This window comes from Sinomonas terricola (assembly GCF_034931225.1).
GTDB classification, from domain to species: Bacteria; Actinomycetota; Actinomycetes; order Actinomycetales; family Micrococcaceae; genus Sinomonas; species Sinomonas terricola.
This window is the reverse complement of the sequence record NZ_JAYGGQ010000001.1, coordinates 221583-277226: the sequence shown is the minus strand read 5'-3', so window position 1 is coordinate 277226 and position 55644 is coordinate 221583. Positions and strand designations below refer to the sequence as shown.

Here is a 55644-nt window from a genome sequence, read left to right as displayed (position 1 = left end):
CGATCCGCCACAACGTCAGGCTCGTGCGGACGGTCGCGGATCCGGCCCGCGTCATGGCGGTCGTCAAGGCGGATGCCTACGGCCACGGGGCCGTTCCCGTCGCGCGTGCGGCGCTCGAGGCCGGCGCTTCCTGGCTCGGTGTCGCCCACATCGGCGAGGCCCTCACGCTCCGCGCTGCAGGCATCGAGGCGCCGACGCTCGCGTGGCTCCACACGCGGGAGAGCAACTTCTCGGCGGCGGTGGGCGCCGGCGTCGACCTCGGCTGCTCGGGCTGGGAGCTGGGCTGGATCGTCCAGGCGGCGCGCGAGCAGGAACGCCCCGCACGCGTGCACCTCAAGATCGACACCGGGCTCGGCCGCAACGGCATCACACCCGATCGGTGGGAGGCGGTCCTCGACGAGGCCACCGAGTACCAGGATGCGGGCCTCCTGCGCGTTGTCGGCGTCTTCAGCCACCTCGCCGTCGCGGACGAGCCCGACCGGCCAGAGACCGACGCCCAGCTCGACGTGTTCCGCGACGCCGTCGCGCTCGCCGAAGACGCGGGCTGCGACCTCGAGGTGAGGCACATCGCGAACTCGCCCGCGATCTTCTCGCGCCCGGACACGCATTTCGACCTCGTCCGCGCGGGCATCGCGATCTACGGGCTCTCGCCGTTCGCGGACCAGTCCTCGGCCGATCTGGGGCTGCGCCCCGCCATGACCCTCCGGACGCTCGTGTCGCAATGCAAGCGCGTGCCTGCGGGCCAGGGTGTGAGCTACGGCCTCACGTACCGCACCCCGGGCAAGAGCGCCCTGGGCCTCATCCCGCTCGGCTACGCGGACGGCGTTCCCCGCACGTCCGAGGGCGGCCCCGTGCGGATCGCCGGCACGACCTACCGCGTGGCGGGCCGCGTCGCGATGGACCAGACGGTCGTGGACCTCGGGCCCGACGTGGATCCGGAGGCGCTCGCGGGGGCCGAAGCAGTCCTGTTCGGGCCGGGCGACGACGGCGGCCCCACCGCCGACGACTGGGCCCGCGCCGCCGGGACCATCAACTACGAGATCGTCACGCGGATCAGCCCGCGCGTCCCGCGCGTCCACGTCGACTCTGCCGAGGCCCCCGCGCCCGAAGACCTCCTCAAGGAGGCTGCGGTCGCCGACGTCGCGCCGGCCGCCGGAGGCGCCGCGTGAGCGCAGGCACCTCTTCCGCCGCGCCGTCCAGCGCGGCGTGGGAGCTCCGGGCCAGGCCGACGACCGCCGAGGAGACCCAGACGCTCGGCGCGGCCCTCGGCGGCGTGCTCCGCGCCGGCGACCTCGTGGTGCTCACAGGCGGACTGGGCGCCGGGAAGACGACGTTCACGCAGGGCCTCGGCTCCGGCCTCGGAGTGCGCGACGGCATCATCTCGCCCACCTTCGTGCTCGTGCGGATCCACCCGAACGTGCCGTCGGGGGTCCGCCCCGGAGGGCCCGATCTCGTGCACGTCGACGCGTACCGGCTCGAGGGCGAGGGCGAGATCGACGACCTCGACCTCGAGAACTGGGCGGACACGTCCGTGACGGTCGTCGAATGGGGTCGGGGCCGCGTGGAGCACCTCGCCGAGTCGTGGCTCGACATCGAGCTGGTCCGCGGGCCGGCCGGCGGCCCGGCGGGGCAAGCCGTGCTCGGCTCGGCCGTCGAGAGCGATCCCGACGTCGACTTCGACCCGGAGCTCGCCGACGCGCCCGTCGACGAGGAGTACGACGACGACGAGCCCCGCCTCGTCGTCGTGCGCGGCTTCGGACCCCGCTGGGCCGAGCCGCCCGCGCTGCCCGGTGCGGAGCGGATCCCGGCGCGGGCGGGCGGCACGCGATGATCATCCTCGCCATCGACACGTCCGCGATCGCCTCGGCCGCGCTCCTGCGCTGGCATGAGGACGAGGCCGAGGCCGCTCTCCTCGCCCAGTTCGCGACCGAGGACACGAAGTCGCACGCCGAGGTTCTCGCCCCCGGCATCCGGGCCCTCCTCGACGAGCAGGGACTCGCGGTCGGCGAGGTGGACCGCATCGTCGTGGGCGTCGGGCCGGGTCCGTTCACGGGCCTCCGATCGGGCATCGCGACCGCACGCGCCCTCGCGTTCGCCTGGTCGACGCCGCTCTCGGGGCTCATGAGCCTCGACGCGATCGCGTGGGACGTCGTCGCGTCCGGTGCGTCGGCCCCGGCGCTCCGCGCGGTGCCCTCCGGTGAGGGGCGCGCGACGCCTGTCCGGGCGCTGTCGTCCGATTTCCTCGTCGCGACGGACGCGCGCCGCCGCGAGGTCTACTGGGCCCGCTACGCCGCCTCGGGCGCCCTGCTCGACGGCCCGCACGTCGCGTACCCCGACGCCCTCCCGCCGCTCCCCGTCTACGGGGCTGGTGCAGGGATCTACGGCGAGAAGCTCGCGGCGGCGGGCGCCGTCGTCGTCCCCGGATTCGAGCGCGCCCAGCCGACGGCCGCCTCGCTCGGCCTCGCCGCCGTCGAGCGCCTCGCCCGCGGCGAGGAACTCCTCGACACGGCGCCGCGATATCTGCGCGAATCCGACGCCCAGGTGCCCGGCCCGCGGAAGAAGGCCCTGTGATCGGATCGCCGCTGCCCGGGGGAGTCGTGCTCCGCGACATGACGGAGGCGGACGTCCCGGCCGTCCACGCCCTCGAAGTCAAGCTGTTCCCCGTCGACGCGTGGCCCGCGCGCATGTTCCGCGACGAGCTCTCGCAGCCCGAGACGCGCCGCTACTACGTCGCCGAGGAGCGCGTCGCTGATCGTGAACCGCGCATCGTCGCGTACGCGGGGGTCATGTGCGTCCCGCCCATCGCGGACGTGCAGACGATCGCCGTCGTGCCCGAGCGCGAGGGGCTCGGCATCGGCTCTGCGGTGCTCGCGGAGCTCATCGCCGAGGCCCGGCGCCGCGGCGCGCGGGATGTGCTGCTCGAGGTCCGCGCGGACAACCCGCGGGCGCAGGCGCTGTATCGGCGTTTCGGCTTCGCCCAGATCCACACGCGACGGCGTTACTACCGCGACGGCGTCGACGCGCTCATCATGCAGCTGCCGCTCGAGGCCGCGCCGGGTGGCGGGGCCGGGGGAGGAGACCAATGAACCAGCCGCTTGTGCTCGGCATCGAGTCTTCGTGCGACGAGACGGGCGTCGGGATCGTGCGCGGCACAACCCTGCTCGCGAACACCGTCTCCTCGTCCATGGACGAGCACGTGCGCTTCGGCGGCGTCATCCCGGAGATCGCCTCCCGCGCGCACCTCGACGCGCTCGTGCCCACTCTCCACGAGGCCCTCGAGACGGCCGGCGTGACGCTCGACGAGGTCGATGCCCTCGCCGTGACGTCCGGCCCCGGGCTCGCGGGCGCCCTCATGGTCGGGGTCTGCGCCGCGAAGGCGCTCGCCGTCGCGACGGGCAAGCCGCTCTACGCGGTCAACCACCTGGTGGCCCACGTGGGCGTCGGGCTGCTCGACGGCGGGGTGTACGGCGGGGAGCTTCCGGGAGACCTCGGAGCCCTGCTCGTCTCCGGAGGGCACACCGAGATCCTGCGCGTGCGCAACATCGCCTCGGAGGTCGAGCTGCTCGGCTCGACGATCGACGACGCCGCGGGCGAGGCCTATGACAAAGTCGCCCGCCTTCTCGGTCTCGGCTACCCGGGCGGGCCTGCCATCGACAGGCTCGCGCGCGACGGCGATCCGCGGGCGTTCCGCTTTCCGCGGGGCCTCACGCAGCCCAAGTACATGGGGTCCGCCGAAGCGCCGGGGCCGCACCGCTACGACTGGTCGTTCTCAGGGCTCAAGACCGCCGTCGCGCGCTGTGTCGAGCAGCACGAGGCAGCGGGGGAGGCCGTGCCGGTCGCGGACATCGCGGCCTCGTTCCAAGAGGCCGTCGTGGATGTCGTGACCGCGAAGGCCGTCCTCGCGTGCCGCGAAAAGGGGATCCGGAACCTTCTGCTCGGCGGGGGAGTGGCCGCGAACTCGAGGCTGCGCGAGCTGGCGGCATCCCGGTGCGCCGAAGCTGGGATATCCCTCGCCGTGCCGCCGTTCTCCCTCTGCACCGACAACGGCGCGATGGTCGCGGCCCTCGCGGCGCGCGTCATCATGGACGGCGGCTCGCCGAGCGACCTCGCGTTCGCACCGGACTCGTCCCTCCCTGTCACGACGGTCTCCGCCTAGGGCCGCGCCCGCGCAATTCGCCACAATTCACGGCGTTCCGGCGCCGAATTCGCCGTGAAGCGCCGTGAATTGTGTCGATTCTCGCCTCCAACGGACGGCCCAAGTTATCCACATACGGGATCTGGCCTTTGCTGACGGCCCGGAAGCCGGGGCAGGCTGATGCTATGGGGGGACCAGAACAGCTCTTGGCGAGCCTCGGCGGCAGCGCCGCAGCTAGCGATATGCGACGCTACTTTAGCCAACGGCAGCTGGAGCGAGCTGTGTTGGGCGGCGGCGTCGTGCGACCGCGTAACGGGGTCTATGCCTTGGCGTCGCTCGACGAAGCACATCGGGTTGCCCTGGAGTGTCGCGGCGTGCTCTTCGCACGCTCGGCGGCGTTGGCGCACGGGCTGGGCGTTCTGGAGCGGCCGCGAGCCGTTGACGTCGCGGTGCGCAGGGGGACCAAGATCCGCGCGCATCCTCAGGCCAATATCGTGACGCGACTGCTGCCGGAGGAGGACCTCGTCCGAGTCGGCGTCGTGACCGCAACCTCCCCCGTCCGGACGGTCTTGGATTGTGCCGCTCAGCTGGAATTTGCCGAGGGATTGGCCGTTGCGGATTCGGCTCTGCGCTGCGGTCTTGTGACCGGAAGCCAGCTCACGTCGGCAGCAGAGGCCTGGATTGGGCGGAACAAGCGGGCACTGCGGAGGGTCCTCGCCCACATGGACGGACGGGCGGCCAATCCGTTCGAGTCCGGCCTTCGGGCAGCATGCCTCGAGGCTGGCGTCGCTTTGGAGCCACAACTGCGGATTTCCACACGTGGGGGCACCTTCGTCGTGGACCTCGGGTCGGCTCTGTACCGGGTGACGGCCGAAGCCGACAGCTTCGAGTGGCACGGCGGACGCGAAGCCCTGCATCGAGATTGCACCCGGTACAACGAGTTGGTCCGAGATCAATGGACAGTGCTTCGGTTCAGCTGGGAGCACGTCATGTTCGACCGAGCGTGGGTGGGTCAGGTCGTCGCCGATGTCATCAGGGGATCGAAACGCCACAATTCGCGGGGAAGAAACGCCAAAACGGTGCACTCAGCGGCCTGAGTTGTGTCGTTCGCTACCGGCGGCGGCGCCACGCAATGACGGCCTCGACGGCTGCGTAGACGATCGCGAGTGCCACGACCGCGAGAGCCGCCTGGCCGTGGGACGTCACGGCGAGCAGTCCGGCGACCACTGCAAGGACGAACACGAGCCGCCCGGGGGAGCGGCGTCGTCGTACGTCCCGTGGACTCACGCGGGGTAGCCCTCGCGCATGAGGCGCGCCTCTTCGAGGACGACGGCGCGAAGGTCGCCCGCATGTTCCTCCGCGATGCGGCGCTGGCGCTGGTATCCGGCCCCGCGGCGGAGGATTCCCTCGATGTCGCGGAGCTCGTCCTCGCATCCGAGGTCGCGCGCAATGGGCTCGAGCCGGTTGAGGGTTTCGGCGAGGTGCTCGGTCACGAGCTTCTCGTTGCCCTGAGCGTCGAGGATGATGATCGCGTCGAGCCCGTAGCGGGCCGAGCGCCACTTGTTCTCCTGGACGTGCCACGGCGGCATGGTCGGGATGGTGCCGCCTGCGTCGAGCGTTCGCGACGCCTCCTCGACGAGGCACTGGGTGAGGGCCCCGATTGCGCCGACCTCCTCGAGCGTCGAGAGGCCGTCGCACACGCGCATCTCGATCGTGCCGAGCCGGGGGACCGGGCGGATGTCCCAGCGGATCTCGCTGATGACGTCGATGACGCCTGTCGTGAGCATGTCATCGACGTAGTGCTCGAAGCCGGCCCAGTCGGGGAACTGGAACGGCAGGCCGGCTGTCGGAAGCTGCTGGAACATGAGGGCGCGCTGCGATGCGTAGCCGGTGTCCTCGCCGCTCCAGAACGGGCTCGACGCCGAGAGCGCCTGGAAATGCGGGAAGTAGTTCACGAGGGCGTCGAGGACGGGCATGGCCTTCTCGCGCCGGTCGAGCCCGATGTGCACGTGGACGCCGTAGATGACCATCTGGCGGCCCCACCACTGCGTGCGGTCAATGAGCTTCGCGTACCGCTCCTTGTCCGTGACGGGCTGAAGCCGTGGCGGGCTGAACGGGTGGCTTCCGGCGGAGAAGAGCTCGACGCCGATCCGGTCGGTCACACTGCGGACGGCGGCCATGGTCGTGGCGAGGTCGGCCTTCGCGCCGGACACGGTGTCGTGGACGCCGGTCACGATCTCGACCGTGTTGAGGAGGAGCTCCTGATGGACGCGCGGGTAGTCGCCGTTGAGTTCGGGGCGCTCGGTGAAGACCCGCTGGAGCACTTCGGGGGCCACCGAGACGAGTTCGCCTCCGTGCCGGTCGACGAGCGCGAGCTCCCACTCCATCCCGATCGTGGACTGCCTCGACGCGGCGAAGTCGATGTGCATGGCTTGCCCCCGCGTGCTCGAGCTCCGGCAGGGGCCGCAGCATCCGTACAGAATGTGCCCAGTCTAGGGCAGTGCTCGGGCGCACCCGTGGGAGTGACCGTGCGTGACGCGAGGTGTCGGTCACGTTCGGGGCCCGGCCCGGTGCCGAAGAGAGGCACGTCAGACCCGGGCGAGAATCTCCTCCGTACGCGCAGTGTCCGGGAGGGATCCGTACCCGAGAGTGCGCTTCTCCCCGAGCCGCGCGGCGATGAACGCCTCCGCAACGTACGACGGCGCGTTCGCGACCAAGAGGGCCCCCTGAAGGGCGAGGGCGAGCTCCTCGGCCAGTCGGCGGGCCCACGCGTCCGCCTCGCCCGGCTCCCTGGCCGCGTCCGACATGAGCGAGAGGGCGCGGCCGAGCTGCGCGTCGAGGACGGGATCGACGCCACGCTGCTGCTCGAGCTCGTCCGCGAGGGCCTCGGCCGAATCAGGGTCCCTCTCGAGGGCCCGGAGGACGTCGAGCGCCACGACGTTGCCCGAGCCCTCCCAGATCGCCATGACGGGCTGCTCGCGGTAGCGCATCGCGAGGGGGAAGTCCTCGGTGTACCCATTCCCGCCGAGGCATTCGAGTGCCTCGGCCGCGTGGGCGGGCCCCCGCTGGCAGACCCAGAACTTGGCTACGGCCGTCGCGATCCGGGCGAAGCTCTGCTCCCGCACACCGTCGACGTCGCCGAGGTGGGGACCCGCGCCGCCGCGGGCGGGCCCTTGGCCCCGGAGGTCGGGATCCCCGCCGCCCACGGGTGCCGCACCGCCCGCGGGAGCCGGCCGCGCGCCGTCGTCGGCCGCCGCAAGCCGCAGGCCGAGCCATGTCGCGGCCTCGGCCTCGAGCGCGAGGTCGGCGAGCACGGATGCCATCGCGGGCTGATCGGCGAGGAGCCGGCCGAAGGCCCTGCGATGCCGGGCGTGCCACACCGCCTCGACGACGCCCTGCCGCATCCCGGCCGCGGAGCCGAGGACGCAGTCGAGGCGCGTCTCGTGCACCATGCCGATGATGGCCCGCACTCCGCGCCCGGCCTCGCCGACCCGCCACCCGAGGGTGTCTTCGAACTCGACCTCGGCCGAGGCATTCGAGCGGTTGCCGAGCTTCGCCTTGAGGCGCACGAGCCGGAAGGGATTCAGGGAGCCGTCGTCGAGAACGCGGGGGACGAGGAAGCACGAGGGCCCGGCAGGCTCCTGGGCGAGGACCAGAAACGCGTCGCTCATGGGTGCCGAGCAGAACCACTTGTGGCCGGTGATCAGAGCGGTGCCACCGCCGGCGTCGACGGCCGCCGTCGTGTTCGCACGGACGTCGGATCCGCCCTGCCGCTCGGTCATCGCCATGCCCATGAGCGCGCCGGGCTTGTCGGCGGCGGGCATGAGGCGCGGTTCGTAGCCCGTCCCGTACAGGCGGGGAAGCCACACCCGGGCGACGGCGGGTTCCCGCGCGAGGGCGGGAACCGCGGCGTGCGTCATCGAGACGGGGCAGGCGTGCCCCGGCTCGACCTGCGCGAAGAGCATGAACGCCGCCGCACGGGCCACGTGTGCGCCGGGACGCGGGTCGGCCCAGGCGGAGGTGTGCGCGCCATGGGCCACGGCGTCTCCAAGCACGCGGTGGTATGCGGGGTGATACTCCACTTCGTCGCGGCGCTCGCCGTAGCGGTCGAGCGCCCGGAGCTCGGGAACATGGGTGTTCGCGAGGAGGGCGTTCTCCTGGAACTCGGCCGAGCCGACGAGACGTCCCACGGCCGCGAGGGCACCGGCCGCCCAGCCAGCGCCGTAGCGCCGCACGCCGTCGACGAGCCCGGTGTTCGTCGAGAACTCGTCGATCCCCACGCGCGGCGGCGGCTGATTCGCGGACGGCGCTCGCATGCGTCCATTGCACACCCGCGTGATTCACGCGAGCCAGAGCCAGCGGAGCCCCGCTAGCCTTGTTCCGTGCCGATCCTCAACAAAGACATGACCCTCTGCATCTCCCTCTCGGCCCGGCCGAGCAACAACGGGACGCGCTTCCACAACTTCCTCTACGAGGCGCTCGGCCTCAACTGGATCTACAAGGCGTTCGCGCCCACGAACCTCGAGCAGGCCATCGCGGGCGTCAGGGGGCTCGGCATCCGCGGCTGCGCGGTGTCGATGCCGTACAAGGAGGAGGTCATCGCGCTCGTGGACCGCATGGACGCGTCGGCATCTGCGATCGATTCGGTGAACACGATTGTGAATGACGACGGCGTGCTCACGGCCTACAACACGGACTACACGGCCATCGCCCAGCTCATCGAGCGCAACGCCCTCGACCCGGCGTGGTCGGTCGTGCTGCGCGGTTCGGGCGGGATGGCGAAGGCGACGGCGGCCGCGTTCCGCGACGCGGGCTTCCGGGACGTGACGATCGTGGCGCGCAACGAGGAGACCGGGCGGACGCTCGCCGAGCTCTACGGCTTCGCGTGGGCGGCGGACGTCGATGCGGCGCTCGACGGCGCGACGGCCGACGTCTTCGTCAACGTCACCCCGATCGGCATGGCCGGCGGCCCCGAGGCAGACTCGCTCTCCTTCCCCGAGGCGGCGATCGACGCCGCGCGCGTGGTGTTCGACGTCGTCGCCCTTCCCGCGGAGACGCCGCTCGTGCGCGCGGGACGGGCCGCCGGAAAGGTCGTGATCAGCGGGGCCGAGGTCATGACGATCCAGGCCCTCGAGCAGTTCGTGCTCTACACGGGCAGGCGGCCGAGCGACGAGCAGCTCCACGCGGCCGAGGACTTCATGCGCGCGCAGTAGGCGGGTGCATGGTTCGTCCGGCGGTGACCTTCCGCGGGCTCGAGAGTCAGACGGGCTCGACGACGGCAGCCACGCGATCCTCGCCGATCCGCGTGAGCACCAGGGTGGCGCGCTTGTGTGGGGACTTCCGCGGGGCCTTCCCCTGGCCGGCGAGGAGGAGCTTGCGGAGCTCGTCCGGCGTCACGGCCATGCCGCGCTTCTTGATGTCGAGCGTGCTGATGCCCTCGTCGCGGACCCATTGGCGCAGTGCGCGGACGTTGTAGTGCCGCACCTCGAGCACGCGGTAGGCCCGGGCGAATGGCGTCTGGGCGAGCCTTGGGGCGCAGATGTACGCGATGTGCGGGTCCACGAGGTGGCCGCCGAGCCGGTCGGCGAGCTCCGCGACCAGCCCGGCCCGGATCACTGCGCCGTCCGGCTCGTACAGGAAGCCCTCGAGGGGACCCACTGAGGCGACGGTTCCGCCGTCGAAGTCGGTCTCGGCCACGAGCTCGGACGCGGAGTCCCCCGCGATGACGAGCGCCGCCCGGCGGACGCTCGGACGCTTGAGCGCGTTGAAGTACAGCGCGACCTCCGCGACGTCGCCGTCGACCGAGACCCACTGTGCCTCGCACGAGTCGGGAACCGAGTCGTGGGGGAGCCCCGGGCCGAGCTTGACGCCCACGGGCAGGCCGCGATCCGCGAGGTCCGAGGCGAAGCTGAGCGGCGGCGAGAACTCCTCCGGATCCCACAGGCGCGTGGTGCCGGACGTCGTCGTCGTCCGCCGCGCGGGGTCGAGCCAGACGGCGTCGATCCCCTCCAAGGGGACTGACTGCGCGTCCGCGTGGACCACGCGGACGTGCGGGAACGGCATGAGGTTCACGGTCGCGCACGCGGCGGTCGTCTCGTCGAGCTCAACGGCGGTGACGTCGAGATCGAGCGAGGCCATAGCCATCGCGTCGGATCCAAGCCCGCAGCCCAGATCGGCCACGCGCTGCACTCCGGCATCCACGAAGCGGCGCGCGTGCCGCGCCGCGACGTTGAGCCGCGTGGCCTGCTCGAGGCCAGCGCGGGTGAAGAGCATGTGGCGGGAGAACTCGCCGAATTTCGTCTCGGCCCTGAGCCGGAGCCTCGCCTGGCTCAGGACGGCGGAGACGAGTTCGGGCGCATGCCCCGCCTTGCGAAGCCGGGCCGAGATGGCGAGCGCGTCTTCCTCTCGGTAGGGGCCGAGCGAGTTGAGGAGGGCCCAGCCTTCCGCCGTGAGCAGCGGCGCGAGCTGCTCGGCCTGATGATCTGGGGGCATGGATCAAGCCTAGTTCAGCGCGCGCTCCGCCAAGCCGGATAAGGTTGACGCATGGAGACGACGCCTGCAGACGCCTCGACCGGAGCCGGCCACGGCGGACTTGACCGCTTCGCGCGGCCCGCCCTCATCGCCGGGATCGTCCTCGTGGTGCTGGCTGCGGTCCTCCTCGTCGTCGTGATCGGCCTCGATGCCTTCACCGCGACCGTCTATTCCGTGGGTGGCAAGAGCATCAACGACCAGACCGCCGAGGCGCAGGCCCTTCGGGACCAGTACCTCGGCAGCAAGATCCTGGCGATCATTGGGCTCGTGATCGGCGGCCTCGCGCTCGTGGGCTCGCTCGTGGTCATGTACCTCCACCGCGGCCGCGGCAATGGCAACGACGACGGCGACGATCTGAGCTTCGACGAGCTCGCCGGCGAGTGAGGCCGGGCCGCGTACGCCGACACAGCCTGGCGCCAGCGGCAGCGAACGTGTCGCGCGCTGGCACTCGCCTTGACCGAGTGCCAGTTGACCGGGATACCCGTCGCTCAATAGAGTCATGGGTAGCACTCGCCCTGTGCGAGTGCTAATTGTCCAGGCACGCTCCCGGCACCCGCGACGACGGTTGCATGCCCGGCTCCCATTTCTGTGACCCGTTCATGAAAAGGAGAGATCCGTGTCGGTCTCCATCAAGCCTCTCGAGGACCGTATTGTCGTCAAGCCGCTCGAAGCAGAGCAGACCACTGCTTCGGGCCTCGTGATCCCGGACACCGCCAAGGAGAAGCCGCAGGAGGGCGAAGTTGTCGCCGTCGGCCCCGGCCGCGTTGACGACAACGGCAACCGCGTTCCGGTCGACGTCACCGTCGGCGACGTCGTCCTCTACTCGAAGTACGGCGGCACCGAGGTCAAGACGGGCGGTGCCGAGTACCTCGTGCTCTCGGCCCGCGACGTCCTCGCGATCGTCGTCAAGTAGTCCCTGCCGAGCAGGACTCATCGCTGCGTGCACCCCGGCCCCGCGGCCGGGGTGCACGCGGTGAAGCGACCTGAGTCAAGGAGAAGCGAATGGCAAAGCAGCTCGCATTCAACGATGACGCCCGCAAGGCCCTCGAGGCCGGCGTCGACAAGCTCGCCGACACTGTCAAGGTGACGCTCGGCCCCCGCGGCCGCAACGTCGTCCTCGACAAGAAGTGGGGCGCGCCGACCATCACGAACGACGGCGTGACGATCGCCCGCGAGGTCGAGCTCGAGGACCCGTACGAGAACCTCGGCGCCCAGCTCGCGAAGGAAGTCGCGACCAAGACGAACGACGTCGCGGGCGACGGCACGACGACGGCGACCGTCCTCGCCCAGGCGCTCGTCAAGGAAGGCCTGCGCAACGTGGCCGCGGGCGCGGCCCCGGGCCAGATCAAGCTCGGCATCGAGGCGGCCGTCGAGGCCGTCGCGATCCGTCTCGGCGAGAACGCGCAGGAGGTCACGGGCCGGCAGGTCGCCAACGTGGCGGCGATCTCGGCCCAGTCGGATGAGATCGGCGAGCTCCTCGCCGAGGCGTTCGACAAGGTCGGCCAGGACGGCGTCATCACGATCGAGGAGTCCTCGACGACGCAGACCGAGCTCGTCCTCACGGAGGGCATGCAGTTCGACAAGGGCTACCTGTCCCCGTACTTCGTGACGGACGCGGAGCGCCAGGAGGCTGTCCTCGAGGATGCGCTCATCCTCATCCACCAGGGCAAGATCTCCTCGCTCCAGGACTTCCTCCCGCTCCTCGAGAAGACGCTCCAGGCCTCGAAGCCGCTCTTCATCATCGCGGAGGACGTCGAGGGCGAGGCCCTGTCGACGCTCATCGTCAACAAGATCCGCGGCACGCTCAACGCCGTCGCGGTCAAGGCGCCGGGCTTCGGCGACCGCCGCAAGGCCATGCTCCAGGACATCGCGACGCTCACCGGCGCCCAGGTCATCTCGCCCGAGGTCGGCCTGAGCCTCGACCAGGTGGGTCTTGAGCAGCTCGGCTCGGCGCGCCGGATCACGATCACGAAGGACACGACGACGATCGTCGACGGCGCCGGTTCGGCCGACGACGTCGCCGCGCGCGTCGCGCAGCTCCGTGCCGAGCTCACGCGCACCGACTCCGACTGGGACCGCGAGAAGCTCCAGGAGCGTCTCGCGAAGCTCGCGGGCGGCATCGGCGTGATCAAGGTCGGTGCGGCCACCGAGGTCGAGCTCAAGGAGAAGAAGCACCGCATCGAGGACGCTGTCTCCGCGACGCGCGCTGCCCTCGAGGAGGGCATCGTGGCGGGCGGCGGCTCGGCACTCGTCCACGCGGTGCGCATTCTCGATGAGAACGAGGACATTCTCGGACTCGAGGGAGACATTGCGGTGGGCGCGAACATCGTTCGCCGCGCCCTCATCCAGCCGCTGCGCTGGATCGCCCACAACGCGGGCTTCGACGGCTACGTCGTCGCGGCGCGCGTCGCCGAGGGCGAGGTCAACCACGGCTTCAACGCGAAGTCGGGCCAGTACGAGGACCTCATCGCGGCGGGCGTCATCGACCCGGTCAAGGTGACCCGTTCGGCGCTGCGCAACGCGGCGTCGATCGCGGCGCTCGTCCTCACCACCGAGACGCTCGTGGCGGACAAGCCGGCTGCCGACGAGCACGCGGGCCACAGCCACTAGGCACCACCCGCGATCCTCGCGAAGAAGGCCGCCCCACTCGGTTGGGGCGGCCTTCCGTGCGTCTGGGCCGCGGCCGCGCCGTCTGGTTTGCGCCTTGGGGGCCCGCGCCCGATTCACACCGGGAGGACATGGCCTTCACAAGTTCCGCACAGGCTCGAACGAGGGAATGGTGAGGCGACGTCTTCCTCATGATCTCGGCTTTCCTCATGACAGGGCAGTTCGTGGCACGCCACCGGCGGGGCGAGCGGACGAGGCTCGTGAAGCATTGGCGCCACGTCTTTCGCCGGCTCATGCCCGCGACATCTCGTACGGGCTCTATCTCTGGCACTGGCCTGTGCTCGTCATCGCCCTCACATGGCGGGACAGGGATCGCGCGGGGTGGCTCCTAGGAACGACGGCGATCCTCCTCGCGCTCGCCCTCGCGTACGCGACCATCCGGTTCGTGGACCGGCCGTGGCGCGCGTGGAGCTGGCCCGAGGCCCGGCTGTGCAACGGAGTCGCGGGCGTGGCCCTGTGCGCCAAGCCGCGGCGTCGAGCGTGCCCGGCGCGGAGGATCCCCTCGCGGCCTTCGCGGCGCAGCATCCGGATCATTTCGCGGCGATCGACATGACGGACCTCATCTGCCCCGGCGGAGTGTGCAGCGGCGTCATCGGCAACACGTACGTCAACATCGACGACAAGCACCTGACACGGACCTACGCGGCATCGATGTCCTCGAGCCTCGGAGAAAGGCTGTTCGCGGCCACGGGGTGGACCGGCCAAGCTGCGTGACACGCAAGCCGGTGTGGGCTTCGTCACCGTGGGGGCGCTCGGGAATGCCCGCCAGGCCGGCGCAAGTTTAGGATAGAGAAACCGCAGCAGACCATGCCCGTAAGCACTGGCTGGTCATCAGCACTTCCCGTCAGTTCGCGCCGCATCCCCCAAAGGCGCACGGCCAAGGAGCACTCATGACCACCGCCCCTGAGCACGACCCGTTCGGCTTCCTGGGACTCACCTATGACGACGTCCTCCTGCTGCCCGGGCAGACCGACGTGATCCCCTCGGAGGCAGACACGTCCACGCGTCTCTCGCGCCGCATCCGCCTCGGGATCCCCATCCTCTCCGCCGCGATGGACACGGTCACGGAGGCCCGCATGGCCATCAGCCTCGCCCGCCAGGGCGGCATCGGGATCCTGCACCGCAACCTCTCGATCCAGGATCAGGCCGAGCAAGTCGACCAGGTCAAGCGCAGCGAGTCCGGCATGATCACGCGCCCGGTCACGGTCGGCCCCGACGCGACGCTCAAGGAGCTCGACGATCTGTGCGCGCACTACCGCGTCTCGGGCCTCCCGGTCGTCGACGCGAGCCGGCGCCTGCTCGGCATCATCACGAACCGCGATATCCGGTTCGTCCCCCACGAGGAGTTCGCGACCCGCAAAGTCCACGAGGTCATGACCCCCATGCCGCTCGTCACGGCGAAGGTCGGGGTGCCCCGCGACGAGGTCATCGGGCTCCTCGGGAAGCACCGCATCGAGAAGCTCCCGCTCGTCGACGACGAGGGCATCCTGCAGGGCCTCATCACCGTCAAGGACTTCGAGAAGGCGGACCAGTACCCGAACGCGACGAAGGACGACGCCGGGCGCCTCCGCGTGGGCGTAGCCGTCGGCTTCTTCGGCGACGGCTACGAGCGCGCGATGGCCATGGTCGAGGCCGGTGTCGACGTCCTCGTCGTCGACACCGCGAACGGCCACAGCCAGGGCGTGCTCGACATGATCGCGCGGCTCAAGAAGGATCCCGCCGCTGCTCATGTCGACGTCATCGGCGGTCAGGCCGCGACGCGCGCGGGCGCCCAGGCGCTCATCGACGCGGGCGCGGACGCGATCAAGGTCGGCGTCGGCCCGGGCTCGATCTGCACGACGCGCGTCGTGGCGGGCGTGGGCGTCCCGCAGGTCACCGCGATCTACGAGTCCGCGAAGGCCGCCATTCCGGCGGGCGTCCCCGTGATCGCCGACGGCGGCCTCCAGTACTCGGGAGACATCGGCAAGGCGATCGTCGCCGGCGCGGATTCCGTCATGCTCGGCTCGCTCCTCGCCGGCACGGCGGAGGCGCCGGGCGATGTGGTGTTCATGAACGGCAAGCAGTTCAAGTCGTACCGCGGCATGGGCTCGCTTGGGGCGATGCAGACGCGCGGCAAGAACACCTCGTACTCGAAGGACCGCTACTTCCAGGCGGATGTCCCGAGCGACGAGAAGCTCATCCCCGAGGGGATCGAGGGCCAGGTCGCCTACCGTGGGCCGCTTTCCGCCGTCGCCCATCAGCTCATCGGCGGCCTGCGCCAGACGATGTTCTACGTCGGCGCGCACACGATCGACGAGCTCAAGGCGAAGGGCAAGTTCGTCCGCATCACGTCGGCTGGCCTCAAGGAGAGCCACCCGCACGACATCATGATCACGGCGGAGGCTCCGAACTACCGCAAGTAAGCGGTTGCAGTCGTTCCTGCCGCGAAGGCCTCTGTCCGGACACCCGGACAGGGGCCTTCTGTTTCTCCGCCGAGGGACGCGGGGAGTGGCCCGTGCTTGCGCCCTCCGAGACGTGGGGGAGGCACATGATTCGCTAAGGTAGAGGCCGTGACCTACGAGATCGAAATCGGCCGCGGCAAGCGCGGGCGGCGCGCCTACTCCCTCGATGACATCGCGATCGTCCCCAACCGGCGGACCCGCGACCCCCACGACGTCTCGGTCTCGTGGCAGATCGACGCGTACCGCTTTGAGATGCCGGTCATCGCCGCTCCCATGGATTCGGTCATGTCCCCGGCCACCGCGGTCGAGCTCGGCCGCCTCGGGGGCCTCGGAGTCCTCGACCTCGAGGGCCTGTGGACGCGCTACGAGGATCCCGAGCCGGTCCTTGCGGAGATCGCCGCGCTTGAAGGGGAGCCTTCGGATCCGGCTGTCACGAGGCGCCTGCAGGAGCTCTACACGAAGCCCGTCGACCCCGAGCTCATCACGTCGCGCCTCGCGGAGATCCGCGCGTCGGGCGTCACAGTGGCCGGCGCGCTGACGCCGTCGGGCACGGTGCAGCACTACAAGACGGTCATCGCCGCGGGCGTCGACCTGTTCGTCATCCGCGGCACGACGGTTTCGGCCGAGCACGTCTCGAAGAACCAGGAGCCGCTCAACCTCAAGAAGTTCATCTATGAGCTCGACGTCCCGGTCATCGTGGGCGGCGCGGCCGGCTACACGCCCGCGCTGCACCTCATGCGGACGGGCGCGGCTGGCGTTCTCGTGGGCTTCGGCGGGGGAGCGACGACGACGACGCGGCGCGCCCTGGGCATCCATTCTCCCCTCGCGTCGGCGATCAGCGACGTCGCCGCGGCGCGCCGGGATTACATGGACGAGTCCGGGGGCCGCTACGTCCACGTCATCGCCGACGGCGGCATGGGCACCTCGGGCGCGATCATCAAGGCCATCGCGATGGGAGCGGACGCCGTCATGCTCGGTTCCGCGCTGGCCCGCGCGGAGGAGGCGCCGGGCCGAGGCTGGCATTGGGGCGCCGAAGCGCACCATCCCGAGACCCCGCGCGGCGAGCGCGTCAACGTCGGCACGGTCGGGCCGATGGGGGAGGTCCTCTTCGGCCCTGGGCATCACCCGGACGGCACGTCGAACCTCGTGGGGATGCTGCGGCGTTCGATGGCTACGAGCGGCTATTCGGACCTCAAGGAGTTCCAGCGGGTCGACGTCGTGGTGTCGCCGTACGCGGGCCAGTAGGCGCTTGACGGCCTGCCTAGACTCCAAACAGTAACCATGGTCGCGGGGGCTGATCTGAGGGGGAGGGGCATGTCCGGAAGCTTGGGGCCCGAGGGCCGCGCGACGGCGATCGAGCGGCTCAGGGCGACAGCCCGGCAGGGCCGGGAGGGCCGGGAGATCGACGTCCTCATCGTCGGAGGCGGGATCGTCGGCGCGGGCGCCGCGCTCGATGCGGTGACGCGGGGCCTCGACGTGGGGATCGTCGAGCAGCGCGACTGGGCGTCGGGGACGTCGTCTCGTTCGTCGAAGCTCATCCACGGCGGGCTCCGCTATCTCGAGATGCTCGATTTCCGGCTCGTCCAAGAAGCCCTTCAGGAGCGCGGGCTCCTGCTCCAGCGCATCGCACCGCACCTCGTCAAGCCGGTTCCCTTCCTCTACCCCCTCACTCGCCGGTGGTGGGAACGCCCCTATGTCGGCATCGGCATGATCATGTATGACACGTTTGGGCTCACGAGCGGCCACGGGAACGGGGTTCCCGTGCACAAGCACATGTTCCGCCGGAGCACGCTGCGCGCCGCGCCGAGTCTCAAGGACGACGCCATGATCGGCGCGATCCGCTACTACGACGCCCAGGTGGACGACGCGCGGCTCGTCTCGACCATCGTGCGCACGGCGGCGTTCTATGGCGCGCACGCGGTCAACAGGACGCGGGTCGAGCGCTTCCTCCGCGAGGGCGAGCGCGTCGTGGGGGCCCACGTGCGAGACCTCGAGACGGGCGAGGCGTTCGACATCCGCGCGAAGCAGGTCATCAACGCGACGGGCGTCTGGACGGACGAGACGCAGGCCATGGTGACGGACCGTGGCCAGCTCAAGGTCCGCGCCTCGAAGGGCGTTCACCTCGTCGTCCCGCGCGACCGATTCCAGTCCACCGTGGGCCTCATCCTGCGGACCGAGAAGTCCGTGCTCTTCGTCATCCCGTGGGGACGCCACTGGATCATCGGGACCACCGACACCGACTGGGAGCTCGACAAGGCGCACCCCGCGGCGTCGAGCAGCGACATCGACTACATCCTCGAGCACGTCAACCGCGTGCTGCGGCGACCGCTCACGCGCGAGGACGTCGAAGGCGTGTATGCGGGGCTGCGGCCGCTGCTCGCCGGCGAGAACGACTCGACGGCGCAGCTCAGCCGGGAGCACATCGTCGCCCATCCTGTGCCTGGCATGGTCGTCGTGGCCGGGGGGAAGCTCACGACGTATCGGATCATGGCGCGTGACGCTGTCGACGAGGCCGTGCGGAGCATGGACCTCCGCGTGCCCGCGAGCATCACCGACAAGGTTCCCCTCGTCGGCGCGGACGGGTACCGCGCCGTGTGGAACCGGCGGCATCGGCTCGCCGAGGCCTCGGGTGTGCATGTGGCTCGCGTCGAACACTTCATCAACCGCTACGGCTCGCTCGCGACCGAGGTGTTGGACCTCATGACGGCCGACCCCACGCTCGCGGAGCATCTTCCGGGTGCGGACGACTATCTGCGGGCCGAGGTCGTCTACGCCGTGACCCATGAGGCCGCGCGGCACGTCGAGGACGTCCTGACGCGGCGCACTCGCATCTCGATCGAGGCGTGGGACCGCGGAGTCTCGGCGGCGCCAGTCGTCGCCGAGCTCATGGCGCCACTGCTCGGGTGGAGCGAGGTGCAGCGCGAGAACGAGGTGGCCCATTACCTCAAGCGGGTCGAGGCCGAGCGGCTGAGCCAGGAGCAGCCCGACGACGCGACGGCTGACGTCGCCCGGCTCGGCGTCGCGGATATCGTCCCGGTGAAGTAGCCCGCCTCGGGGGAACGGGACCGGGAACGGCGGCAGGGGTTTGGACCGCATCACGGACGGCGGACCCGCAGGGTGAGCGCGCGTCCGTAAAATGACGGCATGCCCCAGACTTTCGATCGCTATGACGCCCAGCTGACCACGCCTGGGCTCGTCATCCTCGAGATGGAGGCCGCGGACCGCCACGACGCGGCGCGCCAACTGGCCGGCCGGCTTGCCGCCGAGGGACGAATCGACGATCTCGACGCGTTCCTCGCCGACGTCGCGGCGCGGGAGCATCAGATGGCCACGGGCCTTCCCGGCGGCATCGGGCTCCCTCATGCGCGCAGCGAGCACGTGACGCGCCCGTCGATCGCCGTAGGCGTTGCGAAGTACGGTCACGCGGTCGATTTCGGGGCCATGGACGGGCCTGCCTTCGTCGTCCTGCTCATCGCGACGCCGGCCTCGAGCTTCTCCGAGCACCTTGAAGTCCTCGCGACGATGGCCCGTTCGCTCTCCAAGGCCGGCTTCCGCGAGTCGCTGCGCCGCGCGAACGACGCCGACATCATCGCCGAGCTCGTTAACTCGGCGCTCCTGTTCGGGGACTAGGCCTATAGGGTTGGGGAGCAGCGCCCTGTTTCGGTTTTCTACAGCTTGTCGGAGTACCGTTGAAAGGTGCTCCGAACCGCCCTCAAACTCCGCTGGATCCTTGCGCTCCTCGCCGCGCTTGCGGTCTCGGGCGTCTTCGTCCTGCTGAGCCAGTGGCAGTTCTCCCGTTCGACTTCCGATTCGCCGCCCGTCGCGACGACCGTCGAGACACCCCAGCCTCTCGCCAAGACTATTGAGGCCGGCGTCGTCTTCCCGGCAGCTGCTGCCGATCAGATGGTGACGGCGAGCGGCCACTACGATCCGTCGCGCCAGGTCGTCGTCCGAGATCGGCTTCGCGACGGAGTAAGCGGATGGTGGGTCGTGACGGCGTTCGTCGTCGACGGCGCCCCGGCGGTCGGCGGCGAGAAGGGCATCGTGATTCCCGTCGCGCGCGGCTGGCTCGCCGACCCGGGCAAGGCCGGCCCCCCGCCGTCGGGCGCGGTCCAGCTCACGGGGCGGCTCCTGCCCTCTGAGGCTCCGCAGGCCACCAAACGCCCGGCCCCAGGGCAGGCATCCATGGTCTCGGTCGCGGAGCTCATCAACCTGTGGGACGTCCAGAGCTATCCGGGGTTCGTGAGCGCGACGCGCGAGGTGACTTCCGCCGGGGACCAGTCCGCTGCCGCGCTGCATGGCGCCCTCGAGCCGCTCGATATCGCGGCCCAGCCCGCGACGGCACCCGTGAACTGGCTGAATATCTTCTATGCCGTCGAGTGGGTCGTCTTCGCAGGCTTCTCGATCTTCCTCTGGTGGCGGCTCGTGCGCGATGACTACGAGCGGCAGCTCGAGGCTCACGCTGACGCCGCTGCCCGGGATGCCGATACGGACGCCCGATCCGATATCGATGCCCGATCCGACATCGACGCTCGAACCCGTAACGACGCCCGATCCACCAACGACGCCTGATCCGATACCCGGAGGAACACTGTGATCGACCCCAAGCCCGCCATGGGCCGCACGCCCCAGCGCCGCTTCGGCGGCACCGCCGCGCAGATCCGTTCGGCGCTCGGGTTCTACAGGGTTATGGCCTATGCAACAGGTTCGATGCTCCTCCTGCTGTGCCTCGAGATGATCGCGCGCTACGGATTCGGCAAGTTCCTCTTCGTGGGGGGCAGCGACGCTTTCACGGCCAAGCCCTTTGCCTTCGGCCTCGCGGACGCCGATCCGGCAGGGGTCGTGGGCGGGGTCAACCTCTCTCTCACGGTGCTCATCGTCCACGGGTGGATGTATGTGCTGTATCTCGCATCGAACTTCCGCCTGTGGTCCCTCATGCGCTGGCCCTTCGTCCGCTTCATCCTCATGGCACTCGGGGGCGTCATCCCGTTCCTCTCGTTCATCGTGGAACGGCGCATGCACGCAGAGGTCGAACGCGAGCTCGTCGCGCACCCTGACGCTGGCCAGCGATACTAAGGCGCACGCGGCACCCATGCTGACGTCCGGTAGGCTTGACGGGTGACAAACGCATCCCAGAGCACAGGCTCGCAGACAGCCCACCGGCCCGTGCTCGTGGTCGACTACGGTGCCCAGTACGCGCAGCTCATCGCCCGACGCGTCCGCGAGGCGAACGTCTATTCGGAGATCGTTCCCCACACCCTGACCACCGAGCAGATCATGGCCAAGAACCCGGCCGCCATCATCCTCTCCGGCGGCCCTTCGAGCGTTTACGCCGAGGGGGCCCCCGCCGTGGGGGCGGACCTGTTCGAGGCCGGTGTGCCGGTCTTCGGCATCTGCTACGGCTTCCAGGCCATGGCGAATGCGCTCGGCGGCACGGTGGCCCGCACGGGACTCCGCGAGTACGGCGCGACGCAGGCTTCGGCGGTCGGGGAGCCCCATTCGATCCTTGCGGGGATTCCCGTCCTGCAGAGCACGTGGATGAGCCACGGCGACGCCGTCCAGGCCGCCCCCGAAGGCTTCGAGGTGCTCGCGACCACGCCGGGTGCCCCAGTCGCAGCGTTCGTCAATACCGAGAAGGCCCTCGGCGGAGTGCAGTGGCACCCCGAGGTCAAGCACTCCGAGTACGGACAGAAGGTCCTTGAGAACTTCCTGTTCGGGGTCGCGGGGCTTGAGCGCAACTGGACGACCGGAGACATCCTCGACGAGCAGATCGCGCGGATCCGCGAGCAAGTCGGAGACGCCCGGGTCATCTGTGGGCTGTCGGGCGGTGTCGACTCGGCCGTCGCGGCCGCGCTGGTCCAGCGAGCGGTAGGCGATCAGCTCACGTGCGTCTTCGTCGACCACGGGCTGCTCCGCGAAGGCGAAGCCGAGCAGGTCGAGCGCGATTTCGTCGCGGCGACGGGCGTGAACCTCTACGTCGCGAATGAACAGGATCGCTTCCTGTCGGCGCTCTCGGGGGTCACTGATCCCGAGCAGAAGCGGAAGATCATCGGCCGCGAGTTCATTCGGGCGTTCGAGGAGGCCGAACGCACGATCATCGAGAAGGCCAAGGCCGAGGGCGAGCAGATCCGCTTCCTCGTGCAGGGAACCCTCTATCCGGATGTAGTCGAGTCCGGCGGCGGCGAAGGCACCGCCAATATCAAGAGCCACCACAACGTGGGCGGGCTCCCCGAGGACATGCGCTTCGAGCTCGTCGAGCCGCTGCGCGCCCTGTTCAAGGACGAGGTCCGCTCGGTGGGGCGGCAGCTCGGACTGCCCTCTGAGATCGTCAACCGCCAGCCCTTCCCCGGACCAGGCCTCGGGATCCGCATCGTCGGCGAAGTGACGAGGGAGCGGCTCGACCTCCTGCGCAAGGCTGATGCAATTGCGCGCCACGAGCTCACGGCCGCCGGTCTCGACGACGAGGTGTGGCAGATGCCCGTGGTGCTCCTCGCGGACGTTCGAAGCGTCGGAGTCCAGGGCGACGGCCGCACGTACGGCCACCCGATCGTCCTCCGGCCGGTGTCGAGCGAGGATGCGATGACGGCCGACTGGTCGCGGCTGCCGTTCGACCTGGTTGCCCGCATCTCCAACCGCATCACGAACGAGGTCGATGGCGTCAACCGGGTGGTGCTCGATGTGACGAGCAAGCCCCCGGGAACCATTGAATGGGAGTGATCTGACGCTGATTTGGCCCCTGGCTGCGTTGCGGCCGGGGGCCTCGGCGTGGAAGAGGCTACTCTCGAAACTATGCCGATAAGGTCTATAGGCAAACGACGCAGCGCCCCGGACGCCGCAGAGGAGAGCGCTCAAGTGGCCCAAGAGCCGACGAAGCACGAAGACGAGGCACGCCTTGAGGCGTGGCTCTCGTCTCTGCCGGCCGTGACCGGTCCGGATACGATGCTCAGCTTCTTCCCGAAGTCGGACAGCGCGATCGACCTCACCTCGGCTCATGCTTCGGGACTGGCCCAGCTCCTTGCGGGGCGCCGCACGAGGCTCTCGACGCTCGTCCGGGAGCGGCAGGACTACACCGCCGCTGCGCGGGCTGCCCGGAACCTGCGAGGAAAGATCTACGAGCTTTCTCACGAGCGTGGCCTCGACGCGGGCTATCTCGCGGCCGGAATCGCCTCCTGGACGTCTGCCGTGGGCGGCAAACCGCGCCGCGTGAGCGCTCCCGTCCTGCTCGCGGCCGTGGCCCTCACGGTTCGGAGCGAACAGGACGACTTCGAGATCAAGCTGACGGAGCAGGCCCGGCTCAACCCGGCCCTCGTCCGCCACCTGCGGTCCGTGCACCACCTCGAGATCGATCCGGCCTCCATCGAGAGGCTCGCGTACAGCACGGCCCGCCTCGACCCCCATCCAGTCCTCGAGCGCATGCGGGCACTCCTCCAGGGGATCCCCGGAGCCGCCGTCGAATCGAGGCTCCTCGTCTCCGCGTTCGCGGATCTCGAGCACGCGCTCGACGACCCGGCCATCACACCCGCCAGCTCTGTCATCGCGTCCCTCGCAGCAGCCGCGCGAGCCGTCCATGTGGCCCCGGCGCCGATCGATGGATCCCGCTTCGCGCCCGTGGACGAGCGCGCCCCTGAGGATGAACTGCTCGTGCTCGACGCTGATGTCGACCAGCAGCTCGCGATCGACGCCGCACGCGCGGGCGATTCCCTCGTGGTCGAGGCGCCGCCGGGCACGGGCCAGACCCAGACTGCGGTCAACGTCATCGCGAACCTTGTCGACGCGGGCCGGACTGTCCTCGTCGTCGCCGAGCGCCGCGCGAGCCTCACGGAGCTTCATCGCGTATGCGAGCGCCTCGGCCTGGGCTCCGCGCTGCTTCCCCTCGGCACTGGACTCACGGCGGGCCTTCTCAAGCAGCAGCTGGTCCGTGCGATCGTGCGCAACGAGAAGGCCGAGCGGCCCCGGCTCGACGCTGTGCACAGGGCTGTGCGCGAACGCAGGCATCAGCTCATCGAGCACGTCGAGTCGCTGCACAACGTCCGCGAGCGCTGGGGCTGCTCGCCGTACGAGGCCATGCAGTCGCTCGCCGCCCTGACCTCGATCCAGCCTTCGCCTGCGACCACCGTGCGGCTCAAGCGGAGCGTGCTCGACAGCATCCGCGAGCGGCGGGAGCTCGCTGAGCGGCTCAAGAGGGCGGCTGAGCTCGGCAGTTTCAGCCGGGAGGCGACCGAGAGCCCCTGGTATGGGGCGCGCATGCTCACGCGGCGCGAGACGGAGGACGCCCAAGAACTGGTCGGCACGCTCGTCGTCGATCTGCCTGCCCTGCGGGAGCGCATGGCACGCGTCGCCGAGCATTCGGAGATCAGGCTCGGCCGTTCCGTCCAGGAATGGGGACAGCAGATTGACCTGCTCGTCTCGGTGCGAGAGAGCCTCGACAAGTTCACCCCGGACATTTTCGACCGTCCAGTCAGCGATCTCATCGCCGCCACGGGGTCCTCGAGCTGGCGGCGCGAACGGGGAATCGAGATCCCCGCGATGCAGAGGTCCAGACTTCGCCGTGTCGCCAAGGAGTATGTGCGGCCAGGTGTCCATCTCGCAGACCTCCACACTGCCCTCCTGCTCGTGCAGGAACAGCGTGGGCAGTGGGCCGACTATGCGGTCTCGCAACGTCATCCGGCTGTTCCGTCCGGGCTCGCGGACCTGCGCGAGGACTACCGGGCCGTCCGCAAGGGACTCGAACGGCTGGGCACGATCCTCGCAGGTACCCGCAGTGGCGGCGAGCTGATCCGCACATCGGTTGCGGCGGTCCAGCAGCGCCTTGAGGATCTCGTAGGCGCCGTCGAGGCCCTGCGGTCCCTGCCCGAACGCACCCTTCTCGAAGACGAGCTCCGCGAACGCGGCCTCGGCGATCTCCTCGCCGATCTTGCCGAGCGCGAGGCCTCGCCGGAGGTTGTCGCCTCGGAGCTCGAACTCGCGTGGTGGCAGTCGGTGCTCGAGGCCATGATCAGCGGCGACGACTATCTTGCGATGTCCGACGGCGCGCAGCTGCGGCGAGCCGAGGAGGAGTTCCGGCGCGCGGACCGGGCGCATCTCGCATCGGGCCCGGCCAGAGTGCGGTGGCGGCTTGCGTGCGAATGGACTCGGGCCATCGGCGAACGCCCGCGCGAGGCGGAGTCCCTCAGGAACGTCCTGCGCGACGGCCGCATCAGCCTCGCGAGCCTCGAGGCGAACGCGCCCGGATTGGTCCGGCCTCTCGTGCCCGTGTGGACGTCGAGCCCGTACACCCTCGCCTCGGTCGCTCCCGCGCAGCGGCGGTTCGACGCCGTCGTCATCCTCGACGCGGACTCGATGCCGCTCAGGGCGGCCCTGCCCGCGATCGCCCGCGCGAAACAGGTCATTGCCTTCGGCGACGCCCATGTTGCCAACCCGCGTCCGTTCACGGTCGGGGTCGCGGGCGGACAGCCATTCTCGGGCGCGGTCGAGAGCTCGTTCTCGGCGCTCGCCCGCGTCCTCCCGACCGTGCGACTGACGACGGTCTACCGTGGCGTCGACGAGGATCTCGGGCTTCAGCTGAGCCAGCGGTTCTACGACGGCGCGCTCAGGCGGCTTCCCGATGGGCAGTCCGTGACCGGGCTTGATCGCGCGCTCGTCGTCGAATACCTGCCCGACGGCACTGGCATGCCTTCCGGTCAAGACGGCAACGTCGAATCGACGGCGGCAGAGGTCAACCGTGTCGTCGACCTCGTTTTTGAGCACGCCGCGCACCGGCCGAACGCTTCCCTCGCCGTCGTCACCGCAAGCTCCCAGCACGCGGCGCGCGTCGGGGAAGCCATCCGCCTCCAGATGGCCAACCACGCCGAGTCCAAAGAGTTCTTCGCCATGGCTGACGAGCCGTTCCGGGTCGTGCCGGTCGAGCGCGCCGGCGGCCTCGTGCGGGATCACGTGATCTTCTCGCTCGGCTACGGGCGCACGCCGCACGGCCGCGCGATGCACTACTTCGGCCCCCTGAGCGAGCCAGGCGGCCGGAGGCGGTTTGCCCTCGCCATGAGCCGAGCGCGCCAGACGCTCCACGTGCTGAGCTGCTTCGAGCCCGGCGAACTCGACGTGACCCGGCTGGGGGAGGGAGCCCTGGACTTCCACGAGCTCCTCGAGCGTGAGCTCGCGGGCCGCACCGGGCTTGGTACCCGAGCCACCCGAGCGGCCGCGAGCACGGAGGCCCTCGGTGCCGATCCACTCGTGACGGACCTCGGGGAGCGCCTCGCGTCGCGTGGCGCACGCGTCTGGCACCACTACGACGGGGAGATCGACATGGCGGCGGCCGTCGATCCGCTTCTGACTATGTCGCGGGACGAGCACGAGCCGAGCGTTCCGGTCGCCGTCGAATCGGACGGCACCAGGCGATATCGGGAGCTGAGCGTCCGCGAGCGGACCCGTCAGCGTCCGGAGCTGCTCGAGCGCATGGGGTGGCGCTACCTCACCCTCTGGACCATCGAGGTGTTCACGGATCCCGCGAGCTGCGCGGACATGGTCGCTGAGGCCCTGGGACTCGACGGCCAAGCCGACGACGGCGCGAGCGCGGGATTCCTCACGCGGGGCGCCGATCCGAGGTCGACGCCCGCGAGTCCTCTCGACGGGGCTCTTTCGTACGCCGACGGGCAGGTGGGCCCGACCCCCCAAGACGGGGGCAGCGGCAACCGAGAAGAGACGTTTGAGGAGGCATCGCCAGTGGCAGCGCGGGATCATCTGAGTTCGCATCGCCGAGTCAGCGTTCCGGGGACGGCTGGAGCCGATCGGGATGCGGCCGCTCCTTCGGTTCCGGAGCAGCCGGGCGCATCCGGTGTGCCCGAGCGGCCGCGGCGACCCGATCAGCCCGAAGGCTCGGAGCAGCGCAGCGACCAGCCGAACGGGGCTCGGGCCGTTCCTTCTCCGCAAGAGGCCAATCCGGTCCTTCCCCGGCGCGCGGCGGAGGACGATCCGCGTTCGTGGGGGGACGACGAGTCCGATCGCGATCATGAGCAGTGGCTCAAGGACCAGCGTCCGCCCCATTGGGGCTGACGCTTCGGCCCGCATCATCGCTTCGCGCCGTCGACGAGCACGAAGAAGACTTTGCCCCGGCTCGACGCCCCGGCAATCGCGCGTGCCTCGTCGCTTTCCGCCGCGACCACGACGAGGCCTTCGGCGTCCTTGGGCGTGCCCAGCCAGCCGCCCGGCGGTGCCCCACCCGCTCCAGTCCACAGAACGGTGACGCCGGCCGCGAGGATCGTCGACTTCGGCCCGTCACGGCCGATTTCCTCGGTCAGGACGAGGTCGACCGACTGACCCGTGCGCAAGAGCTCAAGCGATCCCGGGTCTGCGATGCGAACGGGAACAGCCACCGTGCCTGCCGCGGCACCGGTCAGCAGGCCGGGGCCGACCATCGCGGCGTCGGTCAGGATTTCACCTTTCCGCATGGGCCCCGCGAGCCGTTGGCCGGCAACCTCGTCGACTTCCGTCGCAGCGTGTTCGGGAAGGCCGTCGACCGGCACCCGGGCGAGCCGAATCTGTGAACTCTGGATCGGTGCGCCCGCCGGAAGGTCAGCGGCGGCGACGACCACGGAGGCGTGGGCCGCTGAAGGCGGAGTCAGCTGGTAGACGCCGATCGCGACCCCGACGCACAGGGCCGCGGCGGCGAGGCTCCGCCGGCGTCTTTCGAGCAGCCGCATGAGCGGCGCGCGCCGACGGCTTCCCCATGGGGCGGGCGCCGCGGACGCACGAGCTGGGGGCTTCCGCCGTGGAAGTCGCGTGAAGGTCATGCTCCGACGCTAGGCGCGATCAGACACCTTCAGTGCTCGGTGAGCGCGGCTTGTGGATGACTCACCGCGATGACTTTGTGTGGAGGAACAGTGAACCGTCAGTTCGCCGCGGCCGAGGCGGCCGATGCGGCCGGTGCGGGGCTCGGCGTCGAACTCGGCGTAGAGCTCGACGAGCCGCTCGACGCCGCCGCGCCCGACCCCGCGGGAACGGTGCTCGAGCTGCGCGAGTCGGTCCGGTAGAACCCGCTGCCCTTGAACACGACTCCCACGCTGTTGAACTTCTTCCTCAGGGTTCCGCCGCACTCGGGGCAGACCGAAAGGGAGCTGTCGCTGAAAGACTGCACGATGTCGAAGGCATGTCCGCAGTCTTTGCAGCCGTAGGCGTAGGTGGGCACTGTCACTCCTTGCAGAACAGGGGTCGGTCACATGGTGCCGGGGAACGCGTGCCGAGTTTTCTTCAGCTCCACCGTGCTCCCTTAGCAGTCAGTGATCACGAGTGCCAATTCTAACAGTCAGTCGTCACGCCCTATTCCGAAGCGGCCTGATTCCGCTCGGGGTGAGGGCCGCGTCGACCCGGCGATCCAGCGGCTCGTCGGGCACCCCGCCCGCCGGGAGCACTTCGTCGTCGAACACGACCGCCGCCGTCGAGACCCGAGCGCCGCCGTCGTCGAGCCGGGCGAGGAAACGGTCGTAGTAGCCGCCCCCCTGCCCGAGCCGCCGCCCCTCGGCGTCCAGAGCCGTCGCCGGGAGCACGATGGCCGCGAGCGGAGGCCGAGCGTCGTTGCCCTCGTGCACGGCGCGCGCATCGAGCCGCGGCCCCACGGGCTCCAGGACCGGCGCGAACGCGCTTCGCTCGTAGTCGACTCCCGGATGCCATTCAACCCACGAAAGCTGGCGGCCAGGCTCGCAGATGGGCAGCAGCACGTGGAACCCCGCCGTGTGCAGGCCTTCGACGAGTTCGAGGGTTGGCGGCTCGGCACCGACGCTGCGATACGCCGTGACCGTCCCTCCGGGAGGAACGGCTGCACTCGCCCACGCAATGCCATGCGCGGCGATGCGGACGCCCGTGGCGGCGCGGTCCGCGGTGCTCATCGCACGACGGCGCCCCCACACTTCGGCGCGCAGGCTCGCCTTGCGCTCAGCTGTGCTTTTCACACCTCGAGCCTAGCGGTCGGCCGGGCCGTCGAGGCGAGATTCTGGGCCGGAGCCAGAGTTCGTCGTATAGAGTGGCAGCGTGTCGACCACGAAGCCAGTCAGGAAAGCTGTCATCCCTGTCGCCGGGCTAGGCACTCGGTTCCTCCCCGTGACCAAGGCCATGCCCAAGGAAATGCTGCCTGTCGTGGACAAGCCGGCTATCCAATACGTTGTCGAGGAAGCCGTTGGCGTGGGCCTCAACGACATCCTCATGATTACCGGCCGCAACAAGCGCGCTCTTGAGGACCACTTCGACCGCGTCCCGTCCCTTGAGGCGACCCTCGAGGAGAAGGGCGACCAGAAGAAGCTCGCCGCCGTGCGCGAGGCGAGCGCGCTCGCGGACATCCACTACGTCCGCCAAGGCGATCCGAAGGGCTTGGGCCACGCCGTCCTGTGCGCACAGCGCCACGTCGGGAACGAGCCCTTCGCAGTCCTCCTGGGCGACGACCTCATCGACGAGCGGGACGAGCTGCTCCGGGAGATGATTCGCGTCCAGCAGGCGACCGGCGGCTCGGTCGTCGCGCTCATGGAAGTCCCGCGGGAGGCGATTTCGGCCTACGGCAGCGCCGACGTGGCGCCCGTCGACGGCGAGACCTTCGTCCAGGTCAAGGGGCTCGTGGAGAAGCCCGCGCCCGAGGACGCCCCCTCGAATCTTGCGATCATCGGCCGCTATGTCCTGAACCCGGCGGTCTTCGACGTCCTGGAAGGAACTCAGCCGGGGCGCGGCGGCGAAATCCAGCTCACCGATGCCCTCCAGACCCTCGCGGCGCGCCACGGAGACGGAGGCGGCGTCTACGGCGTCGTCTTCCGGGGGCGCCGCTATGACACCGGCGACAAGCTCAGCTACCTCAAGGCCGTCGTCACGCTCGCATGCAATCGCGACGAGTTCGGTGATGATCTGCGCTCTTGGCTGCGCACATTTGTGGCAGACGGCGCGGGTGTCGCAAACGGCGCGGAAGCGCCGTCCACGGGCAGCTGAGCATGTTCGGGCCGGGGATCTGGCCGGTCACGCTTGAATCCGGGGACGTGGGGCTTCGCCCCATCAGGCAGTCCGACCGGGCCGAATGGATGGACCTGAGGTACCGCAACGCCGAATGGCTTGCACCGTGGGAGGCCTCGAACCCGCAGCCCGGCGGGGGCCTGCCGACGTTTCGGCAGATGGTGCGCTCGCTCAACCAGCAGGCCCGTGAGGGCTCTGCGCTGCCGTTCGTCATCACCCAGGCCCATCCGCAGAAGGGCAGGCCGCCGATCGTCGGCCAGCTCACGGTTTCTTCGATAACGTGGGGGTCGGCTCTCATGGCGACTCTCGGCTATTGGGTCGACCATGAGCACGCGGGGCGCGGCATCGCGCCGACCGCCGTCGCCCTCGCCACGGACCATTGCTTCTTCGCGCTCGGGCTCCATCGCATGGAGATCAACATCCGGCCCGAGAACAGCGCGAGCCTGAGGGTCGTCGAGAAGCTCGGCTTCCGCTACGAAGGCCTGCGCCCGCGATACCTGCACATCGCCGGGGCCTGGGCAGACCACGAGTCGTTCGCCCTCACCGCGGAGGAAGTGCCCGAGGGGCTCATGAAGCCCTGGCTTGCCTCTCGCGCGTAGGCGCCCGCGTCAGTCTGACGACACACCGGCCGTAATCCGGCAGGCCGGGCAGCTCGCCTCCTACGGTTTTGATATGGATTTCGCTCTCAGCAGCTCGGCGGTGCTCGGCGCGGCCGTGTTCCTCTGGCTGCTGTGGGTGGCTCCCTATGTGCTCCGCCGAGTCCGCCCCGCGGGCGACGGCGCCGTCCTCCTCAGAGAGGCCGACGACGGCGACGCGGAGCCCGCGGTCGGCGCACCGAGCGCTGGACCGACTTTCCCACGAGAGCGGCGGGATGACCCGCCCGTGACGCCGACTGCCCGCCAGACCCCTGAGGGGGAGCACGTGAACGACCGGATCCCCACCGCACCTCGACTGCGCATCCGCTGGGGCCGATGCGCTCTCGCCGGAATCGGACTCGGCGGGCTGCTCGTCGCCATCATCGGCGGGGGCGCCGCCGCATTCGGGGTGGTCTCCGGCCTCATCCCGCTCGTGGCGCTCGCCGCGACGGCAGGCTGCTTTGTGGTCCTGCGAGGGCTGGCCGTGCGGGACCGCCGTCGACGCGTCGACGCAGCGTTCCGTGCCGCGGTCCGGGCCGAGGCCAGCGGCGCCGATCCCGTGCGCAAGGTTCCGGTCCGCACGGCGAACGAAGTCTTCGACCTTCAGCCGGAACCCGAGGCGGTTGCTCCCCTGAGCCGCGACCAACTCCGCGCGGCCGCTCTCGAGGTGGCCAAGGCCGCGCAGGAAGCAGCCGCCGAGGCTGCCAGCGGGGGCGACGCGGACGCGGACGAGCAGTGGGAACCCGTCGAGGTCCCGAAGCCCTCGTATGTGGGTGCGGCGAAGGCCGATCGCGATGCTCCCGAGCCGCTTGAGGCTCCTGAGCAGCCCAAGCCGAGCACCAAGGTCACGATCAAGCCGAAGCCTGATGCCGCCCCCGCGCCGGGCATCCCCGTGGTTGCCGCGGGGCGCTCCGGGACGCGTGGCGCCCTCGGAAATCTCGACGCCGTTCTGCAGCGCCGCCGCGCGTAGCGCGGGGCGGCGCTCAATTTGTCTTGAACGGCTCGGCCCAGTAAGGTTGAACCCGCATCAAGCACCACGGGGTCTTAGCTCAGTTGGTAGAGCGCTTCGTTCGCATCGAAGAGGTCAGGGGTTCAAATCCCCTAGGCTCCACGTTTTTTGGGCACCCCCGGTCTCCGGACCGGGGGTGTTTTGCGTTGTCCGGCAGGTGGGGTCGATGGTTGGTATGCCCACCTGTCGGTATCGGAACCCGTTGAACAGTGCCGACGCCCGCAGGCTATCGAACACCTGTAACGGACGGTCCCCCAACGAGATGGTCTCGGCAAGTGCATCTCCGGTCGCTTCACGAGGCCCGACGACGTCGCGGCTCTCGTTGCACTCCTAGCGAGCGACCGCTGGAAACATCACCGGTGCCGACTTCGTCATCGACGGAGGCCTCACCGCAGAGCTCTCAGGTCTCCGACGGCGGAGGCTGGGGCGCTAATTCCACACATTAGCTTGCGCGGGTTGGGGCCTCAGCGGTGGACTCCCTGAAGATCAGCTGCATGGGGGTGAACTCGTATCCGTGAGGGCTACTAGGCTCATTTCGTATGCGGGAGATCAATTCCCTCATGCCGTTCCGGCCGGAGGCTTCGAGGTCCATGCTTACCGTGGAGAGCGAGGGGATGAAGTATTTGCCTTCCTCCAGGTTGTCCCAGCCGAACACGCTGACGTCCTCGGGCACCCTCTTGCCGCGTTCGTGCAAGGCGCGCATAACTCCCAGCGCCATGTGGTCGTTCGCGGCGAACACTGCGGTGACAGGTCCGTCGGCAAGGGGGATTTCGAGTCCGGCCCGGTAGCCGGAGAGCATGGACCAATCTCCAACTGCGGATCCGGCCGAATGGAGACCGAGCCGGGCAACCGTCGTCTCATATGTCTTGCTTCTGTTCACTGCTGATGTCCAGAGCTTTGGGCCTGCCACATGGTAAAAGGAGCGGTGACCGAGAGAGGCCAGATGCTCGATCATCTCTGCGGCCGGCGTCGCGTCTGCAAGGGATCCTCGTGCATGCATCTTCTCGTCGTAGTTACCGGCGACAACGAGTGGAACGTCCGGGTGCTTCGATGTGATCTGCTCGACCAAGGGACCAAGGGGAATGAGCGAGAAAATTCCGGCCAGCCGCTCGGTCGACACAAGAGAGAGAAGGCGATCCCAAGACTCGGAGCCACTCACACCAATGTGGACAACTTCGGTCACATATCCCGCCTCATCAGCTGTACTGACTGCGCTTCCGAGTATGCGCGATGCAGCAAAATGAAGGTCCTCGGGGGCCACCACGATAATTCGGTAGGACTGTTTGCTCCGCAATGCGCGCGCTGCGAGGTTGGGCGTGTAGTCGAGCCGGGCCATGGCGTCTTCGACCTTGGCAACGGTCTGGGGCTTGAGACCCCCATTTCCCTTAAGGTATCGGGAGACGGTCTGGTGGGACACACCGGCAAGTCGCGCTACTTGATAGATAGTGGATGGCCTCTGCGCCGCCGGGGGAATGGGGCTGCTGCTCAACTGCTGGCCCTCCGTGACCTCTTTCGGCAATTGACTCGCCGGCTATGTGGTGCTCGCGAACTGGACTCTGAAACAGTATCGTCCCTTGCCTTCTCCCGACCTAACCACGCTGCGCCCGCTATTCCGGGCGCAGCGTGGTCGGCCGGCTGCATTGCCATCAGCCGGTCATCGATTCGCAGGGGTCATATCGCGCGCGGCGAGTTGAGCCTTGACACTGAGCTCGGCCGCCTTGAGCGCGTGCTCCTGAGTCATGGCCGTCTCGGTACGGTCCAGGCAGTCGCGGATGAGAGACCCGAAGAAGGGGTAGCCCACTCGCCCCGTCGCCTCGATATGCTGCTCGCCGTCGTCGTTCACCAGGAAGACATGGCCGCCTCCTTCGCCGGTCGCAATGTTCACGTACTTGCGTAGTTCGATGTAGCCCTCGGTGCCGAGGATGATCGTGCGTCCGTCACCCCAGGTGCTCAGCCCGGAAGGTGTGAACCAGTCGACGCGGACGAAACCCGTCGCGCCGTTGTCCATCACGATGTGGGCGTCGCCGAAGTCCTCGAACGTGGGGTGCTCTGGGTGGGCATAGTTGGCCACCGTTGCGCTGACCACCTCCGCGTCCCGGGCACCCGCGAAGTAGAGCATCTGCTCGAAGTTGTGGCTGCCGATGTCGCAGAGGATTCCACCGAATTTGTCTCGGTCGAAGAACCAGTCGGGACGCGTGCCCGGGTCGCCGATGCGGTGGGGGCCAAGGCAGATGACTTGGAGGACCTTGCCGATCGCGCCCTGCTCAATCAACTGGCCGGCGAGCTCGGCGGCCTCCACATGAATGCGCTCCGAGTAGTACACGGCGTACTTGAGCCCGGTGCGGGAGGTCGCCTCCCTGACAGCCTCCAGCTGCTCGAGCGTTGTCAGTGGTGCCTTGTCCGTGAAGTAGTCCTTGCCGGCAGCGATAACCCGCAATCCGAGGTCTGCGCGCTCTGACGCTACCGCGGCCCCTGCGACCAGACGTACGTTGGGGTCGGCGAGGATCTCTGCCTCGCTGCTGGCAGCCTGAGCTTGGGGGAACCGCGTTCGGAACGCCTCGACCTTGGCCGGATCGCGGTCATAGACCCACTTGAGGGTGGCACCGGCCCCGATCAGCCCCTCGCTCATCGCGTAGATATGGCCATGGTCGAGATGGGCGGCGGCGAACACGAATTCGCCTGGGCCGACGACCGGCTGGGGCATGGGGGCAGGAGCGTAGTGTGCGCCTTCTGATGCGGGCATCTGGCGTCCTTTCATAGTTCAGTCGTTGGAGGCGCTCGTTGAGGCGCCCACGATGATCTCACCGGACTGCTCGGTGACGGATGCTCGCTTCTCGTAGAAGTGCGGGGCTCTCTGCGCGAGCGTCCCAGACCGGTAGTACGGGTCCTCGGGGGCGAGCGGCAGATCGACGATCTCGCCTTCGATGCCGGCCTTGTAGATGGCTGTGACGAGTTCGACGGCGTTGCGGCCGTCGTCGCCGTCGATCGCCGGTTCGCGCTGGTCGCGGATCGCTGCGATGACGTCTCCGATCTGGCCCGCGTGCCCCCGATGGGGCAGCGGAGCGTGCGCCTCGGCGAGGGCGTTCAGCTCATTGACCAATGCAGTGTTGCCCCCGGCAACCGGAAAGCCGTTGGGCCGAGGCAGTTCTGCCGCCACCTGCCAGGGCTGAGAGATCCTGGCGAACTCGCCTTGGATGACGATCTCCTGCTCCTCGCCGTGATGCACGACTGAGCTAGTGAGCTGCGCGAGCCCGCGGCCGTAGCGCAGCACGGCAACCGAGAGGTCTTCGACCTCGGCGTTGTCGTGCTGGGCGTTGGCGAGCATGGCCGTCACCTGCGAGGGCCGCCCCATGAGCCACAGGGTGAGGTCGATATGGTGGATGGCGTGGTTGAGCGTGCAGCCACCGCCTTCCGACTCCCACGTGCCCCGCCACCACAGGTCGTAGTAGGCCAGCCCCCGCCACCACGCCGAATCAATGCGCAGGTGCGAGACCGAGCCGATCAAACCTGAGTCGACAGCCTCCTTGAGGATGGCCATGTCATCGCGGAATCGGTTCTGCGCGACCACAGACAGGACCTTGCCCGACTCCCGCTGGGCGGCGATCATGGCGTCGCATTCTTCAAGCGAGGGAGCCATGGGCTTCTCGACGATCACGTTCACACCGCCGCGGAGGAAGGCGACGGTGAGGGAGGCGTGGCTGGAAGGCGGCGTCGTGATGCTCACTAGATCCAGCTGTTCCTGGGCGAGCATCTGGAGTGGGTCTTCGTATGCCTTGGCGCCGAGCGTCTCGTGCAATTCCAGCTTGGAGGCGGCCCTCCCAGGCACGATATCGGCTATCGCGACGATCTCGCACTCTTCGGGGAAGGCCAGATAGGCCTGGATGTGAGCGTCGGAGATCCCCCCGGCGCCGATGATTCCTACTCTGAGCATCTGCTGTTCCTTTGCTGGGTTGGTTCATGGGCCCCCACGGGCTCACCATCGACGACGGCGGAGTCCCACGCGGGGGCGGCGGCCTCATGGTGCACGAGGGCTTCGGTAGATCAGCGGCAAGGAGCGTGGCCGCGATGCGACCGCTGAGCTGATCGGTCGCGGCTGTTGCGTCGAGCCTCGAGCCTTGTTGTGAGCGGCAGGATGGTGATCGGTCACCTAAATGTTCTAGTGATCGGTCACACTTAGTCAAGTACCCCATCAGTCCGCCAATTTTGAGGGGATTGACCATAAAGTGATCGGTCACTAAACTGACGGTTTGTGACCCGCGTCATACGGCCAAAGCCGCTGCTGACGAAGGCGGCAAGCCATCCCCAGAGAGGTGGAACCCCATGAAACTCCGTGCCAAGATCGCCGTTGCCTGCGCGGCGGTCCTTGCGTCAAGCCTGGCGGCGTGCGCGCCTGGCTCATCGCAGTCGGATCCCGGGCCGAGCGCCCCGGCCAGCGTCGACTTCAACAGCTTCAAGGGTCAGACGCTCACCTACGTGTACTTCACCGACGGTCCCGACGAACAGGCCACGAAGGACGCGATTGCCAAGTTCGAATCGGCCACTGGGGCGAAAGTCAATCTGCAGATCGTGCCGTTCGCCAACTTGGCGACCTCGCTGCAGGCACGCCTTTCTGCTGGCAACGCCCCCGAGGTCGCTCGCGTGTCCGACTGGCATCCCTACGCCGACAAGGAAGTCGACTTCAAGCAGTACTTCGGCGGCAGCTATCCGTCCGAGTTCACTCCGGGTGCGGCCGCAACTGCCATGGACTCCGCGGGCCGAATGCTGGCCGTTCCCAGTGACGTCACGATCAACGGGCCGATGGTCAACGTCGACGCCTTCAAGAAGGCAGGTGTCGAGGTACCCGCCAAGTGGACGTGGGATGAGCTTGTTGCTGCCGCCAAGAAGGTGGCGGCCGCCAACAACATGCCCTACGCAGTGGCTATCGACAAGTCGGGCAATCGGCTGAGCACCGTCCTGAGCCAGTTCGGCACCGTGATGGTCGGTCCGGATGGCAAGAACGCCCTCGACAAGGACAAGGCGGCGAAGGCGCTGACGTTCTTCACGGACCTCGTGAAGAGCAACGCTTCCCCGAAGGACTTCTGGCTCGGCTCAGGCAGCAAGTACACGGGAGCCAATGAGATCTTCCTCGCAGGGCAGGTCCCCGTGTACCTGTCAGGCCCGTGGCAGGTCGGCGCGTTCGCCAAGAGCGCCACGTTCAACTGGGCGGCCGTGCCGAACCCCTGCCAAGAGCGCTGCGGCGGCTTCCCGGGCGGTAAGTTCATGATCGCCTTCAAGGACAGCAAGAACCCGGCCCTCGCTGCGGCCTTCGTCCAGTGGATGAACCGGACTGAGAACCAGCGTGAGGTCGACAGGACCGCGTACTGGCTGCCCACCCGCAAGGACCTGACTGACTCTGGGATCGAGTACGCCAATCGCCAAAGCGATATGAGCGCCTTCCTCTCGCAGATCAAGGCGACCCCGTCCGATACCTGGACCGCCGCGAACAGTCCCGCCTTCACGGCCTCAGCCACCTCGCTGATCAACGAGACAGACAAGGTCGTTGCCGGCAAGGAGGATGTCCAGACCGCCGTCGAGAACATCTCCGCCGCCATCGACAAGGCCATCAAGGCCGCAGGCTCATGACCGCCTTGGCTCCCGGTCGGGCTCGCGGGATTCCTACTTGGATGAGGGGCAAGAAGCTCGCCCCCTACCTTTTCGTCCTGCCTAACATGGTGATCTTCGGGGTGTTCACCATCTGGCCGGCTTTCAACGGGTTCAACCTCAGCTTCTACGACAGCAGCAACGGACGGACATACCGCCCTGTTGGAACCGGCAACTACAGCAACATCCTCAGCGATTCCCAGTTCTGGGGAGTGGTCCAGCACACCGTTCTCTTCACACTCGGGTTCGTTCTGCTCTCGACCGTGCTGGCCACGGCGCTTGCCCTCATGCTGAATGCGCAGCGGCGCGGCCGGGGTGCGCTCAGTGCCGCATACTTCCTGCCCGTCCTCATCTCGCCAGTCGTGGTGGGCATTATCTGGAAGGCTGCACTGGATCGCACCACGGGCCTCGTCAATGAGGTGCTGTCCACCATCGGGCTGGGGGCACCGGGATGGCTGGTAGACCCCGGCCTGTCCCTCATATCGATCATCCTCGTGGGGACGTGGATCCACCTCGGCTTTTACGCCATGATCCTGATCTCAGGTCTGCAGTCCATCGATGTCTCGCTGTATGAGGCAGCCAGAATGGACGGTGCGAGTGTGTGGCAGTCGGTGCGTCTCATCACCCTCCCGCTCCTGCGCCCCACGCTCATGGTGGTCATCATCCTGGCCACCATCGCAGGGTTCCAAGCCTTCGATTTCGTGTACACGCTCACGGGCGGTGGGCCCGTAGGAGCAACGACGCTGATCATCCAGTACATCTACGAGAATGCCTTCAGCTACCCGATCCAATACGGTCTGGCCAGTGCGGCCGCGGTGATTCTCTTCGTCGTCGTCTTCGCCGTGACCTTCGTCAACTATGCGATCGGCCGACGGAGTGAGTCGATATGAGTACACAAGCCCCCGCGCCCGCAGCTCGCCGAACCGATTCGGCCGGCCTCCAGCGGCCCAAGTGGACGTCGACGGGTGGCCGCGCTCCGAGCACCGGCGCCGTCGTCCGTGCGACCCTGCTCATCGCCGGAGCCCTCCTTGTGGTGACCCCGGTCGTGTGGGCGGCAGTGTCATCATTCAAGACCCAAGAGGAGCTTGCTCAGACTCCGCCCACCCTCTGGCCCAACCACCCCACGGCTGACAACTACACGAGCGGATTGCAGGCGTTCGACTTCGTGCACTTCCTGATGAACAGCGTCATCGTCACGGGGTCCGCGACCGTGCTCACCCTAGCCATCAATTCGATGGCGGCCTACGCCCTGTCCAAGTACAACTTCCGCGGCCGCACAGTGCTTTTCCTTATCACCCTCTCCACGATCATGATCCCGCTCCAGGTGATCCTTCTGCCCGTATATCAGGTCATCTCCTCGTTCGGCATGGTCAACTCGCTCTGGGGGCTCATCATCCCCCCGGCCGCGACGCCCACCGGAGTATTCCTTCTGCGCCAGTACATGCTGACCTTGCCTGACGAGATGATCGAGGCCGCGCGCATCGATGGTGCGGGGGAGTTCAAGATCTTCCTGCGGATTATCCTTCCGCTCAGCCGGCCAGCGTTGGCGGTCGTCGCGATCTTCTCCGTGATCTGGCGCTGGAATGATTTCCTCTGGCCGCTCATCGTCGCCCAGGACGAGTCGGTGCAGACACTGCCGGTGGCTATTGCCCGATTCGCCAGCCAGCAGGCGATTCCGTTCAATCAGATTCTGGCCGTCTCTGTCGTGACCATCATCCCGATCATCGTCATTTTCCTCTTTCTTCAGCGCCACATCATTGCCGGCCTCGCGCAGGGGAGCATCAAGTGACCTGCGCCACGCCTGCGGCCGCTCAGCTGCCGAAGTCGTCGGGCGGGAGCGCCACGCCCGAGTCGACGTCGACCGGAAGCCGAGCCGGCATGGGCCCGGGCTCCTCGTGGGCCACGAGGAGCAGAGGAACGTCGTGTTCCCGCAGCACTTCGGTGAGCGCGGCGAGCGCCCCCGCCGATTCTCCCGGCACGCCGGCGAGCACGGGAACCCCACTCACGACCCAGAGCGCATGGCGCAGGGCCAGCTCGGCCCAGTCGACGCCGTCGGCCCCCGCCCGCGCGACTTCTCCGAACGTGAGCCAGAGGACGTCGTCGTCGGCCTCCAGTGCGTGGAGTTGGGCGTCGCCCGCGCGGACCACGGTGGCGGCGCCCTCGGGCGGGGAGAACAGCCCGAAGGCGCCGAGCTGGGACGCGGAGCCGGGGACGAGGACCCGGCTCGAGGACCATCCTGCGTGTGCGTTCATAGCCACTGCTTTCGTTTGAAGATGAGCCACATGACGAACCCGAGCATGAACATGAGCGCGAACGCGAAGGGGTAGCCGAAGTCCCAGTCCAGTTCGGGCATGACCCTGAAGTTCATCCCGTAGATGCCCGTGACGAGAGCCGGGGCGAAGAAGATCGCGGCCCACGAGGAGATGCGCTTGACCTGCTCGTTCTGTGCGAGCCCGGTCTCGTTGAGGCGGTTGGACGTGAGCGTGCCGTCGAGGACGAGCGCGTTCTGGAGCAGATCGCGGTAGGCATCAATTCGTGAGATCACCTGCTCCACGTGGTCGCGGACGTCACGCAGGCTTCGTTGGAGCTCGAGGTCCGCGTGGTGGCTCTCGAAGCCGCGCTCGAGCCCTTCGATGAGGTGCCGCAGCGGGTGGACGGCGCGTTGGAACTGGATCACCTCGCGCGTGAGCTCGTAGATCCTCCGCGAGACGTCGGCGGTCCCCTCGAAGAGCTGGTCCTCGATCTCGTCGACATCGTTCTCGAGCCCCGCAACCACCGGCCCGTAGTCGTCCACGACCCGGTCGAGCAGGGCATACAGCACGGCCTTGGGCCCGCGGGCGAGGAGGTCCGGTTCGCCTTCGAGGCGCTTGCGCACCTCTCCCACGCCGGCCGTCTCAGCGTGGCGGATCGTCACGACGAAGTTCGGGCCCGTGAAGACATGGAGCTCGCCGAACTCGACGGATTCCGTCTCGTCAAGGTAGCGGGCGGGCCGTAGGACCGTGAACAGGACTTCCCCGTATCGCTCCGCCTTGGGCCGCTGATGCGCGGTGATCGCGTCCTCGACCGCGAGATCGTGGAGCTTGAATTCCTGGGCCACCTGCGCCATCTCTTCCAAGGAGGGCCGGTAGAGGCCGATCCATGCCATGCTCGCGCCATTGGCCTCGAGCGTCTCGAAGGTCTGCTCGAGGCTGTCTGGATGTGCGGCCCGACGCCCGTTGACGTAGACGGCGTTGTCGATGATGGTCACGGGGCTATTATGGCGCGGTCCCTTCTCCCGGCCCGCCCATCGACGTCGATTCCCGCAGGATCTGGTCGGCGCGATAGGGGATGTGGGCGTGGAGCGCGAGCACGGTTTCCGAGCGGATGACTCCCCGGAGCCTGAGGACGCTGCGGAGCGCAGCCTGGAGCCCGTGGGTGTCCGTCGCGGCGAGGCGGCACCAGATGTCGCCGCGGCCGGAGATCTCGTGGGCCTCGAGGATCGCGGGGATGCGGCGCAGCCCTGCGACGACGGCGTCGAGTTCGCGGTGCACCACCTCGAGGGTCATGAACGCGACGACGTCGTAGCCGAGCGCCTCAAGGTTCACTTCGCGCCCGCCGTGCCGCAGTGCCTCGGTCCTTTCGAGCCGGCGGAGGCGCGACTGGACGGTGTTGCGGGCGATGCCGAGCCGCTGCGCGAGTTCGGCGATCTGTGCGCGCGGATCTTCGATGAGGGCGAGGATGAGGCGCCGGTCGAGGGCGTCGAAAGTGCTCAATGGTCACTCCATGGAAGATTGTCGTGGTGGATTTGAGCATAGCGATCAGTTTGGTCCACTAAAACTGAGTGAGAGGATCAGTCCGCCGCAGACTGTGGTCGTGTCGATCTTTGCCGAGCTCAGCATGCGGCCCGCCATCGAGCGGCCGACGACGCCGCGCACCGGGGGCTGGGATGCCTCGCGGGCCGCGCGGCTCGCCCTCAGCGCGGGAACGCTGTTCGTCCTGCTGGTTGGAGCCAATCTCGCGACCCCGCTCTACCCGATGCTGTCCGAGCGGCTCGGCTTCGGCTCGCTGGGCGTTTCGGTGGCCTTCGCGAGCTACGTCCTGTGCCTCATTGCGGTCCTCGTTGTCGCGGGCCATTGGTCGGATCACATCGGCCGGCGGGCGGCCCTCGTCGTCGCCGTCGTGCTCGGCCTCGCGGGGGTCGCGGTGTGCGCGACGGCGGGCTCGCTCGCCGAGCTGTGCTGCGGGAGGGCCCTGCACGGCGCCGCTGTCGGCCTCGCGACGGGTGCGAGCTCGGCCGCCGTCCGCGAGCTCCTCCCTGACCGGCCCGCGTGGGCGTCCCGGGCGACGCTCCTGGCCACGTCGGGCGGCGTGGCGCTCGGCCCAGTCGCCGGAGGCTCGCTCGCGCTGGGCCCCGCATCGCTCGCTGTCCCGTTCGCGGCCTACGCCGCGGTGCTCGCGGTCCTCCTGTGCCCGCTGGTCCTCGTGCGTGCGCGGCCCGCGCTGCGGCCCGCCGTCGAGGTATCGCGGGCTCGCCTCCTTGCGCCGCGCGGCCTGGCCTTCGGCGCGCAGTCGGCGCGGGGCCCCTTCTGGCGGGCGGCCGGGGTGGGGTTCCTGAGCTTCGCCGTGTTCGGGTACTTCCTCTCGCTCGCGCCCGGCTACTTCGCGCGCACGCTCGGCCTCACGTCGCTGCCCGCTGTCGGCGCCCTCGCGGGGCTCGCGCTCGCCGCGGCGGCCGCGGTGCAGCTCGCGGGACGGGCGACGGCGGCTCGGCGGCATGCGCCGGGGGAGTCGCCCATCGTCGTCGTCGGCCTCGTTCTCCTCGGCGTGGGGACGCTCGCCGCAGGCTTGGGCACTTCGGCGGGCAACGCCGTCGTCCTCGTCGGGGGGATCCTCGCGGCGGGGGCAGGGCAGGGGCTTGCGTTCCGCGAGCTCTTCGACGGACTCGTCGCCGCGGTCTCTCCCGAACAGCACGCCCAGGCGGTCAGCGCGCTATATGTGGTCACGTACCTCGGCAGCGCAGTGCCCGTCATCGGTGTCGGCGCGCTCGCGGCAGCCGTCGGGCTGGCCACGGCGTCCACGATCTTCACGGGGCTGTGCTGTGCTGCCGCCCTCGGGCTGGCCGTTCTGCGGACGCGCGGGCTGGCCGTTCTGCGCGTGCGGGCTGGCCAGGATGCGCGGGCCGAGAACTAGTCGGGCAGCGGGCCCCGGCCCGGAATCTCCTCGAACACGAGCGTCGTCTCGGTATGGCCCACCACGGGATCGGTCGTGAGGTTGTCGAGCAGCCAGTCGCGGAGCTCCTCGGTGCTGCCGACGGCGATGTGGAGGAGATAGTCGATCGCGCCCGACGTGTGGAAGGTCGAGAGCACCCCGGGCAGATGCGGCACGCGGGACGTGAACGCGTCGATCTGATCGCGGTCGTGGGCCCTCAGCCGCACGGAGATGAGCGCCTGGACGCTGCGCCCCACGGCGCTCAGGTTCACCTTGGCCTCGTAGCCCGTGATGATGCCGCGCTCGGCAAGCGCCCGGGTGCGCATCAGCGCGGTCGACGGCGCGATCCCCACGAGCTCCGCGAGCTGCTTGTTGGTGATCCGGGCATCCTCGACGAGCGCGCCGAGGATCTTGCGGTCGATGTCGTCGAGTGGTTCGGCCATGGTCACGGGCGGCTCCCTCTTCTTCGCGTCAACGGGCAGCCAAACCATCCTATCCGTCGCCGGCGGCTCCCCTCGGTGCCCGGGGAAGGGCGGATCGCCGCACGGCCCCGGTGGCGGGATGGGCGACGGCGGCTGCCGCGGCCGTGCCGAGAGCCACGGCACCCGTTCCCGCGGCGAGCCAGGACCAGCCGTACGACTGGAACACGAGGCCGCCGAGCCACCCGACGAGGCTCGAGCCGGCGTAGTAGGCGAGGTTGTAGAGGGCGGCGGCCTGGGCGCGACCCGTCGTGGCGAGCGCTCCGATCCACCCTGAGCCGAGCCCATGCGCGCCGAAGAAGCCCGCGGTGAGCGCGATGAGCCCGAGGAGGATGCTCGGAAGCCAGTCCGGGATCGTGAGGAGGACGCCCGCGGCCATGAGCCCGATGCTCGCGATGATGACCGCGCGGCGGCCGAAGCGCTCGCTGAGGCGCGCGGCGTATCCCGAGGAGAACGTGCCGGAGAGGTAAGCGAGGAACAGCAGGCTCGTGAAGGCGGCCGGGAGGGCGAACGGCGGCAGTTCGAGGCGGAACCCCAGGAAGTTGTAGATCGCGACGAATCCGCCCATGAGGGCGAACGCCTGCAGATAGAGCGCGCCGAGCCGGCGATTGAGGAGGCTTGAGGCGCGACGGGCGGCGGCGGGCTGGGCGGCGGCCGGCTGGGCGGCCCGCGCCCGTCGGTTCGCCGGGACGAAGCCCCGCTGGCTCGGGGCGAGAGTGATGAACCCTCCCGCCGCGACGGCGCCGAGCACGGAGACCGCGAAGATTCCCGCACGCCACCCCCACACGTCGGCGACGGGGCCTGCGACGAGGCGTCCGAGGAGCCCGCCGATCGTCGTGCCGGCGACGTATGTTCCTGCCGCGACCGCTGTGTTCGCTTTGCTGATCTCCTCGGTGAGATACGCGACCGCGAGTGCGGGGACGGCTCCGAGCGCGACGCCTTCGAGGCAGCGGAGCACCACGAGCAGGCCGATGCCTGGGGAGAACGGCGCGACGAGGCCGAGGAGAGTAGCCGTCGCGACGCCGGCGGCCATGGCCGGGACGCGCCCCACGCGATCGGCGGCGAAGGACCACGGGAGCACCGAGACGGCAAGGCCGAGCGTCGCGACCGAGACGGTGAGGGCGGCTTGCGCAGCGTCGACGCCGAGGTCTCCGGAGAGGCGGGGGAGGAGCGCCTGCGTCGAATAGAGCTGCGCGAAGGTCGCGACGCCGGCGCACGCGAGCGCGGCGAGGAGTCTCCGGTAGCCCCGGCTTCCCTTCGCGTGTCCCGCCCACGGCTGAGCGGAGGGCGGCGCGGTCGGGGCTTCGCGGGAGGCGGTCACAGCTCCACCGTAGGAGCCGTTCAATCCATGCGTCCAATACATTATCCTTTGAAACATATGCCTAGATCGCATGAAATTCAGCCGCTGCACGGGGAGCTGGGGCAGCTCCTCCCGCTCATCCCCGTCCTCGACGCGGTCGGCCAGACGCGTCACGTGACCGCGGCCGCCGAACTCCTCGGCGTGCCGCAGCCCACGGTGAGCCGCGCGCTCGCGCGTGCAGCCGCCGTCGTCGGCACCGAACTCGTGCGGAAGGAAGGCCGCGGAATCCGCCTGACGCCCGCCGCGGAGCAGCTCCTCCCGTCCGTGCGCGCGGCCCTCGAGAGCCTCCAGGACGCCATCGACCAGCTGCACGAGCGGCGCCAGGAGGCGCGCGGCGTCGTCCGCCTGAGCTTCCAGATGACGTTCGGCGAGGCCGCGGTTCCCGCCCTCATCCGAAGCTTCCGCTCGCGGCATCCCGACGTGCGCTTCGAACTCATCCAGGGCTCGCGCGAGCGCTGCCTCGACGTCCTGGCCACGGGAGACGTCGACTTGAGCGTGGTGTCTCCCGTGCCCCGGCCTGGTCGGCAGCTCGATGCGCGGACCCTGTGCGTCCAGCCGCTCCGGCTCGCGGTGCCCGCGGGGCATCGGCTCGCGGAACGGGGTTCGGTGCACTTCGCCGAGGCGGCGGGAGAGCCGTTCGTCGTGCTCGAGCGGGGCTACGGGATGCGCAGCATCGGCGACCGGCTTTTCCGCGACGCAGGAGTGCGGCCGGACATCGCGTTCGAGGGGCAGGATTCGCGGACCCTGCTCGGGCTCGTGAGCGCGGGACTCGGGGTGGCCCTTGTGCCGCCCTCCCGAGCGCGGCATTCCGCCGTGCACGCGCCCGGCCTCGGCTGGGTCGAGCTCGAGCTCGAGGACGCCGACGCCGTGCGGGAGATCGGCCTCGTGTGGCCGAAGATCGTGGGCGAGCCGCTCCCCGTCCGCCTCTTCCGCGAGCACGTTCTGTCCGAACCGGCGGACGCCCTGCTCGACGCGTTCGGCATCTGAGCGCGCGGGGGCGTGGCCACCCGTCGGGCGGGACCTGGCCGGGCGTCGCCGTGACGAGACGCGCGGCCACCTCTCGACCAATGCGTGGCCACTTCGCGCGCCGGGCGCGTTCGCCGCCCGCGCGGAGCCTCAGCCCGCGAAATGCGCGACGACGTCCCGCGCGGGCTCGTCGCGCGCACTCTTCCATCCCGTGCCCGCCCACAGATTGGTCCCGTGCGGATCGCCCGCTGCTACCGCCGCAGCCCGCAGCGGCGCAGTGAGGTAGTGGATCACGGGGTAGCCGGCGGGCCCGTCGGCGAAGTCGCGCATGAAGCCGTTCTCGAGCCCGCGCGCCACCTTGCCCGAGAACGCGCGGGTCTGGGCAGTGCGGTCGAAGGCGGCGTCCGTGAGGGCCCGCCGGTGCACCGCGTTCGTTCCTGCTTCGGGCGTGCGGAGGAACGCCGTCCCAAGCTGGACGGCGGAAGCCCCGGCGTGTCGGGCCGCGTCGGCGTCCGTGGGCGTCCCGATGCCGCCGGCCGCGAGGAGAGGGAGGCCGACGGCGCCGCGCACCTCCGCCACGAGCTCGGGGAGCGTCCCCGAGAAGGCCGCGAGCAGAGGATCCGCGAGGAACGCGCCCGAGTGGCCGCCCGCACTCGGATGCTGTACGACGACGGCGTCGACGCCGAGGTCTTCCGCGGCCCGTGCCTCGTCGGCGGTCGTGACGGTCTGGATGGTGAACGCCCCGGCAGCGCGGAGCCGTGCGACGTCGCGGGCCGGAGGGAGGGCGAAGGTGAACGAGACGATCGGCGGCACCCGCTCGAGGAGGATGTCGAGCTTGGCGGGGTACGCGTCGTCGTCCTCCCACCTCGGTTCGGGGAGCTCGACGCCGAGCCGCCGCGCCACGGGCCGGAGCCGCTCGCGGTAGGCAAGGACTGCGCCCCGGTCGAGGCCCTCGTCGCGCGGCACAAAGAGGTTCACGCCGAACCCGAGACCGGTTGCGAAGAGCGCCTCGAGCTCGCCCGCGAGCCGTTCGGCCGACTTGTACCCTGCCGCGAGGAAGCCGACACCGCCTGCACGGCCCGCGGCCTCGGCGAGCGGGGGATTGCTGGGGCCGCCGGCCATGGGCGCCGCGACGACGCCGTTCCCGAAGAGTCCTGAAGGCAGCATGCGGTCCATAGGAGCACCCTAGCCCTCGGTTCAGTACCCTTGCCGAGTGAGCACACTGAGCGATGACAGCATCATGATCGGCCTCGACATCGGCGGCACGAAGACGCGCGGCATCAAGGTCATCGGCGGAGAGGTCGTCGACGACCGGGAGGCGGGCAGCGCGAACGTCCAGAACGTGACGCCCGAGGTGGCCGCCGCCAACCTCGCCGAGCTGTTCACGGCGCTCGGCGGCGCGGACGCCGCGACGGTGTACGTCGGGGCTGGGGGCATCGACACCGAAGCGGACGCGGACGCCCTCGCCCAGCTCATCCGTCCCCATGCACCTCACGCCGAGATCACGGTCGTGCACGATTCGCGGCTCCTCCTCGCCGCGGGACGCGCGCGCACCGGCGTCGCGGTCATCGCAGGCACGGGCACGGCCGCGTGGGGGACGAACGACGACGGCGAGGAGGCCCGCGCGGGCGGTTGGGGCTACCTCCTGGGCGACGAGGGCAGCGGCTATTGGCTCGCGCGCGAGGCCACGCGCTACAGCCTCCACCGTATGAACCTCGGGCTCGAGCCGGATGCGCTCACGCAGGCCCTGCTCGAGGCCGTGGGGCTTGACGCCCCCCGCGAGCTCATCGCGCACTTCCACTCTCCCTCCACCGGCCGCCGGTACTGGGCGCAGCAGGCGCGCGTCGTCGTCGAGGCCGCCGACGCGGGCCATGCGGGGGCCCGCTTCATGATCGACCAGGCCTCGCACGACCTGGCCCGCATGGCCGCCCAGGTCGCCCGGCAGCTCGGCATCGACGGGCCCGTGATCCTCGGGAGCGGGCTGGGGATGAACGTCCGCCGGCTCCAGGACGGGTTCCGTGCCGCGCTCGCGGAGCAGGGCATCGAGGATGTCCGGATCCTCGACCGCGATCCGGTCTTCGGGACGATCGACCTCGCGTCGCGCCGGTCCTGACGCGCCTTGCGGACATCTCCTGTCCGCAAGGCGCCTGGACGGCCCGGAACTCCGGGTTCCCGCGCGGGTGTTCGCTGATAGGCTCGGCAGCGTGACCGGAGCCATGATCGAGTTCGGCGAGGTGAGCAAGGTCTATGGCGGGGCGACCGCTGTCGACCGCCTGAGCCTGAGCGTGCCGCGAGGCCGGATCACCGTCTTCGTCGGGCCGTCGGGCTGCGGCAAGACGACGTCGCTGCGCATGATCAACCGGATGGTCGAGCCGAGCTCGGGGACCATCACGGTGGACGGGCGGGACGTCTCCTCGCTTCCAGCCGCGACGCTGCGCCGCTCGATGGGCTATGTCATGCAGGCCGCAGGCCTTATGCCGCATCGGACAGTACTGGACAACATCGCCACGGTCCCGCGGCTCAACGGCGTTCCGCGCGGCACCGCGAGGGCCCGCGCGCGCGAGCTGCTCGACGTCGTCGGCCTTCCCCAGACGCTCGCGGTCCGGTATCCGTCCCAGCTTTCGGGCGGTCAGCAGCAGCGCGTGGGCGTTGCGCGCGCGCTCGCCGCCGATCCGCCCGTGCTGCTCATGGACGAGCCGTTCAGCGCCGTGGACCCCGTGGTGCGCCACGAGCTCCAGCAGGAGCTCCTGCGCCTGCAACGCGATCTCGGCAAGACGATCGTGTTCGTCACGCATGACATCGACGAGGCGGTGCTGCTCGGCGACCGGATCGCGGTCTTTGCTGTGGGCGGCCGGCTCGCGCAGGTCGCCGGTCCCGAGGAGCTCCTGCGGGCGCCGGCGGACGATTTCGTGTCCGGATTCGTCGGGCGCGACCGAGGTTTCCGGCACTTGGGCTTCTTCGACGACGCGGGGCTCGCGGTCGACGGCGCCGCGAGCGTTGTGCTCTCCGAGCTCGCCACTGCGCGCCCCGCCCGGTGGGCTGTCGTCGTGGACGACGCCGGCCGGCCCGCAGGGTGGGCCTCGCCGGAATCGCCCGGGGTGCTCGTGAGCGGGGGATCGCTGCATCATGCCGGGGCGACGCTGAGGACGGCGCTCGACGCCGCGCTCTCCTCCCCGTCGGGCCGCGGCGTCGTCGTGGACGACGGCGGGCGCTACGTCGGCACGGTCGGCGCCTCCGAGGTCATCGCCCAGGCGGACCGCCGACGCACTGAGGCCCAGCGCGAGCGTTCGCGGGGCGGAGCCACGCCGGGTGCGGCCGCGCCCGATGGCGAGGCTGCACCGGCTGGGCCCACGTCCGACGGCGGGCGCCGCCTGCCGGTCGAGGAAGGCTGAGCATGGAGTGGGCCGTCGAGAACTTCGGCAGGATCGCCTCGCTCGCGGGGCAGCATCTGATCCTCGCCGTGGTTCCCCTCATGCTCGGCCTCGTCATCAGCCTTCCGCTCGCCCAGCTCGTGCGCCGCCGGCACACGTGGCGCACGGCACTCCTGACCGTGAGCTCGGTGCTGTACACGGTGCCGTCCCTCGCGCTGTTCATCATCCTGCCCGTGGTCTTGGGCACGAGGATCCTCGACCCGGCCAACGTCATCGTGGCCCTCACCGTGTACGCCGTCGCGCTCCTTGTGCGATCAGCGCTCGACGCGCTCGACTCGGTCGACGGGGAGCTGAGCCTCGCCGCGACCGCCCTTGGGCACACGCCCGTCACAAGGTACTTCGGCGTCGACCTTCCGCTCTCCCTGCCGGTCCTGATCGCGGGCTTGCGGGCCATCTCGGTGAGCAACGTCTCTCTCGTGAGCGTGGCCGCGCTCGTGGGCATGCCCAACCTCGGGATCCTGTTCACGGAGGGCCTCCAGAGGGACTTCATCACCGAGATCGTCGTGGGTCTCGTCTCGATCCTCGTCCTCGCGCTCCTGCTCGACGTCGCGCTCGTGATCATCGGCCGGCTCCTCTCGCCGTGGGCTCGGCTCGGGGATCTGGGCCCGCGCGGGAAGGCCTCGCGCCCATGAGCCTCGTCGAACTCACGTGGGCGTGGCTCACCGACCCGGCGCAGTGGTCCGGCTACGCGGGAATCCCCGCACGCCTCGGCGAGCACATCTTCTACACGTTCCTCACCGTCGCGATTGCGTGCGCGATCGCCCTGCCGATCGGCGCCTACGTGGGGCACACGGGCCGGGGGCGCGTCGTCGTCGTCGGCCTCGCCGGGGCATTGCGTGCCGTGCCCACGCTCGGGCTCCTCGTCCTTTTCGTCCTCCTCGCAGGCATCGGCCTCATGCCGCCCATCTGGGCCCTCGTCATCCTCACGGTGCCGCCCGTCCTCGCCGGAACCTACTCGGGCATCGCGGCGGTGGACCCCGTCGTCGTCGACGCGGCGAGGGCTCAGGGAATGCGCGAGCATCAGGTCCTCCTGTTCGTCGAGCTCCCCAACGCGCTCCCCGTCATCTTCGGCGGGATCCGCGCGGGCGTCCTCCAGGTCATCGCGACCGCGACCGTCGTGGCCTACACAAACCTCGGCGGGCTGGGCCGCTACATCTTCGACGGCCTCGCCCTCTCCGACTACCCCCAGATGCTCGGCGGCTCGGTGCTCGTCGCAGCTCTCGCCGTCGTCGCCGACCTCGTGCTCGGCGCGATCCTGCGCCGCCTCGCTCCACGCAGCACTTCCCGGGAGCTGCCGGCCCCCGAGCTGCCAGCCCCCGATCTGCTCGTCCAGGAAATCGTCAAGGAAGGAACGCCATGACCCCTCAACCCCTCACTGTCCCGCGCCGCCGGGTGCTCTCCGCCCTCGCGGCGGGCCTCGGGCTGAGCCTCGCGCTGAGCGCGTGCGGCGGATCCTCGAACCCGCTCAGCACGGGCAGCGCCGGCGCGAGCTCCGGCTCGGGCAAGGCACTCGTGATCGGCTCGGCGGACTTCACCGAGAGCCAGATCATCGCCGAGCTGTACGCTGGCGCGCTCAACGCGGCAGGCGTCAAGGCGACGACGAAGCCCAACATCGGCGCGCGCGAGGTCTACTACAAGGCCGTCCAGGACGGCTCCGTGGACGTCGTCCCCGACTACACGGGCAACCTCCTGCTCTTCATCGACACGAAGGCCACCCAGGTCTCGGCCTCGGACATCGCCTCGGCCCTGCCCGGCAAGCTGCCCAAGGGGCTCGCGATCCTCGACCCGGCGAAGGCCGAGGACAAGGACGCGATGGTCGTGACGAAGGCAACGGCCACGAAGTACTCGCTCTCGAGCATCGAGGATATGGCCAAGGTCTGCGGCGACCTCGTGATCGGAGCGCCCGCGACCTTCCAGCAGCGCGCCTACGGCCTGCCCGGCCTCAAGGACAAGTACAACTGCGTGCCCAAGCAGTTCCAGTCGTTCAGCGACGGCGGCGGGCCCGTCACGCTCAAGGCGCTCCTCTCGAACGACATCCAGGTCGCGGACATCTTCACGACGACGCCCTCGATCGCGGACAACGATCTCGTGGTTCTCGACGACCCGAAGAACAACTTCATCGCCCAGCAGGTCGTGCCGCTCGTCAACACGACCAACCTCTCGGACGCCGCCAAGAAGGCCCTCAACGCGGTCTCCGCGAAGCTCACGACCACGGATCTCATCAACCTGAACCGCGCCGTGAGCGGCAACCAGAAGCAGAGCCCGGCGGACGCCGCGAAGGCCTGGCTCAAGGACAAGGGGCTCGCCTCGTAGCGGGTTCTGCGCCCCGGATCGACGCCACAGGGTGTGAGCGGAATCTCATGAATTCCCGCCCACACCCTGTGGCATATTTGGACAATGACGCAGACAGCCATGCATCCCAGTGCTGGCGCGGATCGGCTCCCGCGACTGTAGCCATCACTTTAGCCAATCAAGGTATTGACGCCTCGGGAGCCACTGTCGGACCATTGGGAGCAGATCGTTCCACCGACTGGATCAAGGGGATAGCGATGACCGCTCCATACCAACCACAGCAGCAGTGGTCCCCGCCGGACCCCCAGTTGGGTCCACCCCAGCAGCCGCAGCCGCATTACCCGCCCATCTATTCTCAGCAAGTCCCACGCTTCCGGCTCAGTTGGGGCGCCCTCATCCCCTTGTGGATCATCGCGCTTACGGCGCTGCCCGTCCTGATCTACCTCACGTCAGTCTTTTTCCACGGACTGATCTACGAACGCTGACTTGGGGGCCAGACACCAAAAGGCGCCCCACCTTCCCGTGCGGGAGGGTGGGGCGCTTCGCTGTTCCAAGTACAAACCAGGCTTGGAGTTGGCTTGATGGTTCCAAGTGCCGGCGGCACGCGGTTGGAAGTTAGCTGGTCAGCCCGAGCCTCGTGAGGTTGTACACACCGAGCTGCCCGAAGGCCGAGATGCCTGTGCCAGTCGGGGTGTTGATGTTCAGGTACATCGAGGTGCTGCCGGACGGCACGACCTGTTCCATATAGAAGTACCCGCGGGTCAGAGCCTTGGCCGGGGTCAACTTCGCGAGCGCGCCGGACTGGTTCTGAAACGCGACCGTCGCGGTGTTCCCGCCGTTGGTCGTGATGATCCCGCCGACTGCCAGCCGGTCCCCGACGGACCACTTCGCTGACGGGAGCGGGAATTGGACGTAGTACGGGGAGGCCGTGGCCGCGCTCTGAACCTGCCACATATTCCCGCCGACCGCGGAGTCCGTGACATAGCTGACAGCCAGGCCCGATGGGAACCCGGATGCGATCTGCCACCCAGGGGGGATCCCCTGCCCGTTCAGGGCACCCCCAAGAAACAGCGGGTGCGTAAGGATGCTGACCGGGTCGGCGTCGTCCTGCGCGACGAACGGCGAGTTCGCGGGCATCAGGGGCGAGAGCTTGTTCGCGACGTACTGTCCGAACATCTGTTGGCCAGCGGTTCCGGGGTGCGTCCCATCGCCGGAACCCCAAGAGATGAGGTAATTCCCGGTCGTCGGGTCTGCCGCCTGCCCGTAGAAGTCCAGCAGGGTGAGGCCGTTTGTCGATGCATAGAGCTTCAGCCAGAGGTTCAGCTGCGTGATCAGATAGTGCCGGTTGGAGGCGTTGTTCGGAGGGATAGTGGACAGTATCACCCGAACGTGTGCGGCGTTGGCCAACTGCACCATGGATTGGATGGAGCCTTGGAACCCGGCGATGGTAGTTGCATCGGGAGTTGAGCCTCCCGCCGAAACCGACTGGCCCACGTCATTCGTGCCGCAGAGGATGACGGCCACTGACGGCTTGGTGGACAGGACATCATTCTGGAACCTCGCGGCCATCTGCACACTCGTCTGACCGGCGATCCCAGCATTGATACCCCGACGCAGGGAGCCGCCTGACATCAGGCACGCGTAGTCGAGCCACGAGTCCTGATACAGGTTGTTTGTCTGCCCGTTGAACCCGGCCTCGTAGTCATTCGTAGCTGTGATCGAGTCTCCTATTGCGGCCAGCTTCGCCCCCGCAATAGGCGGTTGCGATGGTGTTGCGACCTGCCCGGCGTTGACGGTGGTGCCGTCCGTCCGGGTTAAGATCAGATTCCCCGAGCCGTCCACCGCGGCCGACGTGACCGTGCTGTTCGCCATCGCCACCCACGCCGGGGTAGGCGCGGCGGCGGTCAAGGTCTTCGGGTCAACCTCGGCCAGCGACCCATACGTGAACGGGCCACCGCTGCCCGGGAGGCTGAAACAATGCGTCGTGGTGGGCTGTCCAACCATGTACTCGACAACCTGCCAACACCAATTCGATGTAGTCGGATCCACGTTCACCGAGAACGAGCCCGTGTTGTCGAGGACGACATCGAACGACGCCGGAAGCACGACCTCCGAAGACGAGCCGACACGGACCGTCGGCGACCACCGGAGATACCCCACGGCGGCGACATGCCCCGTCTGGGTCTGCACAGTGAACTTGCCGGAAACCTGAACGGTCACAGGGCACCTCCTCGGGCACGGGTGGGGACTACTTGGCGGGAGCGGGCGGAACAGCCTCAGCCGAGACGGAATCGAGGACTGCGTTCGGCACAGCCCACGTCGCGACCGTCGTCGCGACGACACCCACAATCGTCAGCCACTTGTACTGATCAGGCGGCAGGACAGCGAGGAGGGCGGTCACGACGGAACCGACGAGCGCCGCGATGGACTTGGCATAGACAAGGATCTTCTTCACTGCTGACTCCTAGAGCCTGTGGAGGATGTAGTCCGCCTCGCCGCGTTCGACGAAGCTGTAGAGGATGCGGGCATACATGATCCCGCCGACGGTGAGACCGATACCGGCCCCGATCATGCAGCCGACGACGAAGACGGGCATCATCAGGCCCTCGCCTTCATCTGCTCGAGTGCGTGGTCGTGCTCGATGTCGAGGACCGTCCGCGCGCGCGCACACAGCTTGGGGCTGTGGTGGATGGTGAGTTCGTTGTCCTGCTTCGTCTCGCCCGAGTCTGACCAGTTGGTCGAGCCGCCGATGAGCCATTCGCCGTCCACGACCGCCATCTTCCTGTGCATGATGGCACCCTTCTCGGACGTCCCGATGGCCACGCGGCTGTTCGGGAACTTCTGGAGGATGAGCTTCTCGTGGACGCCCCCCGCCTGGGAACGATCGAGCGTGAGCTGCACGAACACGTTCGGGTCCTTCATGTGGGCGAGGATGATGTCCGCGAGCTCGTCATCGTCGAACCCGTACATCGCCACGACCACCGAGTGCTGCGCACCCTTGAGGACGTCGACAAGCGCGCCGTGCACGTCATCGATGGGCGAGTAGAGCATCCACGCCTGCGCGTCGGTCGGCTGTCCGAGGTCCATCTCAGCCTCCGATCCCAAGGTGGGCGCGCATCGTCTCAAGGATCTCCGTCTGCGCTTCATTGATGCTCACCAGCTCCGCGACGGTCTCCCGGTCATGCTGGGCCAGTGCGGCACTCACGGCGTCGGCGCGTTTCGCTGCGATGAGGAGGATGCCGCCCTGAAGGCCCGCGAGGGTGGAGAGCATCAGGTTCAGGAGGATGAAGGGGAACGGGTCGAAGCCGAGACCGAAGACGGCAACGGCGTTCCATGTCATCCACGCGCCCATGAAGCCGAGGAAGCCGAAGATGAACCCCCATGAGCCCATCGAGGACCGCATCCAGTCGGCGGCGCGCTCCCCGAAGGACAGGTCGGAACCGGTCCGCACTGCGGGATGGGATTCCCAGTGCCGAGTGTGGTGGGTCGGACTCACTTCCAGTTCCTCCAGACGCCGAAGACGAGGTGGCCGATCAGCCAGAGCAGGACCACCGTGAGCACGCCGCCGAAGAGGACGTGCGTGCTCGTCCACTTCGTGATCGGGTCGCCCGGCTGGCCGCCCTCGAGATCCCACACCGTGAAGGACAGCGTGTTCTCGACGTTCGTGCACAGGGCGTAAATCTCGGGCCCTAGGAAGGTCAGGAACGACCCGCACGCCCAGATCGACCAGTACACCTGCCAGCGCGTCATGGCGTGGCCGCCAGCCGCTTCGCCAGCTCGTCGGCGACTGCCTTGGCGATGTCCGCCGGGATTGCCGCGGCGACCTGCGCGGGCGTGAGGTTCTGGACCATCGCCGCGAGATCGGCCTGCCCGTAGACGAGCTTGCGAACGTTCTCGACGACCTCGGCGAGGTCATTCGTGCGTTGCACGAGAGCGTCCGTCTCGTTGTTGATGTTGCGGGCGTGCGCTAGGAGTTCGGTCTGCTCCGAGTCAGAGAGTGCCATGAATCCTCCGATAGGTGTGACGTTGCCTGAGTCGGGGTTTACGCCGGGAGGGACCGAGATCGCGGCCCAGTCTGCGCGGTCGAGGAAGAAAGTGGAGGCGTCCCCGCCGCCGGGTGCCGTGCCGGTGCCGCCCCACTGCCAGCCGATCGGGCCGACCTGCGACCATGCGCCGAGGTTCACGGTGAGCGCGGCGTTGTACTGGGCGACCCAGAGGCCAGCCCCGGCCTGCACATGCGAGGAGAAGTCATAGCCCGCGACGAGCGAGCCCATGATGTAGTCGTGCGCCCCGCGGCCTGCTGCCTGTACGGCGCGAATGAAGGCGAGGCCTTCCGTGACCGGATTAGCACCGCCGTAGCTGCCCTGCTCGACATCCCAGAACACGGGGCCGTGCGGACAGTTCGCGAGGGCAGCAGCACAGTTCGCGCCATCCTGTGTCCCGTTGCCGCCGTACGCGAACGGCCACGTGTAATACCCGATGAGGCGCCCCTCGCTGACAGCCTTCGCGAGTTGGAACCGGAAGTTGTAGTTCTGCGGGGTGCAGTTCAGGATCACCGCATCGTCGTCACCGAAGTCCGGGGCTCGGCCGCTGTCCTTGGCGTAGTCTCCGACCTTGAGGGTCACGATCCACCCCCCGGCTTGTCCTGCTTGTTCTTCAGCTCGTCCTTGACCCACCGCATGTCGGCCTTGAGTTCGCGGATGTCGCCGTCCTGCTCTGTGAGGTGATCAGTGATCTTGGCGAACTGCCTCGACAGCCAGCCGAACAGGCCTCCCACGATTGCCACCCCAACCCCCACCGTCGTCGCGATTGCCCCCAGCGCCGTCCACTGCTCCATGGCTGCCCCTTCACCCGACCTGAACTACGCTGAGGTACCCGGTCTGCCACGGGTTCG

General features: G+C 68.9%; 57 protein-coding genes and 1 tRNA gene (2 of these 58 running past the window's edge). 33 read left to right on the top strand and 25 right to left on the bottom strand.

The annotated features are described in order from the left end of the window. The 6 genes from alr to SPF06_RS01375 form a co-directional block, all read left to right on the top strand. Positions 1-1169: the 3' portion of an alanine racemase gene (gene alr / locus SPF06_RS01400; RefSeq protein ID WP_323277132.1), read on the top strand. Its footprint begins 76 nt before the window's first position; only the last 1169 of its 1245 coding nucleotides appear in the window; its start codon lies off the left edge, out of view; the stop codon is at positions 1167-1169. Then, positions 1166-1831: a tRNA (adenosine(37)-N6)-threonylcarbamoyltransferase complex ATPase subunit type 1 TsaE gene (gene tsaE / locus SPF06_RS01395; protein ID WP_323277131.1), complete on the top strand. Its 666-nt coding sequence runs from the start codon at positions 1166-1168 to the stop codon at positions 1829-1831. Before alr ends, tsaE begins: the two co-directional genes overlap by 4 nt. Then, on the top strand, positions 1828-2571 hold the full coding sequence (gene tsaB, locus SPF06_RS01390) for a tRNA (adenosine(37)-N6)-threonylcarbamoyltransferase complex dimerization subunit type 1 TsaB (protein WP_323277130.1): 744 nt from the start codon (positions 1828-1830) through the stop codon (positions 2569-2571). The genes tsaE and tsaB overlap by 4 nt, the downstream gene beginning before the upstream one ends. 38 nt (positions 2572-2609) lie before the next feature. After that, complete coding sequence (gene rimI / locus SPF06_RS01385; RefSeq protein ID WP_323277769.1) at positions 2610-3086, top strand: ribosomal protein S18-alanine N-acetyltransferase; 477 nt, start codon at positions 2610-2612, stop codon at positions 3084-3086. After that, positions 3083-4156 carry a tRNA (adenosine(37)-N6)-threonylcarbamoyltransferase complex transferase subunit TsaD gene (tsaD, locus tag SPF06_RS01380; protein WP_323277129.1) on the top strand — a complete coding sequence of 358 codons (1074 nt, stop codon included), beginning with the start codon at positions 3083-3085 and terminating at the stop codon, positions 4154-4156. The genes rimI and tsaD overlap by 4 nt, the downstream gene beginning before the upstream one ends. A gap of 164 nt (positions 4157-4320) precedes the next feature. Beyond that, positions 4321-5232 carry a hypothetical protein gene (locus tag SPF06_RS01375; protein ID WP_323277128.1) on the top strand — a complete coding sequence of 304 codons (912 nt, stop codon included), beginning with the start codon at positions 4321-4323 and terminating at the stop codon, positions 5230-5232. 13 nt (positions 5233-5245) lie between these two features. On the opposite strand, the gene SPF06_RS01370 is transcribed toward SPF06_RS01375, so the two are convergent. The 3 genes from SPF06_RS01370 to SPF06_RS01360 form a co-directional block, all read right to left on the bottom strand. Next, positions 5246-5422 carry a hypothetical protein gene (locus tag SPF06_RS01370; protein ID WP_323277127.1) on the bottom strand — a complete coding sequence of 59 codons (177 nt, stop codon included), beginning with the start codon at positions 5420-5422 and terminating at the stop codon, positions 5246-5248. Continuing rightward, a complete protein-coding gene (locus SPF06_RS01365; protein ID WP_323277126.1) occupies positions 5419-6564 on the bottom strand; it encodes a glutamate--cysteine ligase in 1146 nt (381 codons plus the stop codon). Before SPF06_RS01365 ends, SPF06_RS01370 begins: the two co-directional genes overlap by 4 nt. Before the next feature lie 159 nt (positions 6565-6723). Continuing rightward, positions 6724-8451, bottom strand: coding sequence for an acyl-CoA dehydrogenase family protein (locus SPF06_RS01360; RefSeq protein ID WP_323277125.1), 1728 nt, complete (start codon positions 8449-8451; stop codon positions 6724-6726). Between the two features lie 66 nt (positions 8452-8517). Between SPF06_RS01360 and SPF06_RS01355 the strand changes: the two genes are divergently transcribed. Further along, positions 8518-9348: a shikimate 5-dehydrogenase gene (locus SPF06_RS01355; protein WP_323277124.1), complete on the top strand. Its 831-nt coding sequence runs from the start codon at positions 8518-8520 to the stop codon at positions 9346-9348. A 46-nt stretch (positions 9349-9394) separates the two neighbouring features. Here the strand turns inward: SPF06_RS01355 and SPF06_RS01350 are convergent, their stop codons facing one another. Then, complete coding sequence (locus SPF06_RS01350; protein WP_323277123.1) at positions 9395-10627, bottom strand: class I SAM-dependent methyltransferase; 1233 nt, start codon at positions 10625-10627, stop codon at positions 9395-9397. Between the two features lie 51 nt (positions 10628-10678). On the opposite strand from SPF06_RS01350, the gene SPF06_RS01345 reads away from it, so the two are divergent. The 12 genes from SPF06_RS01345 to SPF06_RS01290 all read left to right on the top strand — a co-directional run bounded on the left by SPF06_RS01345 (position 10679) and on the right by SPF06_RS01290 (position 26820). After that, positions 10679-11050, top strand: coding sequence for a hypothetical protein (locus SPF06_RS01345; RefSeq protein WP_323277122.1), 372 nt, complete (start codon positions 10679-10681; stop codon positions 11048-11050). 232 nt (positions 11051-11282) lie between these two features. Beyond that, the gene (gene groES, locus SPF06_RS01340) at positions 11283-11579 is read left to right on the top strand and encodes a co-chaperone GroES (RefSeq protein WP_066499141.1); all 297 of its coding nucleotides are present in this window, start codon (positions 11283-11285) and stop codon (positions 11577-11579) included. Positions 11580-11668: 89 nt separating this feature from the next. Continuing rightward, complete coding sequence (groL, locus tag SPF06_RS01335) at positions 11669-13276, top strand: chaperonin GroEL (protein WP_323277121.1); 1608 nt, start codon at positions 11669-11671, stop codon at positions 13274-13276. Positions 13277-13789: 513 nt separating this feature from the next. After that, a complete protein-coding gene (locus SPF06_RS22045) occupies positions 13790-14047 on the top strand; it encodes a calponin homology domain-containing protein (protein ID WP_428985678.1) in 258 nt (85 codons plus the stop codon). A gap of 176 nt (positions 14048-14223) precedes the next feature. Continuing rightward, positions 14224-15735 carry an IMP dehydrogenase gene (gene guaB / locus SPF06_RS01325; protein WP_323277119.1) on the top strand — a complete coding sequence of 504 codons (1512 nt, stop codon included), beginning with the start codon at positions 14224-14226 and terminating at the stop codon, positions 15733-15735. A 147-nt stretch (positions 15736-15882) separates the two neighbouring features. Next, a complete protein-coding gene (locus SPF06_RS01320) occupies positions 15883-17019 on the top strand; it encodes a GuaB3 family IMP dehydrogenase-related protein (protein WP_323277118.1) in 1137 nt (378 codons plus the stop codon). 69 nt (positions 17020-17088) lie between these two features. After that, positions 17089-18819 carry a glycerol-3-phosphate dehydrogenase/oxidase gene (locus SPF06_RS01315; RefSeq protein WP_323277117.1) on the top strand — a complete coding sequence of 577 codons (1731 nt, stop codon included), beginning with the start codon at positions 17089-17091 and terminating at the stop codon, positions 18817-18819. 99 nt (positions 18820-18918) lie between these two features. After that, positions 18919-19404 (top strand): PTS sugar transporter subunit IIA, encoded by a 486-nt coding sequence (locus SPF06_RS01310; RefSeq protein ID WP_323277116.1) that lies wholly within the window; start codon positions 18919-18921, stop codon positions 19402-19404. A gap of 66 nt (positions 19405-19470) precedes the next feature. Continuing rightward, positions 19471-20346, top strand: a complete 876-nt coding sequence (locus tag SPF06_RS01305; protein ID WP_323277115.1) for an SURF1 family protein — start codon at positions 19471-19473, stop codon at positions 20344-20346. A 21-nt stretch (positions 20347-20367) separates the two neighbouring features. Further along, on the top strand, positions 20368-20850 hold the full coding sequence (locus SPF06_RS01300; protein ID WP_323277114.1) for a DUF3817 domain-containing protein: 483 nt from the start codon (positions 20368-20370) through the stop codon (positions 20848-20850). 90 nt (positions 20851-20940) lie between these two features. Continuing rightward, entirely contained in the window at positions 20941-22491 is a 1551-nt protein-coding gene (gene guaA, locus SPF06_RS01295; RefSeq protein WP_323277768.1) for a glutamine-hydrolyzing GMP synthase, read from the top strand. Positions 22492-22563: 72 nt separating this feature from the next. Continuing rightward, a complete protein-coding gene (locus tag SPF06_RS01290; protein ID WP_428985677.1) occupies positions 22564-26820 on the top strand; it encodes a DUF4011 domain-containing protein in 4257 nt (1418 codons plus the stop codon). 14 nt (positions 26821-26834) lie between these two features. On the opposite strand, the gene SPF06_RS01285 is transcribed toward SPF06_RS01290, so the two are convergent. From SPF06_RS01285 to SPF06_RS01270, 3 genes are all read right to left on the bottom strand, one after another. After that, positions 26835-27557 (bottom strand): RcpC/CpaB family pilus assembly protein, encoded by a 723-nt coding sequence (locus tag SPF06_RS01285; protein WP_323277113.1) that lies wholly within the window; start codon positions 27555-27557, stop codon positions 26835-26837. A gap of 98 nt (positions 27558-27655) precedes the next feature. Then, complete coding sequence (locus tag SPF06_RS22040; protein ID WP_428985676.1) at positions 27656-27952, bottom strand: FmdB family zinc ribbon protein; 297 nt, start codon at positions 27950-27952, stop codon at positions 27656-27658. Positions 27953-28076: 124 nt separating this feature from the next. Beyond that, positions 28077-28712 (bottom strand): 5-formyltetrahydrofolate cyclo-ligase, encoded by a 636-nt coding sequence (locus SPF06_RS01270; protein ID WP_323277112.1) that lies wholly within the window; start codon positions 28710-28712, stop codon positions 28077-28079. Positions 28713-28791: 79 nt separating this feature from the next. On the opposite strand from SPF06_RS01270, the gene galU reads away from it, so the two are divergent. The 4 genes from galU to SPF06_RS01250 all read left to right on the top strand — a co-directional run bounded on the left by galU (position 28792) and on the right by SPF06_RS01250 (position 31497). Beyond that, positions 28792-29730: a UTP--glucose-1-phosphate uridylyltransferase GalU gene (gene galU, locus SPF06_RS01265; protein ID WP_323277111.1), complete on the top strand. Its 939-nt coding sequence runs from the start codon at positions 28792-28794 to the stop codon at positions 29728-29730. 2 nt (positions 29731-29732) lie between these two features. Next, the gene (locus SPF06_RS01260) at positions 29733-30350 is read left to right on the top strand and encodes a GNAT family N-acetyltransferase (protein ID WP_323277110.1); all 618 of its coding nucleotides are present in this window, start codon (positions 29733-29735) and stop codon (positions 30348-30350) included. Between the two features lie 73 nt (positions 30351-30423). Continuing rightward, a complete protein-coding gene (locus SPF06_RS01255) occupies positions 30424-31356 on the top strand; it encodes a hypothetical protein (protein ID WP_323277109.1) in 933 nt (310 codons plus the stop codon). A 68-nt stretch (positions 31357-31424) separates the two neighbouring features. Further along, positions 31425-31497: transfer RNA gene (locus SPF06_RS01250), tRNA-Ala, on the top strand. 340 nt (positions 31498-31837) lie between these two features. Here SPF06_RS01250 and SPF06_RS01245 read toward each other — a convergent pair. The 3 genes from SPF06_RS01245 to SPF06_RS01235 all read right to left on the bottom strand — a co-directional run bounded on the left by SPF06_RS01245 (position 31838) and on the right by SPF06_RS01235 (position 35326). Then, a complete protein-coding gene (locus SPF06_RS01245) occupies positions 31838-32884 on the bottom strand; it encodes a LacI family DNA-binding transcriptional regulator (protein ID WP_323277108.1) in 1047 nt (348 codons plus the stop codon). A gap of 165 nt (positions 32885-33049) precedes the next feature. After that, positions 33050-34066, bottom strand: coding sequence for a Gfo/Idh/MocA family protein (locus tag SPF06_RS01240; RefSeq protein WP_428985675.1), 1017 nt, complete (start codon positions 34064-34066; stop codon positions 33050-33052). A 90-nt stretch (positions 34067-34156) separates the two neighbouring features. Then, complete coding sequence (locus SPF06_RS01235) at positions 34157-35326, bottom strand: Gfo/Idh/MocA family protein (protein ID WP_323277105.1); 1170 nt, start codon at positions 35324-35326, stop codon at positions 34157-34159. Between the two features lie 389 nt (positions 35327-35715). Here SPF06_RS01235 and SPF06_RS01230 point away from each other — a divergent pair, with 389 nt between their 5' ends. The 3 genes from SPF06_RS01230 to SPF06_RS01220 are packed head-to-tail and all read left to right on the top strand — an operon-like array spanning position 35716 to position 38824. Further along, the gene (locus SPF06_RS01230; protein ID WP_323277104.1) at positions 35716-37017 is read left to right on the top strand and encodes an ABC transporter substrate-binding protein; all 1302 of its coding nucleotides are present in this window, start codon (positions 35716-35718) and stop codon (positions 37015-37017) included. Between the two features lie 41 nt (positions 37018-37058). Continuing rightward, a complete protein-coding gene (locus tag SPF06_RS01225) occupies positions 37059-37925 on the top strand; it encodes a carbohydrate ABC transporter permease (protein WP_323277103.1) in 867 nt (288 codons plus the stop codon). Further along, positions 37922-38824 (top strand): carbohydrate ABC transporter permease, encoded by a 903-nt coding sequence (locus SPF06_RS01220; RefSeq protein ID WP_323277102.1) that lies wholly within the window; start codon positions 37922-37924, stop codon positions 38822-38824. The genes SPF06_RS01225 and SPF06_RS01220 overlap by 4 nt, the downstream gene beginning before the upstream one ends. A gap of 22 nt (positions 38825-38846) precedes the next feature. Here SPF06_RS01220 and SPF06_RS01215 read toward each other — a convergent pair whose 3' ends face one another. From SPF06_RS01215 to SPF06_RS01205, 3 genes are read right to left on the bottom strand one after another with little or no spacing between them, the layout of a single operon-like run. After that, on the bottom strand, positions 38847-39287 hold the full coding sequence (locus SPF06_RS01215) for a P-loop NTPase family protein (RefSeq protein WP_323277101.1): 441 nt from the start codon (positions 39285-39287) through the stop codon (positions 38847-38849). Next, positions 39284-40282 carry a magnesium/cobalt transporter CorA gene (corA, locus tag SPF06_RS01210; protein ID WP_323277100.1) on the bottom strand — a complete coding sequence of 333 codons (999 nt, stop codon included), beginning with the start codon at positions 40280-40282 and terminating at the stop codon, positions 39284-39286. The genes SPF06_RS01215 and corA overlap by 4 nt, the downstream gene beginning before the upstream one ends. A 7-nt stretch (positions 40283-40289) precedes the next feature. Beyond that, on the bottom strand, positions 40290-40787 hold the full coding sequence (locus tag SPF06_RS01205; RefSeq protein ID WP_323277099.1) for an Lrp/AsnC family transcriptional regulator: 498 nt from the start codon (positions 40785-40787) through the stop codon (positions 40290-40292). 100 nt (positions 40788-40887) lie between these two features. On the opposite strand from SPF06_RS01205, the gene SPF06_RS01200 reads away from it, so the two are divergent. Next, positions 40888-42204: an MFS transporter gene (locus SPF06_RS01200; RefSeq protein ID WP_323277098.1), complete on the top strand. Its 1317-nt coding sequence runs from the start codon at positions 40888-40890 to the stop codon at positions 42202-42204. Here the strand turns inward: SPF06_RS01200 and SPF06_RS01195 are convergent. Together SPF06_RS01195 and SPF06_RS01190 are read right to left on the bottom strand one after the other, a co-directional pair. Beyond that, entirely contained in the window at positions 42201-42665 is a 465-nt protein-coding gene (locus SPF06_RS01195; RefSeq protein WP_323277766.1) for an Lrp/AsnC family transcriptional regulator, read from the bottom strand. The genes SPF06_RS01200 and SPF06_RS01195 overlap by 4 nt on opposite strands. 49 nt (positions 42666-42714) lie before the next feature. After that, positions 42715-44064, bottom strand: coding sequence for an MFS transporter (locus SPF06_RS01190; RefSeq protein WP_428985674.1), 1350 nt, complete (start codon positions 44062-44064; stop codon positions 42715-42717). A gap of 15 nt (positions 44065-44079) precedes the next feature. On the opposite strand from SPF06_RS01190, the gene SPF06_RS01185 reads away from it, so the two are divergent. Beyond that, complete coding sequence (locus SPF06_RS01185) at positions 44080-45048, top strand: LysR substrate-binding domain-containing protein (protein WP_323277096.1); 969 nt, start codon at positions 44080-44082, stop codon at positions 45046-45048. Between the two features lie 129 nt (positions 45049-45177). Here SPF06_RS01185 and SPF06_RS01180 read toward each other — a convergent pair whose 3' ends face one another. Next, entirely contained in the window at positions 45178-46203 is a 1026-nt protein-coding gene (locus SPF06_RS01180) for a nitronate monooxygenase (protein ID WP_323277095.1), read from the bottom strand. 64 nt (positions 46204-46267) lie between these two features. Here SPF06_RS01180 and SPF06_RS01175 point away from each other — a divergent pair, with 64 nt between their 5' ends. The 5 genes from SPF06_RS01175 (at position 46268) to SPF06_RS01155 (ending at position 50771) form a co-directional block, all read left to right on the top strand. Then, on the top strand, positions 46268-47140 hold the full coding sequence (locus tag SPF06_RS01175) for an N-acetylglucosamine kinase (RefSeq protein WP_323277765.1): 873 nt from the start codon (positions 46268-46270) through the stop codon (positions 47138-47140). Positions 47141-47231: 91 nt separating this feature from the next. Then, a complete protein-coding gene (locus SPF06_RS01170) occupies positions 47232-48419 on the top strand; it encodes an ABC transporter ATP-binding protein (RefSeq protein ID WP_323277094.1) in 1188 nt (395 codons plus the stop codon). Between the two features lie 2 nt (positions 48420-48421). Then, positions 48422-49090, top strand: coding sequence for an ABC transporter permease (locus SPF06_RS01165; protein WP_323277093.1), 669 nt, complete (start codon positions 48422-48424; stop codon positions 49088-49090). Next, entirely contained in the window at positions 49087-49818 is a 732-nt protein-coding gene (locus tag SPF06_RS01160; protein WP_323277092.1) for an ABC transporter permease, read from the top strand. Before SPF06_RS01165 ends, SPF06_RS01160 begins: the two co-directional genes overlap by 4 nt. Further along, the gene (locus tag SPF06_RS01155; protein WP_323277091.1) at positions 49815-50771 is read left to right on the top strand and encodes an ABC transporter substrate-binding protein; all 957 of its coding nucleotides are present in this window, start codon (positions 49815-49817) and stop codon (positions 50769-50771) included. The genes SPF06_RS01160 and SPF06_RS01155 overlap by 4 nt, the downstream gene beginning before the upstream one ends. Before the next feature lie 594 nt (positions 50772-51365). Here SPF06_RS01155 and SPF06_RS01150 read toward each other — a convergent pair. The 9 genes in view from SPF06_RS01150 to SPF06_RS01110 are tightly spaced (at most 28 nt apart) and all read right to left on the bottom strand, a layout consistent with a single transcriptional unit that may run on beyond the window. Then, a complete protein-coding gene (locus SPF06_RS01150) occupies positions 51366-52970 on the bottom strand; it encodes a GDSL-type esterase/lipase family protein (protein WP_323277090.1) in 1605 nt (534 codons plus the stop codon). A 28-nt stretch (positions 52971-52998) separates the two neighbouring features. Continuing rightward, positions 52999-53205, bottom strand: coding sequence for a hypothetical protein (locus SPF06_RS01145; RefSeq protein ID WP_323277089.1), 207 nt, complete (start codon positions 53203-53205; stop codon positions 52999-53001). A gap of 9 nt (positions 53206-53214) precedes the next feature. Continuing rightward, positions 53215-53349, bottom strand: a complete 135-nt coding sequence (locus SPF06_RS01140; RefSeq protein ID WP_323277088.1) for a hypothetical protein — start codon at positions 53347-53349, stop codon at positions 53215-53217. Continuing rightward, on the bottom strand, positions 53349-53837 hold the full coding sequence (locus tag SPF06_RS01135; protein WP_323277087.1) for a phospholipase D-like domain-containing protein: 489 nt from the start codon (positions 53835-53837) through the stop codon (positions 53349-53351). Before SPF06_RS01135 ends, SPF06_RS01140 begins: the two co-directional genes overlap by 1 nt. 1 nt (position 53838) lies before the next feature. Continuing rightward, positions 53839-54246 (bottom strand): DUF1003 domain-containing protein, encoded by a 408-nt coding sequence (locus tag SPF06_RS01130; RefSeq protein WP_323277086.1) that lies wholly within the window; start codon positions 54244-54246, stop codon positions 53839-53841. Beyond that, positions 54243-54500, bottom strand: coding sequence for a hypothetical protein (locus SPF06_RS01125; protein ID WP_323277085.1), 258 nt, complete (start codon positions 54498-54500; stop codon positions 54243-54245). The genes SPF06_RS01130 and SPF06_RS01125 overlap by 4 nt, the downstream gene beginning before the upstream one ends. Then, on the bottom strand, positions 54497-55375 hold the full coding sequence (locus SPF06_RS01120) for a hypothetical protein (protein ID WP_323277084.1): 879 nt from the start codon (positions 55373-55375) through the stop codon (positions 54497-54499). Before SPF06_RS01120 ends, SPF06_RS01125 begins: the two co-directional genes overlap by 4 nt. Next, positions 55372-55587, bottom strand: coding sequence for a hypothetical protein (locus tag SPF06_RS01115; protein WP_323277083.1), 216 nt, complete (start codon positions 55585-55587; stop codon positions 55372-55374). Before SPF06_RS01115 ends, SPF06_RS01120 begins: the two co-directional genes overlap by 4 nt. A 10-nt stretch (positions 55588-55597) precedes the next feature. Beyond that, a protein-coding gene (locus SPF06_RS01110) for a hypothetical protein (protein ID WP_323277082.1) crosses the window boundary here: on the bottom strand, positions 55598-55644 show its 3' end. The gene runs 613 nt beyond the window's last position; the window shows 47 of its 660 coding nt (coding positions 614-660); its start codon lies beyond the right edge, outside the window; the stop codon is at positions 55598-55600.

What these genes read in the sequence shown, in the direction of transcription:
- tsaB (WP_323277130.1), top strand. Translation starts at nt 1,828, where the DNA reads ATGATCATCCTCGCCATCGACACGTCCGCGATCGCCTCGGCCGCGCTC.
- rimI (WP_323277769.1), top strand. Translation starts at nt 2,610, where the DNA reads ATGACGGAGGCGGACGTCCCGGCCGTCCACGCCCTCGAAGTCAAGCTG.
- tsaD (WP_323277129.1), top strand. Translation starts at nt 3,083, where the DNA reads ATGAACCAGCCGCTTGTGCTCGGCATCGAGTCTTCGTGCGACGAGACG.
- SPF06_RS01375 (WP_323277128.1), top strand. Translation starts at nt 4,321, where the DNA reads ATGGGGGGACCAGAACAGCTCTTGGCGAGCCTCGGCGGCAGCGCCGCA.
- SPF06_RS01365 (WP_323277126.1), bottom strand. Translation starts at nt 6,564, where the DNA reads ATGCACATCGACTTCGCCGCGTCGAGGCAGTCCACGATCGGGATGGAG.
- SPF06_RS01360 (WP_323277125.1), bottom strand. Translation starts at nt 8,451, where the DNA reads ATGCGAGCGCCGTCCGCGAATCAGCCGCCGCCGCGCGTGGGGATCGAC.
- SPF06_RS01350 (WP_323277123.1), bottom strand. Translation starts at nt 10,627, where the DNA reads ATGCCCCCAGATCATCAGGCCGAGCAGCTCGCGCCGCTGCTCACGGCG.
- SPF06_RS01345 (WP_323277122.1), top strand. Translation starts at nt 10,679, where the DNA reads ATGGAGACGACGCCTGCAGACGCCTCGACCGGAGCCGGCCACGGCGGA.
- groL (WP_323277121.1), top strand. Translation starts at nt 11,669, where the DNA reads ATGGCAAAGCAGCTCGCATTCAACGATGACGCCCGCAAGGCCCTCGAG.
- guaB (WP_323277119.1), top strand. Translation starts at nt 14,224, where the DNA reads ATGACCACCGCCCCTGAGCACGACCCGTTCGGCTTCCTGGGACTCACC.
- SPF06_RS01315 (WP_323277117.1), top strand. Translation starts at nt 17,089, where the DNA reads ATGTCCGGAAGCTTGGGGCCCGAGGGCCGCGCGACGGCGATCGAGCGG.
- SPF06_RS01310 (WP_323277116.1), top strand. Translation starts at nt 18,919, where the DNA reads ATGCCCCAGACTTTCGATCGCTATGACGCCCAGCTGACCACGCCTGGG.
- SPF06_RS01290 (WP_428985677.1), top strand. Translation starts at nt 22,564, where the DNA reads ATGCCGATAAGGTCTATAGGCAAACGACGCAGCGCCCCGGACGCCGCA.
- SPF06_RS01285 (WP_323277113.1), bottom strand. Translation starts at nt 27,557, where the DNA reads ATGACCTTCACGCGACTTCCACGGCGGAAGCCCCCAGCTCGTGCGTCC.
- SPF06_RS01260 (WP_323277110.1), top strand. Translation starts at nt 29,733, where the DNA reads ATGTTCGGGCCGGGGATCTGGCCGGTCACGCTTGAATCCGGGGACGTG.
- SPF06_RS01255 (WP_323277109.1), top strand. Translation starts at nt 30,424, where the DNA reads ATGGATTTCGCTCTCAGCAGCTCGGCGGTGCTCGGCGCGGCCGTGTTC.
- SPF06_RS01235 (WP_323277105.1), bottom strand. Translation starts at nt 35,326, where the DNA reads ATGCTCAGAGTAGGAATCATCGGCGCCGGGGGGATCTCCGACGCTCAC.
- SPF06_RS01230 (WP_323277104.1), top strand. Translation starts at nt 35,716, where the DNA reads ATGAAACTCCGTGCCAAGATCGCCGTTGCCTGCGCGGCGGTCCTTGCG.
- SPF06_RS01225 (WP_323277103.1), top strand. Translation starts at nt 37,059, where the DNA reads ATGAGGGGCAAGAAGCTCGCCCCCTACCTTTTCGTCCTGCCTAACATG.
- SPF06_RS01220 (WP_323277102.1), top strand. Translation starts at nt 37,922, where the DNA reads ATGAGTACACAAGCCCCCGCGCCCGCAGCTCGCCGAACCGATTCGGCC.
- SPF06_RS01215 (WP_323277101.1), bottom strand. Translation starts at nt 39,287, where the DNA reads ATGAACGCACACGCAGGATGGTCCTCGAGCCGGGTCCTCGTCCCCGGC.
- SPF06_RS01195 (WP_323277766.1), bottom strand. Translation starts at nt 42,665, where the DNA reads ATGGCCGAACCACTCGACGACATCGACCGCAAGATCCTCGGCGCGCTC.
- SPF06_RS01190 (WP_428985674.1), bottom strand. Translation starts at nt 44,064, where the DNA reads ATGTATTGGACGCATGGATTGAACGGCTCCTACGGTGGAGCTGTGACC.
- SPF06_RS01185 (WP_323277096.1), top strand. Translation starts at nt 44,080, where the DNA reads ATGCCTAGATCGCATGAAATTCAGCCGCTGCACGGGGAGCTGGGGCAG.
- SPF06_RS01180 (WP_323277095.1), bottom strand. Translation starts at nt 46,203, where the DNA reads ATGGACCGCATGCTGCCTTCAGGACTCTTCGGGAACGGCGTCGTCGCG.
- SPF06_RS01175 (WP_323277765.1), top strand. Translation starts at nt 46,268, where the DNA reads ATGATCGGCCTCGACATCGGCGGCACGAAGACGCGCGGCATCAAGGTC.
- SPF06_RS01165 (WP_323277093.1), top strand. Translation starts at nt 48,422, where the DNA reads ATGGAGTGGGCCGTCGAGAACTTCGGCAGGATCGCCTCGCTCGCGGGG.
- SPF06_RS01160 (WP_323277092.1), top strand. Translation starts at nt 49,087, where the DNA reads ATGAGCCTCGTCGAACTCACGTGGGCGTGGCTCACCGACCCGGCGCAG.
- SPF06_RS01155 (WP_323277091.1), top strand. Translation starts at nt 49,815, where the DNA reads ATGACCCCTCAACCCCTCACTGTCCCGCGCCGCCGGGTGCTCTCCGCC.
- SPF06_RS01140 (WP_323277088.1), bottom strand. Translation starts at nt 53,349, where the DNA reads ATGATGCCCGTCTTCGTCGTCGGCTGCATGATCGGGGCCGGTATCGGT.
- SPF06_RS01135 (WP_323277087.1), bottom strand. Translation starts at nt 53,837, where the DNA reads ATGGACCTCGGACAGCCGACCGACGCGCAGGCGTGGATGCTCTACTCG.
- SPF06_RS01125 (WP_323277085.1), bottom strand. Translation starts at nt 54,500, where the DNA reads ATGACGCGCTGGCAGGTGTACTGGTCGATCTGGGCGTGCGGGTCGTTC.
- SPF06_RS01115 (WP_323277083.1), bottom strand. Translation starts at nt 55,587, where the DNA reads ATGGAGCAGTGGACGGCGCTGGGGGCAATCGCGACGACGGTGGGGGTT.